Source organism: Paenibacillus sp. FSL R5-0636 (assembly GCF_037974255.1).
GTDB lineage: Bacteria > Bacillota > Bacilli > Paenibacillales > Paenibacillaceae > Paenibacillus_AQ > Paenibacillus_AQ odorifer.
The window spans coordinates 865,071-922,741 of record NZ_CP150232.1 but is presented as its reverse complement, the minus strand read 5'-3'; the positions used below and the strand labels follow the sequence as shown (position 1 = coordinate 922,741).

The window sequence follows — 57,671 nt, the reverse complement described above, 5'->3', positions numbered from 1 at the left end:
TCGGTCGCTGTTGTCTCCAGATGTTTTTGATTTTACCGCTATCAGCGGATAACATCCGGAGACAGCTTATGCTTCCGATGCGAGCTTTCCTTCGGAAAGCTTTCAGGCGAACGCTAACGCTCCTACAGTTCCAAAATTCCCTCCTTAACTTCAAACCAAATACTAAAACTAATATACGAGTCCTCTAATCTGGACTCGTATTTCAGATCGTTTTTAGCAAGTATCTCCGCGACGATGGACAGGCCAAGTCCAGTACCGGAGATTTCTTTATTTCGAGACTCTTCAATTACATAGAATGGGTCCCAGATATACGCTAAATGCTCCGTTTTCAGGCGAGTGGTTTTATTGGAGATCGTAAATTTTAATGTACGCGTAGTGTCACTCCGTAGTTTTATTTCAAAAAAATCCTCTTCACCATACTTAATGGCATTACTAATTAAGTTGTTGAATACTATCTCGATTTGGCTGATATCTTCTTCAACGATAGAGGATTCAAGCGAATGAAAGTCGCTCATTAAGGTTATGTTTTTATTTTTTAACGTAATATTATATTGTGAGATCACTTTTAGCAGAAGCTCTTTAAGATCAAAAGGCTCTTTATGCACTTCTGACTTCTGGATCTTGGACAATTTAATTAAATAATCCACCATATCCGACGTATACTTCACTTGCTCCAAAATGATATCCGTATACGTGCCATCATCCAGACCGTCCTGAATGCCAATCGTATATGCTTGGATTAAGGATAATGGTGTTTTCACTTCATGCGAAATGCTTGAGATAAGGGTATTTAAACTTTGATTTTTCTCCTCCAATTTGGCATGGGTGCTCTTTAGACGCTGACTCATCTGATTGATGCTTTTCGAGAGCTCTTCGATTTCATCCCCCGTTTGAATCGTCACTTGTTTAAAATCGAGATTGGATATATCCTTTGCGACATCCTGCAATTGTTCTAACGGTGTAATGATCTTTTTTGAAAAATAAGCCACTAACAGCAAACTGATAATAATCCCCAATAGAATGGAGTAAAAGCTGAATTGATTTACGAGGGTCAAGGCATCTGTATTGTGCACAACCACAGCTCCTATGAGGATTAGACTGCTATCCTGCTCGTATATTTTCGTTAACAGACTCGATTTCAATTTGCCCTGATTAAATAAAAGATTAACCGTGTTGCCTTGTCTTACTTTTTGTAATACCTCATCTGTGATCCAAAATTTATTAAGTGCCACCTTATCTTTAAACAACGCAAATTGAATATTTTCATTAATTTCTGCTGTACTTCCACTGTTTTCAACCCTAACAATCGTTACGTTATTATTGTTCTCGATCCTGCTTTCATTTTCCATGAGTTGATCCAAACGGAGATCCTTTACTTCGTCATAAATGGTGTTGATCTTGGTTTTCATTTTGTATAGGTAATAATCTGCTGAGAAATAGTTGTGCAAGAAATAAGACGTACCAAAAACAATCAGCAAAATAATGCTCACCATGATCAATAACTTCGTACTTATTTTATGAATTTTTATCATGGAAGCTGTACCCCATTCCCCTATGCGTGATCACGTGGTCGGCCCCAATCTTATCGCGCAGCCTCTTAATATGCGTATCTACCGTTCTTTCTTCGCCCAGATAATCCATTCCCCAAACCGCAGACAATAAGGCATCTCTGGATAAAATACGCCCTTTATGCTCGTACAGGAAGGTTAGCAATTCAAATTCTTTTTTATATAACGCCAGTTCGGCCCCATTCTTGTACACTTTCTTCCGCTCAAAATCGATTTCTAAATCCCTAATCGCAGCCACTTTTTCAGTGCCTAGCATTTTTTTAATTCTAAGCATCAAAATCCGTGGGTCGAATGGTTTTCTTATATATTCATCTGCCCCTATATCCAAGGCACTGAATTCATCATCATGGGAAGACCTTGCGGTCAGCATTACAACTTTAGCCAAACTAACCTTCTTGATTTCATTACAGACCTCAAGACCGCTTCGCTTAGGCATCATCCAATCCAGCACCACAAGATCGATCCTATTCGAAAAAAAGAGCTCAAGCGCCTCCTCACCATCCGCAGCTGTCCAAACGTTATAGCCTTCTTTTTCAAAATAAGTCTTCAATATAGTGGTCATATGTTTCTCATCATCCGCAATTAAGATATTCAAAGTTTAGATTCTCCTTGCTGTAGTTATCAGAAGAAAAAGGCGAAATCCTTTACAGGTTTCACCTTTTCATATATTTTCATGCTACGCTATTGCAACTTCTCTAGTCCCTTCGTCAGTACGTTCCATATCGGGTTATCGACTGTCTTTCGATCAGGCTGTTCACCCTTCTCTATCGCTTCCCAATACTCCCAGGTTGGAGGCTCAATGCCAAGTTCATAATCCATGCCATCCCAAGTATCCTCCCGGAACGCATAAAACGCCCAGTGCCAGCCGTAATCATCAAAAATCGAGATTAAATCAGCCAAGTATTGATCTGCACCTTTTACAAGCCGGTTCGTGCCAAATTCTTCAGCGACAATACGATTAGCAGGGATGTTATTCTTTTCTGCCCACTGTGCGATAGGTTCTAGAAAATCCTTTAAAGCTTTCTTATTAAATGCTTTTTCCGTCTTCTCCTCACCTACTTTAACCGTTCCAGGATATTCATAGGTTAAGCCTTTTTTCTTATTTTGGCTGGTGAGTTCGTAGGGTTCATACATATGAAAAGCATATAATACATTCGCATCATCGATGGGTTTCAAATATTTAAAGGCCCATGGTGTAGCATACAGACCAGAATTGACGATAATAGGGGTTTCCGTATCTACGGTTCGAATCGCTGTCACAATAGTCTCATATAAAAGATTCAAATCCGCCGGAGTATTCTCCACTGAGCTATACCATTCGTTGTAATCCTCTGTCCAAAAATCATTAAATCCAGTAGCTTGTTCAGGATGTGGCTCATTAATAAGATTATAGCCGACCACCGCAGGATGATCTTTTAATCTTTCCGCAAGATCCTTCCAAAACGTTGCCGCTTGTTCATGATAACTGAAATCCTTCCAGATTCGATCATCATTTGTATAATTATTAAACTGCCGCCACCGATCTCCGGGCAGACTAAGGGCTGTCAGCACTACTTTTGAACCCCGCGCCTCAGCTGCATCCAAGTCTGCTTTTAACGCTGTAAAATCATCCTCAACAAGCCCCTCGTATTTATCTGCATTCCCTATTAAAAAGTCTTTATCTGGAGTAGCATCCGGTTGATCGTTAAACAGAAAATCACTATCTTTTGCCCATTTATCTGGCGCAAGTCGAATGAACTCTATATTATTTTCTTTCGCCGCATCATAATTTTCGGGTATAGATTTGGAATTCATGAAATTTGTTCCTTTTCGCTGTTGATCCCAGAAAGCGATCTTCTCATTGACCTCTTTCTTTACCTCCTTCTCCGGTTCATGATTTGCTTGTGGTGTTGCTGCACTGCATCCTACGACTGCCAACAAAATCAATACGATAAATCCTTTAAACTTCTTCATTCTCTCACCTCGTAACCTATCGTAGCCAATCTCTGTTACAAGAGTGTCACAAGAGAAATCCAGATTAAAAAAAGAGATATTCTTTAAGCCAAACGGCTTTAGAATATCTCATTATTTCGACTAACCTCACAAATCATATTCATAGTTATCAAACTTGCCATCTGATGCGAAGACATATTCGCAGATGTTCTCACCCCATCTAGCTATTACACTAAAGACGCGACCCGAAGTGGGAATATCACTGGTGGATGCTGGAGGGTTCACAAATTCATATTTCCCTTCCACGAGTGTTACAGGAACTTCTACAATTGGAAGCTGCGATTCATCAAAGCTCTCAGTTAGATAGGCCATCTTTACTGTGACTTCACTCGGTGCGTAATCTCCAAAGTCGACCTGCATTTTCTCCCCTGGTTTCAAGCGACGCAGACCCGTTAGAAGCGTAGGTTCATTATGCCAAGCCGTATAGTAAAAGGAGGCCCGATCATAGTCCGCTCCATTCCAGCTCGTCTTTAGAATGACATAGTTCTCTATAGCATCTGTACTATTCTCATGTGTAATGATAAGGGGCGACGGTTCAGCAGGACTTTTGAAAGAGCTCTCGGATTTACTCATTATTCCTCCGCGTTCCCCAAGCACCACCGCACCAATGATAACCACTGCCAACAGCATTAATGAAATCAATAATATCCTTTTAGACTTATTCCTATGTTTGATAATAGCTCCCGCCTTTCCTTAAACTTCTAACCCTTCTTTCATTTAACACTTGATCATCAAGCCATGCAAGTAGGTAGCTGATGAATTACATAGCAAATCCAAGAGTTAACTCTCCTTCTATCATATTCTATTTCTAGGAGGTGAATATAATATGACCATTCAGTTTGTAGATTTAAGACTATCCAACCAAGCTGCTTCGGATGCTACACCAGCAGTTATTCCACTAGCAGCGACCCCCCTTGTTTTTGGGGATATTGGTATTCAGACCGCAGGCGTGTCGGCTGAGAATCAAGGCAATGTCCGCGTACTTTTGACCGGATTTCTAAAAGTAGAAAACAATCCTCTTTTCAATACCAATACCGTTAATGTTCGCAGAAACGGAACGATCATTTTCACCACGACATTTGGGGTTGCGATCAGCAGAGAAAATGAAGCTTTCGGTTTTACAGCAGTAGATATCCCACCACCAGCGGCTGTCGCAACAGGTCAAATTCAGTATACAGCGGAGATCTTCACCAATGCAGCCGCAACAGATCCCTTTAATAATGTCCAAGCCAGAAACTTTAGTGGCGTTGCAGCTGCGGGTAACTCCTAACATGAACATGTAGTGGGTGAGGGAGCGAATTGCCCCTTTAAAAACAGAAGCTCAACCAAAGGTACTGGTTGAGCTTCTGTTTATTCCCCAAATAATAGATCCAGAATCCGTTCATCCGCCTTTCGGTTCTTCCCTTTATAAGGATAACAATGAATATGAATCGCTGGATTAAAGTTAATCTCAATAACGCTATAGTTGGTAGCATTGGCTTCTTCCTTGATGTCATCAATCATCATATCCACTCCACAAAAAGTGGCGCCCGCAGCTTTAGCCGCTTGAATCGCCAGAGCCTTATAACTATCTGGGATCTCATCCGTAAAATCCAGACTGTCACCACCCGTGCTAATATTAGAGTTCTCCCGAAGATAGATGACTTCGTTTAATGGAGGAATATCACTCCAAGCCTGAGCGTGGTTGTTCAAGAACATCGCTTCTGCTTCACCGATCTGAATTTTCTCAAGTGGTGTCTTGTACCCGCGGCCTCTTAACGGATCCTTATTCTTCTCGTGCACCAGTTGTTCAATCGTATGTACACCATCTCCAATCACATTCGCAGGAACACGGTGTAATACTCCGACTACTTCATCACCCATGACAAGAAAACGATATTCTTTTCCCGTCATGAACTCCTCTAGTAGCACAGTTCGATCAAATTCGAAGGCGATTTCGAAAGCTTTTTGATAATCTTCTTTAGAGAAGTCGTCTGTAAAAATAGTAATGCCGAGTCCAAAATTGGTTGATTTGGGCTTAATCACAATAGCCTTGTTACGGTAAGTGCTATGCGCATTCATTGCCTCTTCCAGATTTCGAAAAGCTTCTCCTGCGGGAACCCGAATGCCTTGCTGTTTAAGAACTTCTTTCGTAACGATCTTATTCTCCATGATTAATACCGTACTATAAGAATCAAGGGAGGTCTTCGTAGCTTGCTTAATATATTCTTTATGATCACCTTGCGTAAGCACTACAAAGTTCTCTTCCCGATCGATCAATTGAAACTTAATGCCACGTTTAACCGCTGCCTTCAAAAGAAGCTGTGTAGATAGCTCCAGATCCTCATATCCCACAAAACGGTATCCATTCGCAAGACTTTCCTTAGCATATTGTTTAGCTTTATTCAGATGGTATTGTACAAAAGAGGATTGTTGAACTTCCGACTTCACAATAGCTGCAAAACTCCGGTCTGGCTCTACAATTTTATTCTTAGCTCCATGCAATACGTTCAAAAACACTTCATTCTCCGGGTTCAACAGTTGGATCAGATCCTGCATCTCATGAATACAAGTTAATGCCTGTTGCTCCATCGTTGTACATGAATCCCCGTAATCATGCAAACATCGCTTTATCCCCTCCATGATCAATTGATCATGATTAAGATTCGCCATCTTCTGATCCTCTACTCCGAACGGTTCGTCCTCCTTCAGCAGCATATACAAGATAAATAGATGAATGAAAATCATCGTTTCTTTGCCGATTCCTATTTTGTAGAGTGGATTCAGATCAATAAACCGAAGCTCCAAATAAGCTATCCCATCTTGCATCAGTTCCTCTAAAGGATGTTTGCCTCTTGCTGTCTTCACTCTAACCGGACTATAAAACTCTTTTACACTTAATAATTCTTCCGATTCGATCAAAGCTTGTAAATCATGAACATAATCCTTTAACGAAGCAAAAGATACATAAAGAGGCTTTTCATTTCGATACCCACATTCGCTATTTCGCAGTGAATTCATATTCTGATAATAAAAGCTTTTGTCGTCATCTGATTCCCCGCGAGCTACACATTGTTCCATATAAGTCTTATCAAAAACAGGGCTGGCGCCTGTTAAATAGATAAGAAGCCAACGGTACCGCAATAGGTTGCGGGCTATTTTTAAGTAGGTAGCGTCTTTGAATTCTTTAAAGCTCACCTGCGGATCTGCTATGTCATGAAGCTGTCTCAGAAATTGTTCATCAAAAGAGAAATTGTAATGGATTCCGCTCAGCAATTGTCTTTTGCGACCGTATTTGTCTGCTAGCTGATGTCTGTATTCATCCTCAATCGGATTACCCATCTTGGCAATGGGGATGTCCTGATCATTCGGTAGCCTCGGAGGATTACTACTTGGCCACAGATATTCTTCCTTGAGCTCAAGCGACACAATATCCTGCAACGCCTCCAGAAAGTTATAAGTTTCATCAATAGAATCAAAAGAAGGGGTGACCATTTCAATTTGACTCTCTGAGAAGTCGGTTTGAATATACGGGTTCTCCATTTTGTTGCCAAAAGCTTTAGGATGTGGTGTCAGCGCAAGTCTTCCCTCTGGATCCACTCTGACATTTTCTTTTTCCAGTCCAAATTCGCCGTGAAAAAGCTCCTTATTCAAATGGTTATCCCTCAGAAGCTGTATGAGTTTACGATTTAATAAAGCCATTTCAACGATCATCCTTTGCTTAGTAGTTTACCTGCTGTTTGTTCATTTTGAATAAAGATCTTCTAAACCAGAACACAAGAATAACTCCTTTAAACACACTGCTTAGAGCAATCGACATCCACACCCCACTCAAGCCAAAAGGTCCGGATAAGATCAAGGCTAGTGGAATTCGCAGTGCTGTAAATGTAATACTAAAGATCGGCGGGATATGGGTTTGGCCAATACCGTTAAAAGCACCTACTGTCATCAATTCCATACACATGAATAATTGTGAGTAACCAATGATGCGCATATAATTAGTGCCTAATTCCAGGCTTGTCTGATCTGATAAAAATAAGGAAAATAGCTGCTGCGGGAACGCGATAAATATAAGCGATATGATCACGCCAAAGATGGAGGTTAAGATCAAAGCCTTACGATAGCCCTGCCCAATACGGTCCAATCGGCGTGCTCCATAATTTTGACCAAAAAAGGCAGCAATAGCTCCCTGTAGTCCTCCAATTGTCATATAAGAAATAGATTCAATTTGAATCCCTACTTTTTGCACCGCAATCGCATCCGCCCCAAAACGTACAATGATCTTAGCAATGACGATCGATATGAGCGTAAAGGTGACCCGTTGGATTGTGATCGGAAGTCCCATACGGATTACTTCTTTCATTTGACGACTGTCCCATGCTGATGTGTTCGAAATGATTTCTGACTTTCTTGTCTTTATGATAAAAAGAGCCGTAACTAAGATGTTCGCTGTCAATGTTGCCGTGGCTGCCCCCGCTACTCCCCAACCTTCAAAACTGCCCCAGCCAAAAATTAAAAATGGATCAAGGACAATATTAACCATAAGACCAATGGAGAAGATCTGAAACGGTTGTTTACTATTTCCCATCGAGTTTAAGAGTGTGGCAAACAAAGTATTTACGATGGAAAAAACCGTCCCGAAGATCGAAATCATTAAAAATTGCCGTGCCATCCGTTCAACTTCATCACTTCCAAGATCAAAAAAACCAATCAACCGATTGTTGGTCAACAGAACTAAACTCATATAGAGAAGTCCTAATAAAATAGACATCATAAACCCGTTTTTCATATAAGATTTAGCCTTCTCTATCTGGCCAGATCCCATACAAAACGCAACCTTAATCCCTGTACCGATCGTAATCATAGTCGACAATGCAATCGCTAGATTAATGAAAAAACTCGCCGTGCCAATCGCGGCAACAGGACCACTTCCTAATCTTCCAACCCAAATCATATCGACGAGGCCATAAGTTGTGGAGATGAAATTCGTCGCAATAATGGGAAGCGTTAATTTCATTAAGGTAGGCATAATAGGACCCTGAGTCAAATCATTCATGCCCTGCAATTCCTTCAAATCTAATAACACCTTCTTCATCTGATTTTCAAATTTATTATATAACCAAACACTTATATAATCAATTGATTATATTTGAGCAATCTGTTGGACCAGCGCTTCAAGCATCCGTATCCGATTACGGAGGTCCAATTCTTCTTGTCTCAATCCGTCCAGCTGAAGATTCAGAGATTCGCCTACTTCCTTAATCAACTCTGCATGGCCACACCCATAACTCCTTTTCAATTTAAAAATAGACTGGATATCCCTTAGTATAACTCCATAACTTTTCAACTCTTGAATGGCAAAATAATCTGCCAGATGCTGCTCTGTATATATCCGTTTACCATCTGGTCCCTTGGACATAATCAAGTCCAGATCCTCATAATGTCTGATGGTGTCTTTCGTAGTTCCTGTTAGGGCTATAAATTCACCGATTCGCAAAAGTACAACCTCCTCCATACAAATATAAATTGACACGGGGTTAACCCCGCAACGTTTAATTTTATTAATGGGGGTGCATCAAATGATAGGTTCAAGCCTTATAATCTTGTATGGAATGGTTAGTGTGCTTGGGGCAGTGGGGATTCTAATTAAGGGCTCCGCTAAATCTGCTGTGGGTTATATTTATTTGTTTTTGCTTTCTCATATTACGTTAGTCGTCATCACCCTTTATGCCTTATGTAAACCGCTTAACTTCATTTGGTTTATTATCGGTTTTCTCACCTGTCTTATCTCCCGCTGGCTCAACGGTAAGTTTGTCTTCGGTTGGAATAACTGGCTTCATTACTTTATTGTTGCGCTGATCTTTACTGTGGGCTACTTCTTAACCTAGTCTCTTCATTATGAGCCTGAAGACAGAAAGTGGAACTCCTAAAAAGTATATAAATTGTGTAGACATCAAAAGACAGTTCCTAGTGCACAAAATGTGCCTACCGGAACTGTCTTTTTTTCGTAATTAAAATTTCTTTTGTTTTTCAGTCGAATGGCTATTGAAAACGAATTTTAGTTCGTTTACAATAAAACCAATAATAAGTTCTATAATTATAGAACAAATAAATGTTTCAGCAACTTACTCAAAGAATGGAGAAGCTCATGGAATATAAAGTAGAAGTCGATTTTGCCCCCATGTATGAATGTGTGAACAGTATGACTGCTTTTCTAAGCAAGCAGAACCATACTGCTATGGATTCCGGTAAGCTCTGGGTACGTGAAGTCCAAGCAAGATTTGCCCCGATGTTGCTTCGTAAAATGCAAGAGGTCGTTAAAAAACTTGATGATTTCAGTTTGGCTCCCTATATTTGGTGCTGTCCAGTAGAACGTTCGGTTAGCAGCTTTCTGGATTGGTTTGATGGGTTAACTTCGGGTGAACTGTATGAAATATCTGGACGTTTCGGCCAATCGGTCCCCTCTAATCTTTCCGAGCTAAGAGACACTGCCTCTGACATCCTGCGCGAATGGAACGCGGGTTACTTCAATGGAATCGACCCTAATATCCTCAAAGGGCTTGAACAGGAAGCCGAGTCAAGACGAACGACACTGAATGGGAACAATGATATGGAAGTCTTTGAAGCAGCAACCGACGGAATGCGCCTCTATCCAACCAAACGTCTGAAGAAGGTCATTATCATTCCGCAATATCATGCCCGCCCACTGGTCACCACCTCTATGTTTGATGAATTCGTGTTCACTAGCTACTCTTGTGATGTTCTCCCTCCCGAAGCTGGCCGGCCTGCTCCAGCACTACTTCGACTTACCCGGGCACTCTCGGATGAGACGCGGCTGTATATCCTTCGTCTGCTTACAGGCAAGCAGTTGAATTTCACGGAAATCGTGCGGGAAGTCGGACTTTCTAAAAGTACAATCCACTACCATCTGATCGCGTTGCGCGCAGCAGGGCTGGTCATTGTCCATACCAACGTTAAAAGCACATCGTACAGCCTGCGATTGGAAGCCTTAAATGGGCTACCGCAGCAGATTGGGTCGTATTTGGAGAATTAAGCATAAACGCCTTAAGCGTCCTTATAAGGACGGTAAGCGTATATGCGAGAAATATAAGAAAGGAGTGAACAGGCTATGATAAAACGCAGCTATTATGGTTTACTCTCAACCATAACTTTAAGTGCTTTTGGGGATGCTTTTGGCTTGTTGGCTATGGAATGGCTCGTCTATGAGCTGACGGGTTCCAAACTAGCGATGGGAGCACTCGCGCTCAGCTCCGGCATACCTGAGCTGCTGCTGCGCTTGCTGGGCTCGCCGCTGTCCGACCGACTCCACCGGGTACGCTTTATGGCCTGCTTGGCAGCCATTCGCCTGTTAGCTATAGCACTGCCGCTAGGCATGGGTCTGGCTGGCCAACTGCAGCTGTGGCATCTGTTTGTCGCTGCTGGTCTCAGCGGGGCCTGCGCCGCTCTGTTCATGCCAACAGCCATGGCTGTTATTCCCGGCGTTGCCGATAGCCGGAAGCTGGTGCGGGCTTTTGCTATCATCGATGGCAGCAAAAGTGCAGCAGTCTTGCTAGGCCCCGCCCTGGCTGGGGCGTTGACCGCTGCCAGTGGAGCACTGCCAGCCCTTAGCATCAACATGTTATGTTACGTTGCGGCCATCACTACCTTGCTGTGCCTGCAGAAGCTACCCAAGCCCTCTCCAGCTCCAGGCCGTTTCTCCATTACCGTCTATGTTCGCGAAATAGCTGAGGGTTTTACCTTCTATAAACAATTCCCCGCTATGCTTACGATAATGATGATGGCCTCTATTAGTAATCTAAGCTCAATTGCCGTCTGGACCATGATGGTTCCTTTTGTACGCGAAGTGCTCCACCGTGATGCGGCGACGATGGGCACACTTAGTACAGTTTTCGCACTTGGAACCTTAGTCGGGCTAAGCATCATTTCCATGATAGGGGAAATTAAAAAGAGGCGGCTTGTCATGCTCAGCAGTCTGGGGACCATCGGTTTAGTAACAACATTATGGGGGTTATTTCCTAGTTTTTCTTTTGCTCTCGCCGCCGTATTCGCCACCGGAACGATAGCTCCCTTCTTCGGCTCCTTAAGCTCTTCACTCCATGGACGGCTGGTTCCGGGTAATCTGCAAGGAAGAGTCAACTCCATCCGTTTTTTAATCGGTGGCGGCTTGCAGCCTTTTGGTGCTTTTGCCGGCGCCGCGATTGCTGAACTCTATGGTGTGCCTGCGCTTTTTGTCATCGCCGGCTTGCTTCCAATGCTCTGCGCCAGCGCAGCCTTGCTGCTCCCCGGACTCAAAACACTGGACGGCGACCTCTCTACACTTGAAGCCACTCATCGGCACCCCGTGGTGGAAGGTTCATCGCAAAGTGTTGTAACTGAGCGATAGATGGTAATAGGCTTAAAAAAACTCATTTTAATTATTTATGATGAAATGAATAAAAAAAGAGATGCTTATAAGCATCTCTTTTTTTGACTAAACAGTTAACCTTTGTCTCGGATAACTCGCCGTCACGCACGATTATTTTATGTATAAATAATAACATATATTCTAAAATTAATAAAGAAAAAATCATTTCATTCCTAGTTTAAACCAATCTGAATGCTTTCCCCGCCCCATTCTTTCGAACATCTTTACCATTAAGCTTTTTTCACGTTTTGAATTACAACGTCTAAAATAAAAATCTTTAAATAGCTTTTCTATATCTTTTAGACTTTCAAACTGGGAAAGTACTAATAAAGTGTCATATAGTCTTATTTCATAATAAGTTGAAACTCCTGCAGTATTAATTTTAGTTCTTAAACCTAAATCATTTATTAAACCCGAATCAATCCTTAAACGATTCGATGTCCGAAATCTATTAACTAATTGAAAATGTGCACAAGTATTTCTTAATTCAATAAAAATTCGTACTGAGTTGATAAACTTTTGTTTATCAATGTACTTCATCCCCATATCTTCAATGACCTTTTCAAAAATATCTCTTTCAAATCCTAATAATAAACTAAAGAGAGAACCAAACTCAAGGACTTTAATAGTCACCCAGAACGGTGGGTGATCATAAGTAGATATATAAGGATATTTAGCTCTGCAATGCTCAATGAAATTACTATACGTAGCCCCATTGAAATAAATATTTGTCTGAAATATTTTATGTCCTGTAATATTCTTAGCTAAATCTTTAGGTAAACTCAAATGATTTGAACGTGGATTGGTATACTTATTGATATCAATGTAACATGCAGAATCAGAAGCATTTAAATAATGTTTTTCACAAAACCGATATGCCATGGAAGATTTCAAACGAATTTCAAATTTATCTAAAATTTTCAAAATCTCTAAATTCAATTTTTTATCAAAATCATACAACAATAAAAAGTCTTCAAAAAAAAGACCATTGTATTCTTTATTAGTAGCTTTTGAATCAGTTAATAACAATGTTTCAAATCCATTTATTAAGTCAAAATAATTCTTTTCTAATAAGTGTCGTTTAGCTTTTTCTTCATCCCTAATAATTAATTTTCTTTCTTTTAATAAGTCAATTTGTTGGTCTAAAGATTTGAATGTTTTGGTAACATGTGTGCTCAAATAAATCTCCCCATTATTTTTAATCTATTTATTTAAAGGTTCTATAATTTTCTAAATGAGCAAGCCGCCTAGTTTACTTCCATTTTTCGTAAGAAAATGTAAAAAACCACTCTGAATTATACATTAAATAAAAAAATAGGGATATGAACTTCTAGGACGTTTGGCATAATGAATGAGATACTCCACACAATCGACAAAAACAGGCGATACCGGTATACCGGAACATCGCCTGTTTTTATAAGTTTTCACCTAGGAGCATCGCTACTAGGTATATTCTCTTTTCAGTGGTTTGTCACAGTGGCTTGATTCGTAGCCACTAGTTCCCCTCCCCCTTCCGGTAAAAACCGAAGCGGGAGGCGTTGAGCCTTTAGTTTGTGTTTGTGTTTGTGTGTTGGTGTTTTGGAATTCGCGCTGATAGCAGCGGAGAGAACGGACTGATTGTGGAAAAGCGGAGCGTCCGCCAGCGTAAAAAGCCCACAGCGCACAACGTCCAAAAGCTAACACCAAGAACCTAAGGCTCAATCAACCCATATTTCGTTTTTATCCGATCCAACTTCTCAATCATAGGATTAGCAATAAAAAACAAAAATACCACCGTCGAGATCGCATGCACCATATCAAACCAAAAACCTGAAATATAAGTGGTCATTAAAGCCGGCCAGGAGAACTCTGAAGTGAACATCATCAACGAGCCTATATTGATAATGCCTCCGTATACGAAAAACGTCGCTAAGCCTCCGAATATACATAGCGAAAGCTTATTCTTTTTAAGCAGACCCTTCTTGAAGAAAATGCCCGCCAGGAAGCCAATGATGCCAAAACAAAACATTTGCCAAGGCGTCCAAGGACCCTGCCCAAAGAAGAAATTCGAGACAAAACCTGCAACAGCGCCAACCAGAAACCCTGCCTCCGCACCCAAGCTTACCCCTGCGATGATGACAATAGCAACCACTGGCTTAAACTGCGGCAACATAAAAAAGGCTGCGCGTCCCGCCACGGCAATGGCTGCTAACACTGCTATAACAATCAGCTCCCTCGCCTGCGGCTTCCGGTTCTCGAACACCATCGCAAAAGGAATCATCGTATAGATAACTATTAATAGACTGATAAAATAATACTTCCGATCATTTAGCACAAAGATGCCTAATAAAATCGTAGCTGGAATGACTATGAGGATTAGTAGTGCCGCTAATAAAGTTCGACGACTCAAACGACGATCCGTTATCTGCTTCTTTGACATAAATCAATCACACCCTCTATCGTTACTCCCTCATTCCATACATGACGCGCCATACGGTTGGCGGCCGTTGTATAGAAGCTGTTTCCCGCAAAAAACTTCTGTGCTTCATTCGTAGTGATGATACTTCCATCAAAAAACATGGCGCAGACCTCAGCATACTTAGCACAAAATTCAACGTCATGCGAGACCATTACAATAGTAACGCCTTCGGCATTGAGCTTTTGCAGGAATACGGCTAGCTTCTCTTTGAAGGGTCCATCCAGTCCTTTGGTCGGTTCATCCAACAGCAGAATCTTTGGTTCTAACAAAAGGACCTTCGCCAACGCTGCACGCTGTTGTTCTCCCCCGCTGAGATCATACGGATGCATGGAGAGGAGATGTTCCAGTTCTGCGAACTTAACCACAGCTTCAACTCTGGCGTTTTTTTCTTCCTTCGTCAAAGAGAGCTGGGATAACATTTCATATAAATCTAGCTCGACTGTTTTTTTCACAAATAAGGTTTGCGGATTTTGCGGGAGGATACCCAGATTGTTAGTAAACAACGCTTTGGCATTCATCTTCGCAGGGTTGCTCCCGCCGATAAGAACTTTCCCTCTATAAGGCTGAAGGATTCCGCTCATCAGCGACAGCGTCGATGTCTTCCCTGTTCCATTCCCGCCAACAATACAATAAAATTGCCCTTGCTTCACTTCAAACGACAAATCTTTAATGACATTCGGCCCATTTTTATCATATTTAAACCATACGTCCTTAAACTTTATGACTACAGGGCCGGCCTCTTTCGTGCTAGGCTGAGTTTCTGCCATCGTTGCAGGAGTCTTACCCTTTAGAAAAGCATCCAACCATTGGCGTCCTTCCTTTACAGTAACAGGCCACACTAAGTCATGATCTACTCCTGCAACAATCTGCATCGGTGAGGGCATGGACAGAAACATCGGATGGTTCAGCTTACATAAAACCTCGCCCACCTTTTGCGGGGGATCATCAGCTATCACAGCTCCCTCATTCAGCACAATCAACCGATCTGTAAGCGGAAGAACATCCTCTAGACGATGCTCGGTCATGATCACGGTTGTTCCCAGCTCACGATTTATTTTTTTGACCGTCTCCAGAAAATCGGAAGCCGCAATAGGATCTAGCTGGGAGGTAGGCTCATCGAGGATTAGAACCGAGGGATGCATAGCCATTATGGATGCTAAGTTAAGCAGCTGCTTCTGGCCGCCTGATAGCTCGGTCACACTTTTATGAAACCAGGTCTGGATCCCAAAAAAACTAGCCATTTCCGCCACACGCAGGCGAATCGTAGAATTATCGTACCCTAAGCTCTCAAGCCCAAAAGCAAGCTCATGCCATACTTTATCTGTCACAATTTGATTGTCCGGACTTTGGAGTACATAACCAATTTCCGCTGCCTGTGTGCGTTGATCGATCTCCTCTACAGGTTGACCCTTATAATAAATTGCCCCTTGGCGATTGCCATGTGGGGTTAGGATTGTTTTCAGTTGTCTAAGCAGAGTGCTTTTGCCACAGCCTGACTTTCCACAAATGGTAATGAAGTCTCCACTTTCAATCGTAAGATTAATATTCGAAAGAGCCGCTTGCTCTTGTTCAGGAAAAGTAAAGCTTAGTTCTTCGATTCGATAGATTTCCATTTCATTTCCTCCACCATATTGATGAGCACTGGGATCATACATAACGCAAAATAAGCGATATATATAAGAATACTAAAAGGTGTAATTGTGCTCGCTTTAATCGACGGATAGAATCTCATGGTGTTCTCACCCAACACTGCCCCTACGGCTACCAGCGCAATTAAGCCTGTCATGATCAAGAGAACTACTTTGTCTCGGGCATCTAACCGAAAGATAGAAAAGCTTGTACGGCCCGGCAATCCATACCCTCTCGATCTCATGGAATCCGCTGTCTCAATCGCATTTTCCAAAGCCCAGGTGGTCATAATGGAGAGAATCGTAATCCCATTCCGCGCACGCGCGAGGAGATTTCCCTGTGAGACATCCCGGCCTATACATTTTTGAGCATTAGAAATCACCTTGATTTGCGCTAAATATCTAGGAACAAAACGAAGCACCATCGAAAAAATCAACGACAGTGCCGGCAGTATTTTTCCGAATATATAAATAAACTTATCCGAGGTCATCACGACGTTATAACAGGAGAACCAAATAATTACCGTCACAAACATACACGCCGCTGCCACGCCATAAAGAATCGATTCCTTCGTAATGGGGTTCCCGTTGTTTAAATAGAACAAGATCGTTACCCCTTGATGATTAAAAACAGGATTCATCACTGCCATAAATAGCAGAAAAGGAATCATGTAAAGCAGATTAAATCGGATGCCCTTTTTTCCTTTTAACATAATTGAGTAGGCTACAGCACTACTAAGGGCGATCACCTGAAATATAGGATGCATAAACACCATGCTAAACAGCAATACAACAACAAAATATAGAAAATTCACAAACGGATGAAAGGTAGAAAAGCTATCCTTCATTATTTCTGTGCTCCTCCTGTGGCTACATATCCACCCACATCTCGACCTAGATCACAAGTGTATACCCAATCAATGACATCGCCATCTTTGAGAACATAACGGCTACTGCCGTAGTTAGGGAACCAGCCATTTACTTTGTACATCCATCCACTGAGCTCTCCAGCATCGAATTCATACAGATTATTTATGCCTTCAATATAATTACTGTTATAGATCGGCGTCATGCTAAATTCCATATGGATTTTATTCTTCTTCATTTCTCTTAGTAGAACATCAAATACAGACTCACCTTCATAAAAGGTTACCTTCTGCGCTTTATAAATGATACCATCTGCCGGTAATACTTCAAGCTTATCCTCATTAAAAATATCCATGTTATCTAAAATTGTTGCCGCTGACACGGACAAGGTAGCCGTTAATTGCTTCTTCTTATCTACTGTTGCATCTTGCCATTCCACTGGTTTAGGTTTCCCGCTCGGCACTGGATCGGTAAGAAATTTATCCTTTTTCGGTTCCTGCTTGGTTTCTGTTGTCGCTACTTTTGAATCAGGTTTTGTTACGGGTTTTGCCGTCGCTTTCGTTTCCGGCACGGACGTTTTAGCCGCTTTCGGCGTTGCGGTCGGTTGCTTCGTTGCAGCAGGTTTTGTTGTTGCGACCGGCGTTACAACTTCTGTTGGTGCTGCAGTTCCTGTTGGTGTTACAGCATCCGTTGGTGTTGCCGATTCATTTGGTTTTATGGCTTCAATAGGCTTAGCTGTTTCACTTGGCGTAGCTGACGGTGTTATCTCCGTTGTCTCGGTAGCGATTGCCTCAGTGGGTTCAACATCAACATTTGTTGCGGAAGCAGTGTTCTCTGGCTCTATAACCTGTGTCTCAACGCTACTATTAGCGACCTTGTTTGGGCTCTTCTGGTAATCCCCGCCCCAAAAGAAGGCGATAGCCAATACACCTATGATTAGTATCGCGGTTAACCATTTCTTCTTGTTCATTTCTCTAGTCCCACCTTAAATAATAAGCAAGGGTATACACGCTACCCTTGCTTATCTCTCTAAATAAAATTCTATTTGACGTCTGTCATATCATAAAGACGTGTCTGGCCATTAACGAGCCGATCATAGGAAACCAGTGCATACATCGCCTGATCCGTAGCCATAAGATCTACTTCTCCTGGTTGCGCGCCTCCATTGCCTACTCCACCCTGCTTCACGTGATAAAAGCCACCTTCAGGTGCAGCAAAACTAAGCAATGCGTCTACTGCGGAATGTCCATTTTTAATAAATCTGGAATCCTTATGCGGGTCAATACCAAGGCCAGTTAAAGCTACAATCACCTGAGCGACGCTTTCGGAATTTGTAGATTCCCAGCTTGCAAAACCACCGTCTGCTGTCTGTGTTTTGGATAACCAAGCAATCCCCCGGTCCACAGCAGCTGTTACTTTGGCGTTGGTTTTGTAATAAGGCGTTAAGCCTTGAATGACCATCCCTGTGATATCTGGATCAGCCGCTGTAGCATTACTGCCTAGTGCCCATCCACCGCCGCTGATCTCTCTGCCCAAAATATAATCAATGAGCATCTCTCTAGTCGTCTGCGTCTTTACATCCTTAACCACTGGAATGTCGTAATGATTACTGTCCAGTGCAATGAGAGCAAACACAGGTCCATTAATACCTTGCTTAATTACAGTATCAAAATCCGCGAGCGGTTCCAGTAGGTTATAACCCGCCACTTTATCAATATTTTTGTTGATTGAAGTTAATGCCAAAATAACTCTATCATATTCCGTATATTTTACGCTATGCAGCTTCCCTGATTTTTCTTTAAGAGTCGCTTCTACATTTGCATAGTACTTAGTGTAATAACTATCTGGAACCTTCACACCTGAACGTGCCAGCCCGAAGACTGTCCAGTCCCCGCCAACCGAGGAGATGACCGGGTTTGTTACTGTTTTTTGCAAAAAGGCAGCTGTGTTCTGAATATAAGAACTAACTGCTGAATTCTGAATAGTTGGACTAACCACTTTGTTCCCACTCTTATAATCATGGGTTCTAGTAGCTACAACAGCCGCCATTTCTCTGGTTACAAGCTCTTTAGGCTTAAATTGATTATCATCGCCTAACATCAAACCAGTCGCAACAACGGTCTCTACATCTGCTTTGGCCCATGCCGATACTGTGTTGATATCTTTAATCGCTGTTCCAGGCTTCGTCGCCGGGATGGCCAATGCTCTGACGATAATTGCGGCCATCTGCTCACGAGTAATCTTGTCATTTGGCTTAAATTCATTATTAAAGCCTGTGATTAGACCTGCCTTATGCGCAGCATTCACATATGGATAGAACCAATCGCCTAGAGCGACATCCTTATAGGTAATGCCTTTATCACTCTTAATATCAAGTTCTAATGCAGAAACGAGAATCTTAGTGAACTCCGCTCTTGTGATATAAGCCTTCGGATTCACCTGACCATTGTTACCTTGGATATATCCTTTTACTGTAGCTGTTTCAATCGCTGAATAGGCCCAGGAAGAAATCTTATCAGCATCTGTATACAGTTGTTTAATATCATTCGTATTCTGGGTAGGATCCTTAGGAGTCACTGTTGGAGATGGACTCACATTTGGATCACCACTGCCTTCCGGATTAGCTCCCCCACCAGGAGCCGGAGTAGCACCAGGCTTAGGCGTTGGGGTTGGGCTCATCGTTGGTATCGGTGCATTTAGATCCACACCCAAATTCTTAGTATAACGCCACTGAATTCTGTCCCCGGCACTTAGGTCATATGAAGATGCACCATAATTAGGATATTTCCCATTCACATTATACATCCATCCACTGCCGCTGCCATGGTCAAATTCCCCATCACCAGCTATGGATTCAACATATACACTTCCAAAGTCACTGTTCCAGGAATCTCTATAGTCGATACCACGGCCATCCAGCACTCTTTTTAGTACAGACCACACTGTGTCACCAGATTGTAGCTCTACCTGTACAGATGGAACAACATATCCCTTATTAATCGTAAGCTTATCCACGGACAGGATTACATATGGTTTCGATGGAGTGGTTCCGCCACCATTGTTGCCGCCATTTCCTTCACCATTTCCGCTACCATTACCTTCGCCATTACCGTTACCACCGTCGCCGCCAGGTGTTTGTACTGCACTGGAAGCATAAGCAATGTAGTCAGTGAAGTGATTGGTTTTTACAATTAAATCATTTCCACTATCATAGGCATACTCAGACTTACCGCTTGCAAAACCTAAGTCATCACTTGCAAATTTTTGAATGGCATGAGGAGTGCCATTTTGAATATAAGCTGCATCTTTTCCTTTAAGGTCCTTAAAGGTTAACGTAATAAATTGACTGAATTCTACTCTTGCACTACCACCCATGGAAAATGCTTGAAGAATATTATCAAGCTTCTTGTCCCCGGGAATAATCTGATTCACACTATCTTTTAGTGCAGATTCTCCACCGGTTAAAGCTGAAATCAGTTCAATTGCAGAGGCATCCCCACTTGTAACTTTTGCACCCTTAGGAATGACTACAGATACGTTACCTTTTATGGCCTCTATCTGAGGAAGGTCGCTGTTACTTGGTAAATTGACACTAACCTTCGATTGATTTCCCTCCGGAATAGCTACTGTGATTTCTTTGTTGCTATCTCCAGTGCTGATCGGAACGATATAATCATTAGCGTCATTTGGGATTTCAACTTTCGGGTTCTCCCCAGAAGGTAACGGAAATTCTTTCGGACCCTCTGGTTGCCCAGGCCCCGGTTCTTCCGGTTGTTCCACTTTCACATCATTCATATCAAAGAGACGGCTGCTATGATTGATCAGACGATCATAAGACACAAGTGCATACGTACCTTGGTCCGTTGCCATATTGTCTACTTTGCCTGTGAGGATATGCTTAAATCCACCCTCAGGTGCAGCAAAGCTAAGCAATGCATCAATAAGCGAATTTCCACTTTTAACAAATCTAGTGTCAGTGTGCGGATCTACGCCTACACCAGTTAAGGCTACAATTACCTGTGAGATACTTTCGCTGCTAGTGCTTCCCCAGCTTGTAAATCCGCCTTGATTGTTTTGGTTATCGGACAGCCATTGGATGGCCCGATCCACGGCGGCTTTTACATCATCTCGGGTTGCATAATAAGGTGCAAGAGCTTGCATCGCCATCGCAGTCATATCGACATCGGCTTTGGTTACGCCTAATGCCCAGCCACCAGCTTCTGCTGTACCTTTTTTAACCTCTTTATCTAAAATGTACTGAACTAGTTTTTCTCTTGTGGTCTGTTCTGTAACTCCATCAACTACTGGGATCTCATAGTTATGGCTATCTAGCGCAATCAGAGCAAAAATCGGACCATTATTGCCTTGCTTTTGGATATATTGATAATCAGCGAGTGCTTTTCTCAGATCATATCCCGCAACATTTGTGATATCTTTTCCGATAGAGGTAAGCCCAAGAATCGCTCTGGAATTCTCTGTGCTTTTATTGGCGTCGAGTTTTCCATCCTCTTTAATGATCGATGCTATTTTCGTTGCTACATTGTTGTAATAAAGATCGTAATAACCGTTAGGTACTGTATAGTTCGCCCGTGCCAGAGAAAGGATCGACCATTCTCCACTACCTGTTCCAAACGACGGATTCTTTACAGTGTTTAGAATATAGGCAAGGCTTTTATCTAACTGTTGTTTGACGGCAACTGTAGTTTCCAGTTTGTAAGTAACTTGATAAGTTACATTTGTTTTGTTTCCAGCTCCGTCAAGAGCCGTTACAGTAATTGCATTACTGCCTGAATTCAGAGAAGCTTTGTACTCCCCATTCGCAGGTGATAAAGTAACACCATTCAGCTTCACTTCTGGAATGATGTCACTATATACATTGTCTGTGACAGCTACTTTGAAGCTTATTTCTTTATTGGATACTTCCTGTTTATCTTGTATGCCACTTACTGTAATAACAGGGGGTTCTATGTCTAATGCATGGTTAAGCCCTACAAGTGCATGATCTACACTTATTTGAGAGCTTGCCATATTTTCGAGCACGGAATAGGCTTGATAAACTGCCGATTGTACTACTGGTCTGTCCAAAATAGTTTCTTTATTAGGGTCACTGTTAATCTCGGCGATTTCCGCAGTTAAAGCATCCTTATTGGCAAGTTGAACTGGGATTTCTCCCCAGCCACCAAGATCAGAACCATAGCCATAAGTGGTGAACTGAGTTCGAATAATGTCACCGTCTTGAGGCTTATAATCGGTCATCCCAAACGGAGGAAACACATTATTTACTGCATACATCCAACCCGACATGGAGGTATAGTCAAACTGACTTAACCACTCTGGGTCTGCTTTAGTGCCGACTGTTTTCCCATCGGCTGAAATCATATCTAAAATATATTGTGGAATATTGACTTCACTTCTGCCACTATCTTTAACCTCTGATAAATAAAAACCACTATCTATATTTCCTAAATATCTATAATTCCCATCACCTAGCGCACGTGTTATTAAAGATGCGCCATTATCGCCTTCATAAATCGGAACTTTAATAGGCTCCTTAATATACCCTTGGCCTAAGGTGAATTTCTCTACGGATACAGATACATACCCTTTAAGGGTAGAGCTTGCTCCATTTGCTTGAGCCGGGATAACACTTGTAGAGAATGTCGTGATAAATACAGCTACAATGAGTAACCACGCTAAAAACTTATTTTTCTTCATTTTTCCATAACCCTTCCCTTCATACCTATGATAAAAAAACAGAATAAACTTTCTCATAACCACAAAAAAACCACTCAACATAAACGTCAAGAGGTTAAGATAGTGAACCACAATACTAGCTGGCAAACACTATTCAAGCACCTCTCTATCGATCGTAGAGTTTGATGGTGTAACAGAAAAAGGCAGATATTCTGGCTCAAGTATCATCACCCTTACTGCCTTCCCAGTTTCCCAGTGGCATTTTGCAAGGACTCCTCTTTCACAGCGGCGGGACCGCGCGGGATTCACACCCGCTTTCCATTTAACCAATCTATGATTGTACTTCCGCAACATTCATAGTTGGCACCTATTTCTAATTTTAAATTTTCATGCTTCATCATATCTAATATATATGCTTTTGTCATGTTATATTTCTTTTTTGTATAACGGGCAGCTAGAGATAATCCTATTGAATAACCAATTTCTACGAGTAGGGATATTTAAATAATTTCTTTATCCAACTGTGGGGAAAATTAATTTAAATCACTAATTCTTATATGAATTTGCCACAAATTAGTAAGGTACTCGCTGAGTTAATTCTATGTTAGGGTATATTCAGAAAGCGTTTACAAAAATAACATTGGAGGTGTTCGTGTTCATCTAACCACCAAGTACAGCGTCAAAGCCAGGTCCAAGCATCCTAAATTTATCTCACAAAGGAGAATTCAATGACTACGCGAATCCAGAAATCCTTCTTATCATTGACACTTGTCACCGCTCTTCTGCTCTCTCTGTTCTCATCCATGGCTGCAGCTGCAACTAAGGATGAGCAACAAGCTAAGGCAGCGCCAAAGAGTAAGATCCAATCCTATGTAGACGAAATGCAGCCCGGATGGAACCTCGGTAATACTTTAGATGCTACAGGTGAGGACGAAACCTCCTGGGGCAATCCTCGTGTGACCCAAGAACTTATTAAAAAGATCGCCGCTCAAGGCTATAAAAGTATTCGGATTCCTGTGACCTGGGATACTCACATGGGTGCGGCACCAGACTATACCCTAGAAAAAGCCTACCTCGACCGTGTGGAAGAAGTTGTCGGCTGGGCACTGGACGCCAAGCTTTATGTCATGATTAATGTCCATCATGATTCCTGGCTATGGGTAAGCCATATGGAAGAAAAACACGATGAAACGCTGGCGCGTTATAATGCAGCCTGGACTCAAATTGCCGATCGCTTTAAGGACAAATCCGATAAGCTGATGTTCGAGAGCATAAATGAGCCTCGGTTCACCGATGGTGGAAGCACAGACGAAGCAAAAATGGAGCAAATGCTTACTGAACTCAATAACTCCTTCTATCAGATCGTGCGGAAATCCGGTGGGAAAAACGACCTCCGCCCACTTGTATTGCCTTCATTAGAGTCTTCACCTACACAAACAAGAATGGATCATCTCTATAAGACGATTACGGCTCTAAACGATCCGAATATTATTGCGACCGTTCACTTCTATGGCTTCTGGCCTTTTAGTGTGAACATTGCCGGTTACACCACATTTGAAAAAGATACAAAAAACGATATCACTCAAACTTTTGATAACGTTTACAATACATTTGTAGCTAAAGGCATCCCTGTCATCGTCGGCGAATTTGGTTTATTAGGTTTCGATAAAGACACAGGTGTGATTGAACAGGGCGAGAAGCTTAAATTCTTCGAGTATCTGACTTATTATTTGAAAGAAAAGAAAATGACTTCCATGCTCTGGGATAACGGGCAGCATTTCAACCGTAAAATTTATAAGTGGTCTGATCCTGAACTCCACAATGTATTAATGTCTGGTCTGAAGGAGCGTTCCTCCAGCACCGAAAGCGATTTGGTCTACCTAAAAAAAGGTGCACAAATCAAAGATACCAAGGTTAAGCTAAACCTGAACGGCAATAAGCTAACCACCATTAGTGCCAACGGAAAATATCTGACCAAAGGTAAAGATTACACATTAAATGGTGAGGAGCTCATCCTCAAAGCCAGCCAACTCAAAAAGCTCACAGCTTCCCAAAAATACGGTGAAAATGCCGTGCTGACTCTGAAATTCAACAAGGGTGTTGCGTGGAGGCTTAAGGTGATTGTGTATGACACAGCTAAATTAAGCGATGCAAAAGGCACGACTGAATCCTTTGCCATTCCGACCACCTTTAATGGTAACCAGCTTGCCACAATGGAAGCTGTATATACCGCTGGTGGCAATGCAGGTCCGCAGGACTGGACTCCATTTAAGGAATTCGGCAATACCTTCTCACCTTCTTATAACACTAAAGAAATCAAGCTGCTTCCCGCGTTCTTTAAAGATGTTAAAGACGGCGAGGTTATCCTAAAATTCCACTTCTGGAATGGTGATATCATCACCTACAAGATCACGAAGAGCGGAGCAAACGTTGTAGGAAAGTCCTCTTAAGCATACGTCCTGTTAACAACACAAATAGGGGTGTCCCTACGCGGGAACACCCCTATTTGTATTGTACCCATCACATATAAACCTCGTCATACGAAATTATCATCAACCGATAAATTAAATAAACGCCAAGATAGGCTCCGGTAATAAGAAACATTGGATTTAAAAATATCGCATGGATCGAGGTCATAAATACAGCATGATCCCTTAATATTTCGTAAATCGCCAAAGCGGAAATATTTCCAAAGATAATCGCACTTAAGACCGAAGCAACATTGAATACCATACGCCACTTTATCGATTTACCTTGTAACATCAGCATGACAATGGGAACAATAATACTACCAAGTACGATTAGAAATTTCATCCAGTCACCTCGGTAAATTTTTAATCGTCCAGTTCCACGCTTTCGATTTGTCCGTCTGCATTTACCGTCCACTCGATTTCAACGCCATTATTTAATCCGAGCTTGTCTTCATCTTCAATGACTATATGATCAGGAATCGTTAAGGTTTGCTCTTTACCGCCCTCCACTTGAACGGTAATCTGTTTATCCTTAACCGCAGTGATCCTTCCGTCATATTCAATCTGCTGCAAAACAATCTTTTGATTCTGATCTGTAATGGTAACCCGCTTGCCACCGTCGCTTAACAGTTCAACCTTTTTATGATAGCTATCTTTTAACGAAACATCCTTGATAACTCTCTGAATGCTCACTCCCTCTGGAAGTTCCCCAGTATTTGAACCGGGTGACGCAGATTGTTCTGTTGCGTTATTCGTAGGCGCAGGTGTAGTAGCTTCTGCAGAAGGTGCTGTGGTTTCTACTTGAGCCGTTGGAGTAGCCACTTGAGTCTCATCCGCTGCTTTAGTGCATCCACTTAACAATACCGTACATGCACAAATACAACAAAGAATTGTAGCCCTGGTAAAACGTTGTGTTGTTCCTTTATTCGATCTCATCTTTTACCCCCGCATTTTAATGTATTCTTTTTTATATAGTGGACATAGTTTTACCTCTTATCTTCCTTTTATTCACCAGAATATGGCCATCTGAAAGCAGCAGTTGAGTAACAATTCATGAACATGTCAAAAAACCGCCCTGATTTAGATCAGTGGCGGTCTCCATGAAATGATGAGATAAATAAGATCATATTAATTTACAATATGTGTGCCAGCCTGTTGACTCATCGCAGCTTTCATATTTTCCGGATTAGTAATGATAACTCTACGTCCCTCCTTTTTCAAAAAGCTAAGACTTGCTTCAATTTTAGGCTGCATACTTCCAGCAGGAAAATGACCCTGCTCCGCATATACCATCATTTCTGCCGCTGTAACTTCTTCAAGAGCCTTCTGCTCAGGCGTACCGAAATTTACACATACCTGAGGAACTCCTGTTGTAATAATCAGCGATTCTGCATCGATCTGTTCGGCCAGCAGACTTGTAGCAAAATCTTTGTCAATGACCGCATCGATACCTTCGTAGGTATTATTTTCGGTTTTGATCACAGGAATCCCGCCTCCGCCAACAGCGATCACCACATAACCCGTCTCAATGAGTGATTTAATGACGTCTTTTTCAACGATATCAATCGGCTTAGGCGATGGAACAACACGGCGGTAACCACGACCTGAATCCTCAATGATGACCCAATCTGGCTTGGCACGCTTCATCTCCTCTGCTTGCTCAAGCGTGAAGAAGGAGCCCACTGGTTTCGAGGGAGACTGAAAATTCGGATCATTTTTGCTAACCTCGACCTGAGTAATGACTGTGGCAACCTTTTTGTCTAATCTGCGGTGAATGAATTCATTTGTTAAGGCCTGCTGAATTAAATAACCTATGCCCCCTTGCGTGCCCGCCACGCAATTGACCAGCGGAGTAACATCCATTCCAGTAACTTCCGAAGCCACCTCGCTTCGTCTCAGCTCGAATCCAACCTGTGGACCGTTGCCGTGAGTAACCACCACATCGTTGCCTGCTTGCACCAGATCAGCGATATTGACAGCAATTTCACGTACTGCCTCAGATTGATCCTCTATAGAATCGCGGCCATTGTCTTTCACCAATGAATTACCGCCAATGGCTACAACTATAAATTTACTCATTCCATTCCTCCTGACGGATCAGTTGATCCTCATTGATTAGCGTTTAAGGGCCAGCTGAAATTGTTCCTTCGCGGAGTGAAAATCCGGATTGGCAGGATTATAGCTGATAGCAATATCTATTTCTTGAATGGCCATTTCATGATCACCAAGTAAACCAAGTGACTGAGCCTTATGATGATGATATAAAGGATTGCTCGGATCGTTAGCAATTGCGTTCTCAATCGCCTCAACTGCCTCTTGATGCCGGCCAAGTGATCTCAAGCTGTTCGCCTTATGGAATGAGAAATCATACCGGGCAGGCTGCTGTTCCAGGAGCTGATCCATAACTTTGACCGCTTCCTCATGCCTGCCCAACTCTCTTAAATAATTGGATTTATGATAGCGGAAGAAGCTTTCGCCAGGATCGCGTTCTATCGCTTTGTCATACTCTGCTAATGCTTGCTCGGATCGCTTCATCATTCGGTAGGCATTTGCGGTATAGAAATAGAAATCAAGGTCATCCGGATCAATAGTAAGTGCCTGTTGATAGGCTGCCAGAGCTTCGTCATATCTCCCGAGTTCCCCTAAGAAGTATCCTTTATAGTAATAGAAATCTGAATTATTACTGTCCACTTGCATTGCATGTTCCATAACCAAACTTGCTTTCCGGAAATCCTCTGCCCGAGCTAGCTCTTGAGCGCTTTGAATACTTGGATGAATCGTTAGCTTTTCTTTATTGAGAATACGGATGACCCTCTCCTGACCCAGCTCTTCTGCATGCTGCAACGATGATTTCCCGTCACGATCCGGCAAATGAACATCCGCTCCAGCATCCACCAACAACTGAATAATATCGGAGTATAAACGGCCACCATTCCCGAGAATTACTGCCTCCAGCAAGGCAGACCATCCCAGATTGTTCATATGGTTAACTGCAACACCTGCTTCCAAGCATTTCTGAACAGTTCTTAGATACCCCTTCTCGCTGGAGGGAAGCAGTGTAGTTCCCCCAAAACGATTTACACTGGTTGTATCCGCACCTGCGGCAAGAGTTAAAGACAGAATCTCATGAAATCCATTGGCACCGGCACACAGGTAGGGTGATAACATAGTGATATCTCTTGCATTCACATCACTGCCTGCTTCAATCAGCTTTTGAGCGAGAGGAATATGATTTTTTTGCGTTGCCGCCATCAGCGCAGTTCGGCCACTGGCATCCTTATGATGAACATCGGCACCACGAGCCAAAAGCTGTTCTACGGCAGCTAAATCCCCGCGATCCGCTGCTTGAATTAAATCTTCTGACAGAGTTTGATTAGTCATGGCTTAGCTCTCCTATTTCTTTTTATCAATTATTTATTCGGATTGCAGCTTGTTCGCTGGGTCACGAAGGTCTGAAAAATGCTTATAAACAAATAATCCTGCCACCATCAAGTAGGCGTATACGAACGGCATAAGTGAAGCTTGAGCAAATCCAACAGTCGGCGCGTGAATGATTCCAAATAAAGATAGGCCAGACGCGATTACAGCAAAGACAGCAGCCCGCAGTGGTTTATTCAGGATAGAGAAAATAGTGATGGAGCCCCAAATCAAGCTGCTAAGCGGTGCACCATTTCCTAAATGCATCAGGCCGTTGTAATAAACCCCTTTGCTTAATAAGAGATCAATCCCCACCTTGGAAGCCGAAGTTTCAGCCGCATTAAAAATGTTGTTCGCAAGCGTTAGAGCCCAGTTGGCGATCCATGGGAACAAGGTGATAAAGATAACGGGCACTTCATTTTTAGGTGTCTCTCGAACCACCTGATTCGCCGTAACGACCCCGACATAGACCAGAATCGGAACAATCGCCACAACAGGTATGATAGACAACAGCAGTGCTCCTATGCCAAAGAGACAAATAATTAACATGGAGAAACCAGAAGCTATGGTATAACCAAGTCCAGCCCCAATAGATTTCCAGCCTGCATGACCAATATACACAGTTACCGGGAACGGATTACCTGTGAAAGCACCAATACTTGAAGCAACCCCATTCGTTAGCATAACGTTACGAGTGTTATAAGGGTCTCCGGCAGCATGTGCGCTCTCAATATTTTCAAGGTCAAAAATATAATTGGCCAGTCCCAATGGAATTGCAGAAGCCAGGTATGGCAAGGCATGCGGAATCCCTTGAATTAAGCTGGTAATATGCACCTCTGGTGGATTAAACCCCAGGGTTGAAAGAGCCGTTGTGATCGCTTCTGGATTCTGCAAACCAAATATCCAAGCCAGCGCGGTTCCAGCAATCAGCAGCAGAAATCCTGTAGGAATTTTTTTGAATATCGGCGATTTGCCAAACCAGTTAATAAAGATGATCACAAGTACAACAAAAGCAACCACAGGTGTTTCAAAGGATTGCAGCATCGGGTTCATGGCCAGCAATAACAATCCAAGTCCAGATAAACAAGATAAAAGTACGGTTCTTGGAATAACCTTGCGCAGCACATCTCCCAGAAATGAGCCGACAATAAGGATCAAGGCTTCGAACAAACACCATACGAGACCAATTTGCAGCGCAAATGATGCATCATTGGTTTCTCTAAATACGGGAATTAACACTAGAAAAGTTACTGTAAAAATCGATGGAGCACTAGGCCCTGAAGGTAATGCGGTTATATCCGTTCGGCCTGTTTTTTTGGCTAGCTGATATCCAAACCAGCCATAAGCAATACTTGCGATAAAAATCGCGAGTCCAAACGCAGGAACGACTCTGCCGTAAACCATACCTTCCGGAAATCCTACTACAAAAATTAACAATGAAATCATCGTAAGCAGATTGGTTAAATTGTTAGCAAGCAGCCCGAAAAACGCGGCCCAATCTCCCTTTTTCCAGAACATCTTCATAAATACTTGATCCATAATAAATCTCCCCCTAGATCGTTAGCGCTTACATACCAATGGCTTATGAAGCCCTCAGACCCTTGAATAGGCCTGAAGGGCGGGTGGTTCTATGAATGCATGCTCTGGCTAAAAGCGAGAATGGCTTGCTCGAAACACTCGATTGGAGGATGAGTGATTCCGGCTCCAATCATTCCGATGCCCGGATCCTTATGGGCAATAGCCGTGTTGATCACTGGCATAATGCTGGTTTGACCCACTTTACGAATATCGATTCCAGTAGGAATTCCGCGGAAGTTCAACAAAGGAATCGTCACATTTGGATTCTCCGTCGTAGTGATTTCCTTCATTTTCACAGAATAGTTCATGGCATCATCTACGGTTCCCCCAACTAATGCTACAATCGCCGGCGCGGTTGCCATGGCGAAGCCACCTATACCATACGTTTCGGTAATCGCACTGTCTCCGATATCGAGTCCCGAGTCTTCCGGCTTATACCCTGCAAACATCGGTCCGACAACCTTTTGCGCAGGACCGGTAAACCAGGTATTGCCTGGCATTCCACTGACACGAATACCAAATTCCACGCCATTGCGGGCCATCGTTGTTACGATGGTGCTATGCTCGATGCCATGGGCAGCATCAAGTGCACATTTACAAAGAGCCATCCAGGTTGGTCCGGAGAAATAATCACTCATTGCCACAAAGTCGAACACTTCGATTTTCTGCTCATTAGTAAAATCTGTTCTCAGGATAAGCGGCGTTAATGCCTGAATCAAAAGAGTCGTTCCAGCGTTGTTGCGGTTATGGCATTCATCTCCCATATGGAGCGCCTGTGATAACATGAGCCGCAGATCAATGCCGTTCTCAGAGAACTTCATCGCCTCACGCAGCATCGGTCCAAGCACATCTCTCATCCAGATCAAACGGGCAACGACCGTTTCATCGTTTGCACCCATCCGCAAGATTTTCGACAGTTGCTCACTAAGGTTCGTATAAGCGATGTTGCCATACGTATTATTCTCTACAATGTGCATGAACATAGAGGCTGAGGTTACCCCTGCCATGGAACCCACACAATTATGCTCGTGACAAGGGGAGAACGTAATCTCACCTGATGCCGCTAGTTCGGCAGCTTCATCGAGATCCTTCGCCAAGCCCTCAAAGACCAAAGCGCCGGTAACTGCACCTTTCATGGGACCACTCATCTTATCCCAAGTAATCGGAGGCCCTGCATGTAATATCGTAGTCTTAGTCATCCCGGGTACGACGTTGATCGCTTGATCAAAACCAACCAATACCGGTTGTGAATTCACGATTCGCTCTACAGCCAGCTTGTTGGCAGCCTCAATTTTTGCAGCAATCCCCTCTTGCTCTAACGCATCCAGTGCAGCAATTAATTCGGGCTTACCTCCACCAGGTGGCTTCCATTCCAGATGGGTTACGTTGCCTTTTTGCTTCAGGATATCATCCTTGAACATTTCTAGGCCGACATTGATAACGTGAAGTTCACTCTTAAATAACTCATTGATTATGCTCATGTTATACTCCCTTCTCTACAAAACCTCTGGCAAGAAGTCCTGCATTCGTATTACTGCTTGCATAGGTAACGTCCGCGGATACCAGCTTATCAAGCTGTTCTTGGACGGAAGGTGTATCCAGATCGGTTCCAAGTACATAGCCAACAATCTCCAAATGTCTGCCTTCTTGTTCCGCTGCTTGCTTAGCCTCAATAATTGCAGGCACCATAACACCTACTGGATCCACATGTGATCCATAGCCTAATACAAAATCCATAATGATCACGCCCACCGCCGGGTCCTTCGCTTCCTGCTTGAATCTGGCAATCCGTGAAGAAGGATCAATCATCGGATGTGGTTTGCCGTTAGTGAACCCATCATCCCCAAAGTCAATAAACGTATGCGCTTGGCTGATATGGATATCACCCAGCTGATATTCCGGATCTTTTGGAATGTTGCTATAGACATCGTCGTATTTCTCCATCGCTAGATACATTGCTTCATCACATAAAGTACCGCCGCAGAATAACCCACGAATATACTTCTGTTCTGGCTTCAGCTTGACCTTAATCTCTTCAATCAGCGGAAGGTTTAGCGGATGCTTGTCAATTTGACTCTCATCTATGCCGGATAGAATTACCGCCTTCAGCGCGGCCTCTTTGGTTGTTTTGGCAAAATGTCCACCTGCCTCCAGAACAGCTTCCTCCGTTCCTCCGATAAAACAGACCACGACAGGCTTATGCATATTTTTGATTTCATTCAGCACTTTTTGTTCCACACTTTTGGCTGGTGGCTTGGAAATCAACACAATGACCTTAGTGGCTTCGTCTTCGTTAAGCGCTTTCATAGCATCAAGCATCATTACTCCGCCGACACGTTCACTTAGGTCTCTGCCGCCTGTGCCAATCAACTGTGAGATGCCTCCGCCAAAATCGTGAATCCGCACGCTGATTTCCTGACTTCCTGTGCCCGATGCACCCACGATGCCGATATTGCCTTTACGAACCTTATTGGCAAAACATAATGCCATATTTCCAATGATCGCGGTTCCGCAATCCGGCCCCATCATCAGCAATCCACGCTCATGTGCTATTTTTTTTAACTCAATTTCGTCTTCTACGCTTACGTTGTCACTGAACATCATGACATGGAGATTATTCTCCAGCGCTTTTCTTGCTTCTCTGGCTGCAAACGCTCCGTTGACTGAAATCACTGCAAGATTAGCTGCTGTCCTATTCTTCACTGCCGACTCAATTGTTGGATATTTAAGCTCTGTACCGCCAACTGCACTGTCTTTTTTAATAAACAGCTCTTCGATTGCTCCAAAGGCAACTTCAGCCAGCTCAGGGGATGCTGCTTTGATTACGATCATCAGGTCACTATTCTTAGCTTCCTCTAGCTCAGGGGTTATCAGCCCTACATTCGCTAATACCTCTTTATTCATTTGAGTAGCCATTGCGATAAAAGCTTGTTCGACACCCTCTATTTGATTCGCTTTGGTCGACAACGACATGAGCGAGACGGAATCAAAGTATGTGTTTCTTTTAATTACTATTTTAGTCGACATATCTTACCTCCAACGTTGTTCTAGATTAAGATCCAAACCGCTAATGATCCCCAAGGCAATATCTGTTCCGGAAGAAGAACCTATATCCAGCACTGCCGATAAGCCAAGAAGCATATTTTCCTTACTCTCATACATGAGCGAATGCAGCATCTGACCCATTGACTCTCTCACCTGACCCCAAGCCGCTTTTTTCAGAGCCATATAGCTTATTTCATTCGTTAATTCAGCTGCTTCGTTCACGACTTCCCTGCACCACGGCTGGTATTTACTAATAGGACTCTGAGGCAGATGGATCACAGCAAACAATCCAACTAAAAAATCATCTCCCGACGGAGTCAGACCTGGGCCTAATCCCATTAGTCGAATTGCATAAAAAGCAGCATCTTCCATGCTGTCATTCGCCAAGGCATTCAGAAGACCTGAAGATCGCTCTTCCAGCAGCCGCATCGTTTCTCTCTCAAAGCAGCTAGAACCCGCAAACTGCTTCATACCGCCTGGTTTTCCATAGCTATTGATATAAGCTTTTGCCACTGCCAAATTATCTCTTAGCGTCTTTACTTCTTTTGGAAAAATAGATAGAGAGCTCTGCCAAACTGTCAGTTCCTTGATCGATATTGAAAGCTTAGTGCCAATATATAATTGATCATTCTCCGCAAAAACTTCTTCTCCCACAACCAGTCCAAGAACCGAAAAACTACTAACCTCTGTAATCAAAGTATTAGGCGCATTATCTACCCTACTGCTCGCAATGGTATATAATTCATCAGTTGCCTTGCACCTTACATTTATCGTCCGCTCAAATATGCTGTGTATATTTCCGGAAAATCTTGATTCTCGAATCCGATGAAAGAACGCGCTATCACTGGATATCCCAGCTTTTAAATAAGAGGTACACTTGCTCTGAGAATACTCCGTTTGATCGCCCCCTTGAGAAGGAAGTAGATAATGGTTTGGTCACTTATTGTCAGGTTATCCTATATAGAAAGCGTTCTCATAAAAAAACCGTAACGGTTGATGATGAATGATAGAAGATGTTACACTCAGTTCATAAAATTCCAAGAATGATAAAGATTGAGTTGCTTTCTGTGTGAAAAAGGATATTTTTGTGAAATATATCACAGTTTAACGGTTAAACGTTACCTGACACCCTTATTGTAGTCCTCCGTACACTGGGGGTCATCATACAAGAACACTAAAAACAACAAGTAATCACTATGCACATTGCACAATGGGTGATGATGAGAGGTGTGAATTGATGCTAACGATAAAAGATATCTTACAAATCAAATCCATCGAAGGCATAAAGATCGTTGCGGGGCATTCTGGCCTAAACAATCAAATCTCCGTAGTTAATATCATCGAGAATCCGGACGTATTTGACTGGCTGACCTCGAACGAGCTGCTTTTATCCACCGGATATATCTTCAAAGACAGCACGGAGCTGCAGAACAAATTCATTCATGAGCTGGTGGAGAATAACTGTGCAGGACTCTGCATCAAAATGAAGCGATATTTCGATGCTATCCCGCAGAACATGATCGAGCTTGCTGATAAGCATGGACTTCCGCTACTGGAGCTCCCTTTTGAATACACCTTGTCCAGAGTCATTGCGATCATTAACGAAAAGACCAACGCGGATTACGATGCAGTGAACCGACGTTCGCTCGACCTTCATAATGCGCTCTTCAAAATCGCGCTCGAAGGCGGCGGTATTGAGCAAATATCGGCGGAATTGTCCGATACGATCCATAACCCTGTTCTTATATTAGATAGAGACTGGAACCTACTCTGCTATACAGATCATAAGGATAACCCATCTCCACTTCAGGAATTCCTGCCACTGGTGAAGAACAGGCCTGTTTTTCCACCAGAGTTCACGGTAGCTTTCCCAAAGTATATTACTGAAATCAAAAAATCCATCAAACGCACCTACTATTCTCAGGGACAGCCGTACAAGTGCTGCATTATGCCGGTTTCTGTATCCAGTAACGCTTACGCGTATATCGTCGTTCTGCAAACGGTACGCAAGCTGGTTGAATTTGACTACACCGCGTTAGAGCATGTATCCACGATGCTTGCACTGGACCGGATCAAAGCCAAGGAAATCGAAGAGGTAAAGCATAAAATTAGGCAGGACTTCTTCGACGACTTATTAGCTGGCAATATTACTTCAACAGAAACACTGCATTCCCTGTCTGCTATGCATGGGCTCAAAGTTAACTATGCGTATTACTGTACAGTTATCCATATTGAAGCTACACAGCTGGAAAACTACACGGACATGGTTTATAGAAAATACGAAATGGAGTATATGGTCAAAAAATGTGTCAATTTGATCTATGGCTTGTCCAGTAATGCAGGTGGAGAGCTAATCTGTTACTATCGCAATCAGCAAATCATCATCTTGATCGGCAAAAATGAAAATAAACCGCCAATTTCCGTAAGCGATACGAAAGCCTTTGCTCAAGAGGTGCTGCAGTTGCTGGCTCAGGAAATGACTAAAAATCATTTTCTCATCGGCATTGGCAGTCAGTATAAGACACTTGCTTCGCTCCATAGAAGCTTCTTCGAGGCCCAGGAAGCTATGCGGCTCATGCAGCGGTTTAATAAAGACAGCCGGAGCATTGCTCACTTCGAGGATTATTCTGTCTATCATTTTCTGGATTCCAATATTAAGCCTACGGAAATGGAGACATTCTTTAACAAAGTTCTGGGAGGCATCCATGAACATGACCAGACGATGAACACGAGATTCATGTCTACCTTGGAGTATTATTTTATGTACAATCAGAATGTAACCGAAGCCGCAAAAGCGATGTTTATTCACCGCAACACCTTTATTTACCGGATTGATAAAATCAAAGATTTGCTAAATATAGATCTGAAAAACTCAGATGAGTTATTCGAGATTCAACTGGCACTTAACCTCTATCGATTGCTGCAAAGGGGTTAAAATAACGCAGGGTATTCCCGGCAACCATTACTCTAGTTGCACTGGAATACCCTTTTTTTCATAACGTCATAGCACGTCCATATCTTGCTAAATATTCTTCCTTCTCCTTATAATCCGGCATTAGGCTTCCAACCCGTCGCCAAAAGGAGCGATCATGGTTCATATGCAGCAAATGACATAACTCATGGATGATCACATAATCGATAACCTCCACGGGAGCCATGGCCAGACGATAGTTAAAGGTTAGCTTTTTATCGGAACTGCAGCTTCCCCATTTGGTCCTGGACTCTACAATTTCGATACTCTTAGGTTTTACTCTAAGCTGCGTCTGGTACCTAGTGATCCGCTCTCCTATAAGCTTCTTGCAGCTAGAGAAATAGAACTTTTTCAGCTTTAACTGAAGTTGTTCTTCACTTAGCTCCGCTGTCTCTATAAGCTCATGCAGAGAATAATATTTGCCTAGATACAGGAACTTTCCTTCATCTTCGTACGCTCTGATCATCTTTGGCGTTTCACGAGCCGCTTCGAGACTTTGCAGCTTCTCCACAATCATTTTGCCATTACGCTCAACCACACTTTTAATCGTCTCTTCAGATGTTTTCTTAGGTACCTTGAGTGTTATGCGCCCTGACGAATCTATATGAATGGAGATTTTTTTCCCGTTTCCATATTGAACATTAAACTCGATCACCTGATTGTCGTAATCAATCTTCATACCCACCATCGTTTCTATAAGATTATTCGCAATAAAAAAGAAGAACGCACCTAGGCGTTCTCCTATTTTAACACGATTCCTCAATACACCGGATATCCCGCTACAAACATTGCCAAGTAAAGTATACTACCCACAACAGATATAACAGTAAGTGCAACATCCTTCGGCTTTTCATTAGTAAGCGCAACGGCTGCAAAAGCTAGCGGAAAGGCAACAAGCAAATAACGCGGGGCTGACAGCAGCCAGGTAGCTCCCACTACGAAAGCAAAATACACGATAAAATAAGCAGTATAGGATGGCCGTAGTTTTCTTGCTCCCATAAACATGATAATTAGTGCTGAGAATATAGCGATTAAATTGGGCAGCCACATGCCGAGAAAAGAACGGCTATCTCCACTTTTAAAGGTGCCCACCGCATATTCCATCTGATATCTTACGGTATCGAAAAAGAGATAGAACTTCTGTGACCAATGCTCCCTCTGGTAAATACTGAACTGAAAAGCATTTCCCGTAACATAGTAGTTGATGTAAAGATAAGCCAGCAAACCCATCGAAATGATAGCAAGACAACCAATGGCGGTGGTCAGCTTATGTATAAACGCTTTTTTATCTAGTAATTTATAATTCCCTATAAGTTCCCGTGCAAATTCAATCGCAACCGGTACAATCAACAGCACCCCTGGAGAACGCGTATACGCTGCGAGTGCACCGCATAAACATCCGATGAGCCATTCTTTTTTTCTCACAAAATATAAACACAACAGCGATAAGGCCAGAAATAGAGATTCGGTCATTGGGATGAAGAAAAAGAACGCAGCCGGAAATATAAAAATATACTTCACTACTCGCATAGCACTCTTTCGATGCATGTCTAGTGCGGCAAGCTCATAGGCGACCAAGGCAGCAACAAGCGAGCAAATATTAGAAACGATGAATCCAGCTACGAGATAATTCCCTACGAATACTTGAACTACTTTAATTAGATTTGGAAAAAAAGGAAAAAAAACAATATGGTATTTCGGATCTCCCTCCGTCACATACCAATTCTCCGCGATGCCCAAATAATGTGAAGCGTCGATCCCCGATATATGCCAGGTCTCAGCTATTTTGTTAAACAAACCACCGGAATAGCCATTCTGTATGATCAAAAATATATACCCGATAATCATAAGCAAGACCCTACTAGCCACTACCCAGCCGATAATATATAGCCAAGCCTGCTTTCTGTCCCGTGTTTTATTTTCCAAAGTTACTTCAGGCGCTGGATTTGTCAGAACAAAATCTGTCAAAACAGGTATAGTACGGAGTCCCAATAATATAAAAAGTACGAAACAGGCCACGGAAGCAAGGGTACCCATCATAGTCCAACTAGTGGTCGAGTTTACCCAGAAAATAGCCGTCACCATCATAATGAACATGAAGATGAAGGAAATGATTTTGTCGTGCTTTTTCATTTGAACCTCCAGAGATAAATTCTTACAATAATCTAGTTAAAAAAGGAAAATATTACGCATAGAAATATAATAGTCTCTGGAAATTTTTTTGTAAATCATTTCTTAGATCATCATAGATTCTAAAAAAAGCCTATGCACTGAAATGCATAGACTGTATGTATAGCACTATTTTAACAACTCTAACACGCCTTGAGGCTGTTGATTAGCTTGAGCCAACATGGCTTGTGATGCTTGAGATAAGACATTGTATTTGGTAAGCTTCATCATTTCCTTTGCCATATCTGCATCTCTTATTCGTGATTCAGCTGCTGTTAAGTTCACTTCGTAATTGGTTAGGTTATTATGGATATGTTCTAATGCATTTTGATACGCGCCGTACATTGAACGCTTGGATGAAACGGTATTTATAGCTTTGTCTATTTTCGAAATCGCTAATTCGGCACCTTGTCTAGTTGAAAGATCTATATCCGCAATTCCCAGAGCAGTAGTTCTAGCATCTGTTAATTTAACAGCGAAGTTATCCCCAGAGTTTGCTCCCACCTGAAGATTTACTGTTTTGTAATCATATGTGGTACCAGGGTTTGATCCGTAAGATACATTGAAATTGGTTATTCCAGTTGTAGTTGAAAAAGTGTAACTTCCGTCATCATTACTAATAATGTTATTTAATCTATCCGTAGAGCCCCCACCATTTAGATTAACATTAGCCAATTCATTTCCCTGTGGATCAAAAATGGAAAGACGATAATTATTATCTACTATTCCTCCAACGATGTAATTCCCATCTTTCATTTCTGTAATGCTAGTAAGTTGACTGGAGTTGGAAGTTTCATTTGAGATATTCTTCTCCCACAATACGTTTCCACTACTGTCTAGTTTATAGATTAATCCACTAGTTTTAGTAGAGTCGTTATAAGAACCAACAATTATGGCCCCTCCATCACTGGTTGCGATGGCGCGGTAACCTTCATCATCCCCAGCAGCACCGACTCGTGTGTCCCATAACGGATTTAAGTTACTATCATATTTCACAACCCAGCTTGACTTATCGGTATAAGAACTGTTTAGTTTGAGACTTGATGAACCAATAGCCAAATAACCGCCGTCAGCAGTTTCAATAATAGAATTAAATTCTTCGCTTCCATAGCCAACAGGATTGGATTGTGAAGAACCCACTATCGAGGTGGATTGTTGCACACCACTACTATTAAATTTAGCCATAAGGCCATCCCAATTTTGAATACCGGAACCCGTCCCTGCCACAATAAAGGAACCGTCACTAGTCTCAATTACTTCATTCCCCATAATGGAGTAGACGCCAGATACCCCTGTACTCCACTGCTCATTCAAATTCCCATCCCATTTAATTATATTTATCCTTTGATCGGAAATTGCCCCTGCTGAGAAATCATTTCCTAATAAAATATAACCACCATCACTAGATTCCTTAATACTATACACATCCATATTAGGAATTGCTTGTGACCAAACCAGATTACCCATACTATCTAATTTGAAGGGATTATTACCGGGAATTCTTATTCCGACGTAACCTCCATCTGAAGTCTTAGATAAATCTCTGGCAGGTATGTTAGCTGTCCAGTTCGTACTTATATTGCCCTGTACTGGGGTAATATTCGTGTTTACTTCGAGGTCATTATTCAATAAATGAATTCCATTAAATTGAGTGTTATTAGCAATATCATTTATCCCAAGCTTTATCTGCTCAACTTCTTTTTGAATCAATGTTCGATCAAAATTTGTTAAGGTATCATTTGAAGCCTGTATTGCAAGCTCCCGAAGTCTTAGCAGATTAGGATCTTGTATAGTTCCAAGTCCACCCTCAGCAGTCTGAATTAGTGAAATACCATCCTGTGTATTCCTTGCTGCCTGAGATAATCCACGAATCTGTGCTCTCATTTTCTCAGAAATTGCTAATCCTGCAGCATCATCTGCCGCTATATTTATCCGAAGTCCAGAAGATAACCTCTCTTGTGAACTTGTAATAGATTTATTATTTTTATTTAATCTGTTCAAACTATTTAAAGACGTGATGTTGTGACCGATTCGCATTTAATCACCTTTCAATTGTTAGTATCTTCTATATCGGATAGTCCTTAGTAATTTTTTAGGTCAAATTACCCGTGTCTTAAGGCCTCGCCTTAAATTCCCACCGTCCCCCGCTGAAAAGTTGAATATTCACATACAAAAACGGCGATCTATCACCGGTTAAGCACCGACAACAGATCACCGCTAAAATTCTGACTAGATCATTATCATTCAAACGGATAAATCCAGAAATGTTCTGTTCCAAAACGAGCTTGGATCTCTTTATCATTTAAAGGTTTGCTGCCCAACAGCTCAGCAGCCTGGAATTGGGAACGATGCGCCTGAATGGACGCCATCTTGTGCTTGAGGAAATCTCTCACATCATTGATAACCTTTGGCTCCCCAATCTCTACAATATTATTAGCAAAAGCTATACAGTGAACAGGAGGTCTTTCTTCCTTCGGCAATCTTGCAACGGTTCGGATCACTGCAGCTCCAGTAGCATCGTGATCAGGATGAACGCTGTACCCTGGATAGAAAGTGATGATCAGCGAAGGTTTAAGCTCTTTCAAGAGCGCATCAATCTGCCCATCGAGCAAGACTTGATCTTCGAATTCTATCGTCTTGTCGTGAAAACCAAGCATTCTTAAATCCTGTATGCCAATAGCCTCGCAGGATTCCTCCAGCTCCTTCTTACGTATTTCCGGGAGGGTTACCCGATTCGCAAAGGGCGGGATGCCCATATTTCGGCCCATTTCTCCAAGCGTTAGGCATGCGTAGGTAACTTGGGTCCCATTTTGTATATGTTTGGCAAGGGTACCTGATATACCGAAGGCCTCATCATCCGGATGTGGCAAAATAACAAGAATATGTTTTTCCACAGAACTCTTCATCTCCTCTTCCATTAGAACGGCTCTCGGCTTAATTGTAACGATACGATCAGTTTGCCTTGAGCATCATGTCCAGCCATAATCAATCTGCCTGTCTCACTCTCTTCATAGTGAGTTAGCCCTTCCGAATAAACCCAGCCCTGCGACATTTTTAAGCCGACCCGATAAGGACCGTTGCCGGAAATCGAACCATGGGAATATCGAATAATAGCATTGGTAATAAAAGTAGCGGCTGGATGCTTCGAACTATCTAAATGGGCAGCGTAGGCTCCCGTTGTCATCTCAAGATGGATATATAGATCCTGATCTTTAAGCAGGTCGATCCTATCTTGTACTTCCGATTGATTGATTAGCTGCAATGTTGCGCCTCCGTCTCTGACTGAATATATACATACAAAAAATAAGATCCATACCTTATAGAAGGACGGATCTGTTATATGATAAGCGGGTCCGTATTTCTTTTCAAAGTATAACGTGCAATGCTATGTAATTCAATGGATAGAGCGATCCCCTCCAAGTGTAACAGTAATGGACTGGCTTTTTACTGTTCACCTGAAGGGGATAATATCACTAAGAGGTTATGCAGTTTATATTAGATCACAAACTGATCTAACATCTTTACGATGACTTCACGCTTTACAGGCTTGCTGATATACTCGTCCATCCCGGCAGCTAGACAATTTTCGCGGTCACCCTTCAAAGCATTAGCCGTGACCGCGATGATGGGCGGACATTTCTCTTGATGCTCATCTCTTAACATCTTCATAGCCTCTATGCCGTTCATAATGGGCATGTGAAGATCCAATAAAATAAGATCAAAGGGTTCTTTCCGTGCTGCTTCAACCGCATCTATGCCGTTTGTTACGGCGATAACGCTGTGACCCATTTTTTCGAGTATTTTGGTCAGTACTAGCGCATTGATAGTGTTGTCTTCAGCAAGTAAAATTCTTGCTTCACGTGCGGTATGAAGCTTGTTAATGTTAGCCTCTTGGCGAGGGATTACCACTGATTTCTTGGGCTTGATTGTGAAGGTAACCGACGTACCGCTCTTGCCGTCACTCTCCGCATAGATCTCACCACCCATCATTTCGACAATTCTGCGGCTGATGGCAAGGCCAAGCCCCGTACCTTCATGTCTCCGCATCATAAAGCTATCCACCTGCTCAAACGGTTCAAAAATATCAGTAAGTCGATCAGGATCAATTCCAATGCCAGTATCGGTTACCGTAAAGGCAAGCAGGGAGGGATCTTCCTTTACAAGCCTAACTTTTACCGATATGCTGCCCGCCGGTGTGAATTTCACAGCATTGCCTAGCAGGTTCAAGAACACCTGCTTCAAGCGTTCCTCGTCACCGTAAATAAATTCCGGAACGTCATGATTTATGATGCTGGTGAGCTCCAGATTTTTTTGTTCAGCTTTTATTGCGATAACAGAAAAGCTGTCCTTGAGGCAAGTTCGCAGATCGAATGTATCCTCTTGCAGCTCGCTACGGCCTGCCTCAATTTTTGAAAGATCAAGGATATCATTGATTATATTGAGCAGGATTCCTCCGCTTTTGCGAATGATTTCTACATATTCACGTTGTTCTTCATTAAGCTCTGTTTCAAGCAGAATATCAGTCATGCCGATCACCCCGTTCATGGGAGTGCGAATTTCATGACTCATCATAGCCAGGAACTCACTTTTAGCTCTATTCGTGGACTCTGCGGCTTCCTTAGCTAGCGACAATTGCCTTTGCTCGGAAATGTCCTTGCATATAAGGTAAAATCCGATATTATGATTGTTCACATAAATGGGTGCAATACTGGTGAGCACTTCAACTACTTCGCTTTCCTTAGTGACAAGCTTATTGATATACTGCTCAACCGTATTATCGTAAAGGGCTCTTTCCAGAATGCGCTGGACATTCTCTTCTCCAATCAGACTTGCAAGCTTCATCCCGATCAACTCGGACTCGATGGCGTAGCCCGTTATCTTTTCAGCCATACTATTGGTGTTAATGATTCGACCATCAAGGTCAAAGGAAATGACGGCGTCATGGTTGTATTTTTTAAGCGACGTATACCGTTCAACAGACTCCTGAAGGCGTTGCTCGGATTCCTTTTGCTTTGTAATGTTAACGATTTGGCAAATGAAATATGCTGGCTGATTCGACTCGTCGCTGAATAAGTGGAGAGTAAGCTGTCCCCAAATATAATCTCCATTTTTTGTGATAAACTGCTTTTCCATCTGCAATCTTGTTTTCTCACCCAAGAGTGCCTTTAAATCATGAAGGTTGCCGAAATCTTCGGGGTGAGAAAGGTCTTCTAACCGCATACCCTCAAACTCTTCAGTGGAATAACCAAAAGTCTGTTCAAAGGCCGGGTTTACGGTCAGAATCAAACCATTTGGCGCTAAAAGGGCGATCCCAAAGGAGGCGTGATTAATCACCTGTTGGTTGAACTGTTCCTGGTTTAGATTTACGCGATGCATAGCGACCTCCATGGATGATGTGATTTTTGCGTGAAAAAATAGACCTTCTAATTAGAAGGTCCTATTTATAGCTTATAGTCTAATTTACCCACTTTGTTGTTAATTGAATCCGTTAATTTAACGGGATCGAATAGAACACTCTGGACCCCTTATTGTTCGTATACCAAATGATTTTGTCCCCACTAATAATAGGACTGCACTCTGATAAGGCAAAATACTTGATCGTTTGGATGTCGCTAGTAGCTTTTCCCGCTCCATCTATAAGAACATATTTCAGGTCAACCGGATGATTCTCTTTATCAAACTCCTGCCACAGCACCATCATTTTGTCGTCTGTGATTTTTACTAGTTTAGGGATGGACGCGATCAGGTTCGTGCCTACATATTTAGCCAAGGTGATGTGATTCACCGAAGTACTGCTCAGGTTGGACTTGGGCAACACACTAAGCATGACATCCCTTTGGTCCGTTTCTAAACCCACCATCTCATAAGATGTATACTCTTTGACTAGTGAATGATCTACCGAATTCATAGCGACTATATAGTTCGCCGAGGACAGCTCAAATCCGCCTATAGAAACACCCGTCGCGTTCGCTCCGATTTTGCCGGGAATATTAAATAAGTCTACTTCGTTATAACTGGCTCCGTCTCCTTTATTCAGAACAATCGAACGAGGATAAGCGTCACCATGATCGACTAGAACATGCGTAGCACCATCAAACAATACATATTGGTCAAAAGAGTGACTGACATGATTCTTCTGGAATCTTCCCAGATCATTGGTCACGGTCATGGATTTAGTATTTACGATAATGGTAAGCTGGGATTGATGATTTAATTTATCTTCTGTCGTGTATCTTGTACGTGAGGTGTGAAATACAAGCGTATCTCCAGCCTCAGCCATACTACCGGAGCCTGAATCAAACGGGCTAACGGTATAGCTCTCCCCACCCTTTATGGAGACACTGTCTACTCTATTGAAGCTTTTATCATAACGGACAATACGAATGACTTCTTTGCTATCATTCTCTTCGCGGTTCTCTTGGCCAAAAGCAATATAGTTATACTTCTCCCCACTAAAGAAGCCACCAAACACCGGAAGCTCAAAAGGAATGCTCTTATTGCCTGTTAGTTCGTACTTCTCATTGTACGTTTCAATCGTAAACTCTTTGTTCGCCTCAATAACACTTACAGTCCCATCCTTATTATTCACAAGATAAGAAGAGGCCGTACTTTTCCATCTAGGAAAATAAGAAGATTCCCCGTTACTCTCAACTACAGCCGCCGTCTTTACCCGGTAAGCATGATCTGGGATTTTGGAGAATAACGATATGCGATCAGACTGAACGTCAAATTCAATATCGAACGGGATTTTACCCGCCAAATCTCTCAACTGAAAATAATTGTTATCATCAATATTGTACGCCGTAATAGACTGCAACTGTCCATTGACCAGCACCTTAGAGTTGGAAAGCGTAGCTGCATAATTTTTATTGCGGCTATAATAGTTGCTCGTAGTTTTCTTTTCGGGCGTATAAGCTTGTCCAGTTATGATCTCAATCGCATTGTTCGCTTTATTCCAAGTGATATCAAACTGGCTGCTCGTTCCCGAGAAATACTCTGCCAAATCGCGTAGTCTGAAATAATTGTTATTCGATATGTTGAACCCATTCAGGTTCCGCTGTTCTCCATCAAAATATGTACTGCTCTCTGTTACCTTAGCCTTCACCATATTGCTCGCAAAGGTTGTAGTGCCGAGCGCTGGTATAACCAGTAATACAATTAGCAAAACACTAAAAATCCTCTTCATCCAACTTCCCCCCATTTATATATAAATAACAATACTATAATTTTTATCGGTATTTTATTCGTATTCCTCCACCACATAACTTACAAACGCCAAGCGTTTACTATCCGGAGACCACGAATTCACGTTAATCGTACCTTGTCCTCCAAACAATTGTACTAGTGTGCGATAATCTCCTCCCGTGCTTGCCATCAATCGAATCTCAACATCCTTATTCGCAGGGTGATCGCCAGGATCTACATCTCCTTTGCGGTAACTCAAGTAGGCAATCGTCTGCCCATCTGGCGATACATGCGGGAACCAGTTATTACTCTCATCAAAAGTCATCTGTGTTTGCTCAGTGCCATCGGCATTCATTCGCCATATCTGCATCAGCCCTGTACGCACCGAGTTGAACCATATATGTCCCCCATCTGGTGAATATTCAGGCCCATCATCCAGCCCAGGCGAATCCGTCAGTTGTACCTCTACTCCCCCGTCTACTGGAATGGTATAAATATCATATTGACCATTGCGCTCTGCACAGTAAGCTAACTCAGCACCGTTTGGAGACCAACCATGTAAATAACTTGGAGCATTCGGTGTAACTAGAACCGGTTCGCCACCCTCCATGGGAAGAATATATATACGAGATTTACCATCTTCTTTCGTATGGTGACTAATTGCGATCTTAGTGTTGTCAAAAGACAGAACATGATCGTTATTACATTCCGCAGCAAACCCCGAGTCAATTTGAACAAGCTCACAGGTTGCGATGTCGAACGAATAGAGACAACCTCGACTATTATAAATAAGACGCTTACCATCGCTAGTCCAATTGGGTGCCTCGATTAAATAATCAAATGAGCGGAGGGCAGTACGCTCCCTAGTCTGTACATCTACGATTTCTAATGTGCTAATCACTTTCATTGTCCTCTCTCCCATCGTTAAAATATGTACATAACCCACTTCGACAGCTATTCTAAATCCCCTTTCTTTCTTGGTAATACAATTATAAAGACAAAAAGATCCGCCTCGAAGAGTTCACTCCTCAAGGCAGATCCATAATCATCTTATAAACGTCCAGCCGCTTTTACTTTTACCAGCAAGGCATTACCCGGCAAGTATGCAATCGGAATATCCTCAGACAATACGATCTGAACGGTATCGCGATCTGCACCGGCTAGAACAGCTTGCTCTATTGCATGGCTGCGGGCATCTTCCTTAGCTTCATCATAAGACATTTCGTCCAGGGAATAAATCCGCTCTGTCTCCCCGCTCACCTCACCTAACGCAGCGCCAATCGCATTTGCAGCATCATAGTGATCCGGTCTTACAATCCGTGATACACCTTCAAGCTTGTCTGCCACAAGAATACTTCCGCCACCGACCAAAATGACGTCAACAGGATCTGAGCTTGTCTTCATCCGATCAATCGCTTCCTCGATATCCCGCGTAATGATCTCATCTGCTCTCTTGCAGATCGATTCATCAAGTGCCTCAGTCTGCGCATCTTTCCACTCGTATCGATTAAGCTTCACCGCCACATCGGTTGCTGTGAGCGTATCACCACCAAAGATGAGACCGCGCTTCAATAGCTCGTACCCCACGCTATCCGGACCCACTGTTACCTGATCCTGCGTTTCATCCAAGCGAACGATTGTACCGCCGCCGATCCCGATCGATAAGATATCCGGCATGCGGAAGTTCGTGCGAATCCCGCCAATCTCAACCGCAGCGGAGGATTGACGCGGGAAGCCTTGCATCAGGACGCCGATATCTGTCGTGGTGCCACCGATATCAACAACAAGTGCATCATTCAGACCTGACAAGTGTGCCGCGCCCCGAATGGAATTCGTCGGACCGCAAGCAATCGTCAGAATCGGGTAACGAAGCGCATATTCACTGTACATCAGTGTTCCATCGTTCTGACAGATGTATAGGCTCGCGTCAATTCCATAAGTGTGAAGCGCCTCTTCGAAGCCCTTTACGACTCCAGCAATGACGTTAAGTAATGCGCCGTTCAGCAACGACGCGTTCTCACGCTCGAGCAATCCAATACTTCCAATCTCATGAGACAACGTCACAGGCATATCTGCGCCAAGTACTTGCTTCGCTAGTTCTTCGACACGTTTCTCCTGCGAGGTATTCACTGGGGAGAACACACCACAGATCGCAACCGCTTCGACTTCACCCTTCATTTTCAAAAAGCAGTCTAGAATCTCTTCTTCATCCATTTCAACAATCGTGCGGCCATCATATTCATATCCACCATGAACAACATAAGCATGTGGGCAAACCGTTGCCTTAAGTGTATCGTCCCAATCCGCAAGTGGAGGAACCGCAGTTGTTGCCGGTGCCCCGATTCGAATCAAGCCGACTTTCCCCAAGTGCTTGCGCTCTACAATAGCATTCGTACAGTGCGTAGTTCCGAGCATTGCATAACGAATCTGCGCCGGATTCACACTACTCTCTGCTAACAAACGACGGATGGATTCAGTAATGCCTTCATTCACATCACGTGTGGTATGCACTTTTATCGTATGAATGGTGTTTAGCTTGGAGTCGAGCAAGGCTGCATCTGTATTTGTCCCGCCGACATCAATCCCAATGCGGTATATTTCTTCCATGTTGTCTACATTCGTATGAGACATTACTCTGCTCCCCCTTTCTCTGCTGCCAATTGTTCAATTGGAACATAAGGTGCATCATAGCCAAAATATTGTGGACCTACCGTCTCGAGGCCCTTTGGTGAACGCCATTTCGGATCACAAGGGAAACCAACCACACTAACCCGAGCACCGTATTTCAAATTCTCAGTCGTGATTGGCATACCGGTATCCTGGTCAAGCACAGAGATCAGGTCAGGAGTAATAGCAATTGAATGTCCATCTTCTGTGGCAAGAAGGAACTCATTCTGGAAGAACAAAGTCATCGTACGTCCCTTTTTAGCATCTGTACCTTCGAAGATCGCTTCACCGCGTGTAAATCCGCCTTCTGTACGACGGCGAATGTCTACTGCCTTACCCTGGAACAACGCATATCCATTCAGCTGCTTCAGCAGCATTTCAATTGGATTCTGCTTCAATTCCTTGGACTCAAACAATGTTTTTCCAATTTCATACGCAAGCGTCAAGGTATGTGGAATTGCACTTTGCTTTACCTGCGCTCCAGTTACCGGATAATCACAAATCGAAGCTGATCCGCCCATTTGAATCGTAACCGCACGCGCCATCCGCTCTTCCCAAACACCGTCGATCGCATGCATAAGCACACCGTTGCCGCGTTCATCTGCCATCGTAATCGGACTGCAGTCAATACCGTCCAAGTAGAATGTCACCATTTGCGATTCTGGAAAAGCCCGTCCCATGGCATCCGCATCTACGATAGGAATATTGCGTTCCGCAGCCGTAATTACGGGAACCAGAGAGTTACCGCCACCGACCTCAATCGGCATAATGGCGCTCACCTTGCGGTCCAGCTCTTTCTCAATCATATCCAAAGGCTTGATCATTTGCTGAATCGAAGGAATCTTCTCATTCATAACCGTAGGTGCGCCAATCATGGATATAGGAACAACCAATGCATCGTCCTCCAGATCCTCAGGACTTACTAAACGAACAGGACCATATTTGCGAATAGCTTCCATCGCCATCAATTTACCAATATGCGGGTCACCGCCCCCGCCTGTTCCAAGAACGGCTGCACCAACAGCAATGTATTGCACCGCTTGTTCATTTAATTCTGTTAGTTTGTGATTTCTCATGTTGTTATCCCTTCTTTGTCATGATTTTGCCGACAATCCACTGCACGATAAAGGCGAACATAAACGCATCTAATGCCGGTACGCTCGTGATTTGGAACCATCCAAATCCATCTGGCGCTGCGGTTGTCATAAAAGCGAACAACGTAGCTGCAACCCACACCGCTAAGGAGCGAATCACCCAGTTCTTATTGCGATCCAGACCTTCAAAAGTGAATTTCTTTCGATCTACAAGCAAAAATTCGGACGTGTAGATCCCCCCGATTGGAGAGACAAACACCGTAATAATATTTAGGAAAGATAAAAACTTATCATAGATGCCAAATACGGCAAGCAACGTAGCAAAGATACCTGCCACAATAGTAATTAGCTTTTTCGGAACCTTTTGGAACACGACAGAGAACCCTAGCGAAGCAGAATATAAATTGTTCGTGTTTGTCGTCCATTGGGCAAGGGTTAAGACGATAATGGCTGGAAGCCCAAGTCCTAGCGCAATGAAAATATTCGTCAGATCATCTGTGTCCATAATTCGAGATAGGAAAATAGCTACAATCGTCATGAAGCTGTTACCCACAAAAAAGCCGATAAAGGCCGCGGTTATAGCATGCTTCGGTGTGCGCGCCCAACGAGCGATATCCGGTGAAAGCACCGTGCCGACAATAAAGATACCAATAACAAGCGAGATCGCTGTCCCCATCGGGATCGCTGCTCCGCTAATCGGTTCCCACACGGCTGAAGCTCCTTTGGTGTGGAACGCGGAATAAATAGCCACTCCGATAAACAAAATAAGCAATGGTACGGACCAGGTGCTTAGTCGTTCAATAGATTGATATCCCCAAATAGCTGTCGACATCATTAGAAGCCCACCTATGAATGAAAGCACCCCTAAGGACAGATGAATATCCCATAATTGACTAAAAGCAGTCTGCATATTCGAAGCGAAGAAGCCGACCTGCACCCCAAACCAACCGAGTGAGAAAATACCGAGGATAACCGCTACGACACGTGCACCCACATTTCCGAATAGAAACCGAGAGATCATCGATGTCGATAACCCTGTTTTCGCCCCTACATACGCACATAACGCTCCGATCACCCCTAGGATTAACGAACCGATTATTGTTGCTGTGAGTGAATCCGTCAGATTCATTCCATTGCCAAGCTGAGCACCCAAGAACATCGCTGATAGGTCAATTCCGATGGCGATCCAGACTAGCGACATAGATAGCCATTTTTTACGCAAATGCGCTGGAACCGGCTCTCTCTCAAAATCCCCCGAGCTAAGCTCGTTCCCCTTTACTTCACTTACTTCTGCCATTCTCCCCATCCCCTTGTTGTTATCTTCTTCTGTAGCGCTATGAGGACGCACCTTTCCAATACATTTCAAACGCATGGTTTAGCTTACGCTCATAAATTCCCTTAGAAGTGTAATAGAAATACTGCATGCTTAATCCATCCATCAAGTTGAGAAAAGCATCTGCGAGAAGCTGCACGGATTGATCGCGAATTATGCCCTCTTCCATTCCTTTCGAGATGAATTGTTCAATGATCTTCGTCAGCATCGCGTCGGACTCTAGAAATGCTTCCTCAATCGTTTCCTTTAAGAATGCCGGTGGGAATACCACATACCTCAGTACAATTTTGCTTGCTTCAGGGCTCTTCTGATAGAACTCATACTGTCTAGACAATATGCCTCGTAGACTTTCCTGCGCACTCAATACTTTCTGCTCTTCCGATAGCTCTTGAATATAAGTGTTATAGGACTGCATAGCCTCACGAAAGACCGTCATAAACAAATCTTCTTTATTCTCAAAAAAGGCATAGATCGCCGGAGTCTTCACGCCAACTTCCTTCGCAATTTCAGAGAGAGCCGTACCCTCGTAACCCTTCTCTCCGAATAGTCGCATCGCTACTTCTTTCAACTTGTTTTTGGTCAAGACATTCCACATCCCTTACTTACTTAATTAACGTTAATTAAAAAACACTATACATCTTTATGCATAATAATTCAATGTTTTTCATAAAAAAAATAGCCCTCAATACATACAAAAAAAGCCGACCACATCAGGATAATCCCTGAATTATGATCAGCTGAACGGTGAGCTGGGTTTACTTTAGAAGCAAAGTTGTTAATGTAATCTTTCATCAAACATGAGTTGAATTTGAATACCAAAGGGATCCTCAATGATACCGTAGGCTTTACTAAACACATTGCTGGATAACGGAGAAATAATTTTCACGCGCTCGTCTGTGATTAAGCTTTTATAAAAACCTTCAATCCCCTCTAAGTCAGCACTTTGAATACATAATGAAGTGTTATTGCCCACTGTATATTTCTCATTCGTATTCATTGTATCTTCTGCTATCATTATTTTTGTTTTTCCGATTAACAGGACAGAGTGAGTAATATAATCCTTATTTTCATCCGTAAGCTGTATGGAGCTGTCACGCTCTGCAAGTTGTTGATAGGTGACACGTAACAATTCCTCTGCATCAAAATGCTTTTTGTAAAATTCTATAGCTTCCTTGGCTCTTCCCTTCATCGATAAGAAAATAGCTACTTCTAGTGTTGTACTCATAGTGTAAATCTCCTTCGTATATTTGATATGTGATCTTAAACTTATTATCATATATAAAGGTATCAAAACATGACACCTTAATAAGGAGCTTTTTATATGAAGAAATCAGAACGATTAAATGACATGATGAGATACTTAAACGGGCGAGAGTTTTTTAATCTAAGTAACCTTATGGAGAAATACAATATTTCAAAAAGCACAGCGCTACGTGATGTTACTTCATTAGAACAATTGGGTATGCCTATTTTCGCGGAACATGGAAGACACGGACGTTATGGTATTCTAAAAAACAGATTGTTATCCCCTATTATTTTCACGATAGATGAAGTCTATGCGCTGTATTTTGCCATGCTGACGTTAGAATCTTATCAATCCACACCCTTTCATCTAAGTGTTAACAAGCTAAACGAAAAGTTCGAGCACTGTCTATCGAGTACACAAATCAACCAGATTCACAAAATGAAAAAGGTCCTGCAATTCGAAATGTATCAGCATAAGCATGTCAGCCGTTTTTTAGATAAAATCCTAGCAAGTATTCTAAATGAGAGTGCCTGTAACATTGAATATACAAAAGAAAACCAAACAAAAAGCTACCCTGTTCAATTCTTTAGGATTTCCGCTAAGTTTGGTCAATGGTATGCCACTGGAATAGAGCTTGCGACGAATACATATAGAGTTTTTAGATGTGATCGAATAACCTTCATTGAAGAAGAGGAAAGCAAGGCTCGTTATTCTATAGAAGAACTTCTTAGTCGTTCATTAGAAATCTATCAGTCTGCGAAAAGTATTGACTTTGAAGTTGAGATTGCGGAACAAGCAAAGGATATTTTTTATAAAGAACATTATCCTTCTATGGAAATAGAGGCTGGTCCGAAAACAGTCATTAAGGGATTCTATAATCCAGGTGAAGAGGATTTCTTGGCTAATTATTTTATCCGATATGGTCATGCTGTTACATCCGTGAAACCTGAAGCCTTAAAACAAATAATCAAAGATAAGTTAGAGCAACTGGTAAATCACTATCAAAAAATATAAAGCTAATCAAAAGGGGTAAAAAACATAGCTTGGAGAACTGCCTTAGCCTTTTTGAGGTTGCGCGTATCCAGTTGGTTAAGCATGTCTACGATTTGACTCATTTCATCGTTTTCCACTGGCTCAAGAGATGCTCCGGTAGTTAATAGTTCTTTTTCAGCAACAGATTCCGAATGAACCCATGACGCTTCCAAAGTATCCTCGAAGGCTTGGATTATAAATAACAATTCATCCGTGTTATATCTCTGTAGAAACCGGTTTATCCCTTTATTCATCTGCTTATGTAGGGCTAAATGCAAATCGAATATTTCTTTCCCTAGAGGTGTTGTAAGAAAAAGCACTTCTTTTTTATTATCGGGGAGAAACTCCGTGCGAATAATTTCCTGTTGCACTAATCTTCTTGTGATTTTGGACACGCTGCCTTTTGGAATTCCGAATTGCTTCGAAATGGTAGTACCATTCACCGGCTCAAGCTGTCCAATCGCATCTATTACATGCAGCATCATGACTGTGGAGTCTTGGAGGAAATCAATGATAAGGGGATTACTGCAGTTCTGAATCAACCATTCCTTCTCTTCGTCATCCTCCGATTGAAATCGCTTTTGTAATTGGGGAATCTTCTCTATTAATTTTTTTATCAAAATATCCTTATTAGGTAAGTTCTCGAAAGAATGCGTCACTGTTACGTCTCCTCGTAAATTCATCTTATGCTCATTTTAACAAGATACAGCTCATAAATAAAGTTTCCTAGAAATAATATTGACAACAAGGAAACTTAAAACGTATTATTGTTTCCATAGTTAATATTTAATTTCTAAGAAACAATAAATGATAAAGAAGGTGTTTATATGAATGTCTTAATTATTTTTGATCATCCCTACGGTGCATCAGCGTCCGAGAATATCCCCCATCAGCGAAGCTATTCCGCAGCTTTATTAGCCTCCGTTATGCGAGGTCTCACCACCAAAGGCCATACGATTGATCTTATCGACCTGCATGCCGATGGATTTGATCCGGTCATGTCACGCGAAGAACTCACTGCTTGGCGACAAAAGAAAACCACCGACCGGCTAGTCGCCAATTATCAGCAGCGTCTTATAGCAGCGGATCATATCGTCTTCATTTTCCCTATATGGTGGGAAGCCATGCCCGCTCTTACCAAAGGTTTTCTTGATAAGGTATTCGCAAAAGGCATTGTCTACGAAGAAACTAAACCTGGGCGGCCCTTCAAATGCTTGCTCCCAAATATTAAAGGAGTGTCCTTGCTGACCGTAATGAACACACCCGACTTCTTTTATCGCTGGATTTTTGGCAACCCCATCACCAAAATTCTATTCAGAGGCACCTTCCGCAAAATGGGAATACGGAAGAACCTCCGTTGGTATAATTATGCCGGGATGTCAGATCGCTGCTTAGAAGAGCGGGTGAAGCATCTTGATAAAATTGAACAACGGTTTGCACGACTGGACTAAACTAGACTAGACTAGATCAAATTACTCAAGCGCTGACTGATTCTGAGGCTAGCCTAATATAAAAAAACACGCCAATAACTGGCGTGTTTTAGTTAAATTTATTAAAATTCTTCATACGATGCGGGATCTTGATCAGCTATGCGACCTTTTGGCGAGGTTAATGCGGAAATAACGGTCATCTCAGCTTCCGATAATTGAAAATCAAAAATATTCAGATTATCGCGCTGATGCTCTAGAGAAGAAGCCTTTGGAATGGGAATAGCCCCAAGCTGTATATGCCAACGTAAGATAACTTGCGATATCGATTTATTATGGACCTTACCTATTTCCGCTATTTTCTCATTTTCCAGTACGCTGCTAGCTCGTCCCAATGGACTCCACGATTCAATCACTACCCCATGCTCTTTGTTCCATGCACGCTGCTCTTCCTGATTAAAATGAGGATGCAGCTCAATCTGATTCATGCTCGGCGCTACGCCAGTTTCTTGTATCAAACGCTCGATATGCTCCGGCAAAAAGTTACATACACCGATGGAGCGGATCAAACCTTGCTTCCGTGCCTCGATCATCGCCTGCCAGGCTTCAACATATAAATTCACTCTAGGGTTAGGCCAGTGGATGAGATAGAAATCATAATAATCCAATCCGGCTCTGAATAAAGACTCCTGTATGGTGGCTAATGCTTCTTTATAAGAGTGATGGCGACCTGGCAGCTTGGAAGTAATGAGCAGTTCTTCCCTAGGCACAGAAGTTTGCCGAACAGCCTGGCCTACAGCACCTTCGTTCTCATAATTAAACGCAGTGTCGATCAGACGATAGCCAACATCAATCGCCTTAGTGATGTTTTGTGCTCCCTCAGTACCATTTAACGCGTAAGTACCAAAACCAATAGCAGGCACCTTCACTCCATCGTTCAATATGATTTCAGGTATTCTCTCAGTCATCGTCGCACTTCTCCTTTGTTGTCATTTAAGCCCCTGCCGATCCATCTTATAATTATTATAACATCTTCATAGTAAACTCAATCATTGGGTTACCTGAACAACCTCTAGCTTATTGGTAAGCCGCTTTCGTGGGCATCCGATTTATTTTTTATAGTAAAATGAATCTACAGCACTGGATTTTCGTAATGTTATGAATTAAAAGTAGAGATAAGAGGTGTACCCAATGAAGGAGCAATATCCAGCTAGGCTTGAATTGTTCGCAGACAACGCTCAGAGGATCAAAAAAGCTTTTCCATGGCAAAATGCAATGGTTAATCGGTTAGCGGCACTATTGTATGCTGTAGAGGACAAAGTTGCAGATGACGAAGCCATTCGTGCTAGCTACGAGCTAATTAAGGAGAGTACCGGGATTTTCTCTCAATTTAGAGGGGCTTCGGTGATCAGCATTGCTGCCCTGCTTTCACTTTCTGACGAAAAGGAAACTCTGCTTGCAAACACATTTGCCGTGTATGATTTAATGAAGGAAGCCAAATTCAGAGCCTCTGATTATCTCGTCGTTGCTGCCTATCAAATCGCTGCTAATGCAACATCGGATCGATATCAGCGTACGGTAGAACGAGCAAAGCTATTTTACGATAGTATGAAAGCAAAACATCGTTTCCTTACCGGACAAGACGATTATATCTTCTCCGCTATGCTTGGTCTTTCCGATATCGATGTTGAGAGTGGCGTGGACCGCATGGAGCAGCTCTATGTAACACTTAAGCCCGAATTTATGTCAGGCAACAGTGTGCAAGCCCTGACCCAGGTATTGGTTCTTGGGGAAGAAGCCCCTCAAGCAGCGGACCGTGTATTGGCATTAAGAGATGCATTTCGTGCACAGGGTATCCGGCTAGACAAGGAATATACCCTCTCCTCGCTAGGCGTGTTATCCCTGCTCCCTTGCAACAAGGAGGACATCGTTACTGATGTCTCAGAGACTTACGAATTTTTGCGTACAAAAAAGGGCTTCGGTAACTGGTCTATTGGCAAGCAGGAATTACTGCTCTTGTCTTCTGCACTGGTAGCCTTCAGATCTGTGGAGGATGTGCAAACCGGCGTATTAACTACGATGCTTTCCACCAACATTACCAATATTATAATTGCTCAGCAGGCGGCTCTTGCCGGGGCAGCGGCTGCGTCAGCTGCGGCTGCAGCTTCTTCTTCGAATTAGATTGAATCGTGAGGGAAAGATATGGACTCAATAAAAATCTTCACAACTAGAAATGAAGAATTATTAAACCGTCTACTGAACATTTGGGAATCATCCGTGCGGCATACTCATCTTTTTCTATCCGAGCAGGATATTGATGCTTTGCGGCCGCTGGTTATGCAGGCGCTTGAGGGCATAAGCGATTTGTTTGCTTTTACAGATGATGAGGAACAGTTGATTGGCTTCATAGGGGTTCAGAATAATAAGATTGAAATGCTGTTCGTAGAACCTGCTGTAATGGGAAAAGGCGTTGGAAAAGCACTTGTAGCTTATGTCATGCAGGAACTCGACGTACACCTCGTAGATGTGAATGAGCAAAATCCCCAAGCTTTAGGTTTCTATGAGCATATGGGATTTCAGGTTTTTGAGCGTTCAGCACTCGACGAACAAGGTAATCCTTTTCCTATCCTGCACATGTCGCTTAAGTAGCTTTTTCCTATGCAGGAGACAGTTCGATGCATTTTAGTATCGTAAAAGACAACAGAGCAGCGATTCTCAAACGAGAGAATCGCTGCTCTGTGTTTTATTTGTCTGCTTCAATAGAGTTTAGTTTAGGTTAGCTAAGCTAGGAGCGGCTAGGAGTAGATAAGAGGAGCTAGGCGAAGCGGCTTCGAGTATTCGGTTCACCTATAACTAATATCTGCATCTGCATCTACTTCTACGCCTATATCCTCATGCACATCGCCGAATCATAGTTCCCTGTTGCTTACGGACTCAGGGGGCGCTATTTGCTCATTTGTCGCCTTTGAGGCATAGTTTCGGACTCCAGTGTCGCTATTACATAGAAAGAGCCGCATTTCTGACGTTTTTTATGCCAATAGCTGCTATGGAGTCCGATAACATCCCAAATGGCGGATAATCCGGCGTTTAAGGTCATCTGGGTCCGATAGCGTCGGGCATAGATTCAGATAGCAAACAATATCGTCAGAAATCGTCGGATGGCATCCGATAGCGAACGATAGCGTCGATTCCTAACCATCCCCTGTTCCTTACAGAGCCAGATGACTCTATTTGCTCATTTATAGCCTTTGAGGTATAGTTTCGGACTCCAGTGAAGCTATCCATAGAAAAAGCCGCAGCTATGGCGTTTTTAGATGCTATTCCACCGACTTCAAAGCCTCAATCATATGGATTCGTTTGAGCTTAATATGCATGAACGCCATGACAATACCGGAAAACAACAGTGTTAGGAGCGCCGCATAAAT

47 protein-coding genes and 1 riboswitch (1 of these 48 only partly in view) are annotated in these 57,671 nt (G+C 42.7%); of the genes, 10 read left to right on the top strand and 37 right to left on the bottom strand.

The window, feature by feature from the left end; all coding sequences use genetic code 11:
* Positions 1-122: 122 nt before the first annotated feature.
* From MKX34_RS03990 to MKX34_RS03975, 4 genes are all read right to left on the bottom strand, one after another.
* Positions 123-1,532 carry a HAMP domain-containing sensor histidine kinase gene (locus MKX34_RS03990; protein ID WP_081383838.1) on the bottom strand — a complete coding sequence of 470 codons (1,410 nt, stop codon included), beginning with the start codon at positions 1,530-1,532 and terminating at the stop codon, positions 123-125.
* Positions 1,516-2,163, bottom strand: a complete 648-nt coding sequence (locus tag MKX34_RS03985) for a response regulator transcription factor (protein WP_036684906.1) — start codon at positions 2,161-2,163, stop codon at positions 1,516-1,518. Before MKX34_RS03985 ends, MKX34_RS03990 begins: the two co-directional genes overlap by 17 nt.
* Positions 2,164-2,249: 86 nt before the next feature.
* Positions 2,250-3,521: a cellulase family glycosylhydrolase gene (locus tag MKX34_RS03980; protein ID WP_036684904.1), complete on the bottom strand. Its 1,272-nt coding sequence runs from the start codon at positions 3,519-3,521 to the stop codon at positions 2,250-2,252.
* A gap of 126 nt (positions 3,522-3,647) precedes the next feature.
* Positions 3,648-4,202, bottom strand: coding sequence for a hypothetical protein (locus tag MKX34_RS03975; RefSeq protein ID WP_076224356.1), 555 nt, complete (start codon positions 4,200-4,202; stop codon positions 3,648-3,650).
* A 184-nt stretch (positions 4,203-4,386) separates the two neighbouring features.
* Here MKX34_RS03975 and MKX34_RS03970 point away from each other — a divergent pair, with 184 nt between their 5' ends.
* Complete coding sequence (locus MKX34_RS03970; protein ID WP_036684901.1) at positions 4,387-4,830, top strand: hypothetical protein; 444 nt, start codon at positions 4,387-4,389, stop codon at positions 4,828-4,830.
* 80 nt (positions 4,831-4,910) lie between these two features.
* Here MKX34_RS03970 and gshAB read toward each other — a convergent pair whose 3' ends face one another.
* The 3 genes from gshAB to MKX34_RS03955 are packed head-to-tail and all read right to left on the bottom strand — an operon-like array spanning position 4,911 to position 9,054.
* Positions 4,911-7,241 (bottom strand): bifunctional glutamate--cysteine ligase GshA/glutathione synthetase GshB, encoded by a 2,331-nt coding sequence (gene gshAB, locus MKX34_RS03965; protein WP_076296216.1) that lies wholly within the window; start codon positions 7,239-7,241, stop codon positions 4,911-4,913.
* Positions 7,242-7,260: 19 nt separating this feature from the next.
* Positions 7,261-8,634, bottom strand: a complete 1,374-nt coding sequence (locus MKX34_RS03960) for an MATE family efflux transporter (RefSeq protein WP_339204458.1) — start codon at positions 8,632-8,634, stop codon at positions 7,261-7,263.
* Between the two features lie 48 nt (positions 8,635-8,682).
* Positions 8,683-9,054, bottom strand: coding sequence for a MerR family transcriptional regulator (locus MKX34_RS03955; protein ID WP_339204456.1), 372 nt, complete (start codon positions 9,052-9,054; stop codon positions 8,683-8,685).
* 64 nt (positions 9,055-9,118) lie between these two features.
* Between MKX34_RS03955 and MKX34_RS03950 the strand changes: the two genes are divergently transcribed.
* The 3 genes from MKX34_RS03950 to MKX34_RS03940 all read left to right on the top strand — a co-directional run bounded on the left by MKX34_RS03950 (position 9,119) and on the right by MKX34_RS03940 (position 11,943).
* Entirely contained in the window at positions 9,119-9,427 is a 309-nt protein-coding gene (locus MKX34_RS03950) for a hypothetical protein (RefSeq protein ID WP_076098680.1), read from the top strand.
* Between the two features lie 260 nt (positions 9,428-9,687).
* Complete coding sequence (locus MKX34_RS03945; protein ID WP_076296214.1) at positions 9,688-10,593, top strand: winged helix-turn-helix domain-containing protein; 906 nt, start codon at positions 9,688-9,690, stop codon at positions 10,591-10,593.
* Between the two features lie 75 nt (positions 10,594-10,668).
* A complete protein-coding gene (locus MKX34_RS03940) occupies positions 10,669-11,943 on the top strand; it encodes an MFS transporter (RefSeq protein WP_076296213.1) in 1,275 nt (424 codons plus the stop codon).
* 183 nt (positions 11,944-12,126) lie between these two features.
* Here MKX34_RS03940 and MKX34_RS03935 read toward each other — a convergent pair whose 3' ends face one another.
* The 6 genes from MKX34_RS03935 to MKX34_RS03910 form a co-directional block, all read right to left on the bottom strand.
* On the bottom strand, positions 12,127-13,143 hold the full coding sequence (locus MKX34_RS03935) for an Abi family protein (protein WP_076296212.1): 1,017 nt from the start codon (positions 13,141-13,143) through the stop codon (positions 12,127-12,129).
* Between the two features lie 511 nt (positions 13,144-13,654).
* Positions 13,655-14,383 carry an ECF transporter S component gene (locus MKX34_RS03930; protein ID WP_036684891.1) on the bottom strand — a complete coding sequence of 243 codons (729 nt, stop codon included), beginning with the start codon at positions 14,381-14,383 and terminating at the stop codon, positions 13,655-13,657.
* Positions 14,365-16,035 (bottom strand): ATP-binding cassette domain-containing protein, encoded by a 1,671-nt coding sequence (locus MKX34_RS03925; protein ID WP_038568779.1) that lies wholly within the window; start codon positions 16,033-16,035, stop codon positions 14,365-14,367. Before MKX34_RS03925 ends, MKX34_RS03930 begins: the two co-directional genes overlap by 19 nt.
* A complete protein-coding gene (locus MKX34_RS03920) occupies positions 16,008-16,898 on the bottom strand; it encodes an energy-coupling factor transporter transmembrane component T (RefSeq protein ID WP_076098685.1) in 891 nt (296 codons plus the stop codon). Before MKX34_RS03920 ends, MKX34_RS03925 begins: the two co-directional genes overlap by 28 nt.
* On the bottom strand, positions 16,898-17,887 hold the full coding sequence (locus MKX34_RS03915; RefSeq protein WP_076296211.1) for a DUF4430 domain-containing protein: 990 nt from the start codon (positions 17,885-17,887) through the stop codon (positions 16,898-16,900). The genes MKX34_RS03920 and MKX34_RS03915 overlap by 1 nt, the downstream gene beginning before the upstream one ends.
* 71 nt (positions 17,888-17,958) lie before the next feature.
* Positions 17,959-22,632 (bottom strand): S-layer homology domain-containing protein, encoded by a 4,674-nt coding sequence (locus MKX34_RS03910; protein ID WP_076296224.1) that lies wholly within the window; start codon positions 22,630-22,632, stop codon positions 17,959-17,961.
* Positions 22,633-22,795: 163 nt separating this feature from the next.
* Positions 22,796-22,997, bottom strand: a riboswitch (cobalamin riboswitch).
* Positions 22,998-23,339: 342 nt separating this feature from the next.
* On the opposite strand from MKX34_RS03910, the gene MKX34_RS03905 reads away from it, so the two are divergent.
* Positions 23,340-25,061 carry a cellulase family glycosylhydrolase gene (locus MKX34_RS03905; RefSeq protein WP_036684883.1) on the top strand — a complete coding sequence of 574 codons (1,722 nt, stop codon included), beginning with the start codon at positions 23,340-23,342 and terminating at the stop codon, positions 25,059-25,061.
* Positions 25,062-25,131: 70 nt separating this feature from the next.
* Here the strand turns inward: MKX34_RS03905 and MKX34_RS03900 are convergent, their stop codons facing one another.
* From MKX34_RS03900 to MKX34_RS03865, 8 genes are all read right to left on the bottom strand, one after another.
* Positions 25,132-25,425 carry a hypothetical protein gene (locus tag MKX34_RS03900; RefSeq protein WP_036684881.1) on the bottom strand — a complete coding sequence of 98 codons (294 nt, stop codon included), beginning with the start codon at positions 25,423-25,425 and terminating at the stop codon, positions 25,132-25,134.
* 20 nt (positions 25,426-25,445) lie between these two features.
* Positions 25,446-26,018, bottom strand: a complete 573-nt coding sequence (locus MKX34_RS03895) for a hypothetical protein (RefSeq protein WP_036684879.1) — start codon at positions 26,016-26,018, stop codon at positions 25,446-25,448.
* A gap of 192 nt (positions 26,019-26,210) precedes the next feature.
* A complete protein-coding gene (arcC, locus tag MKX34_RS03890; protein ID WP_036684877.1) occupies positions 26,211-27,161 on the bottom strand; it encodes a carbamate kinase in 951 nt (316 codons plus the stop codon).
* 36 nt (positions 27,162-27,197) lie between these two features.
* The gene (locus MKX34_RS03885; RefSeq protein ID WP_063829824.1) at positions 27,198-28,463 is read right to left on the bottom strand and encodes a tetratricopeptide repeat protein; all 1,266 of its coding nucleotides are present in this window, start codon (positions 28,461-28,463) and stop codon (positions 27,198-27,200) included.
* A gap of 33 nt (positions 28,464-28,496) precedes the next feature.
* Positions 28,497-30,038 (bottom strand): hypothetical protein, encoded by a 1,542-nt coding sequence (locus MKX34_RS03880; protein ID WP_036684876.1) that lies wholly within the window; start codon positions 30,036-30,038, stop codon positions 28,497-28,499.
* 89 nt (positions 30,039-30,127) lie between these two features.
* Entirely contained in the window at positions 30,128-31,558 is a 1,431-nt protein-coding gene (locus tag MKX34_RS03875; RefSeq protein WP_076296210.1) for a DUF1116 domain-containing protein, read from the bottom strand.
* Between the two features lies 1 nt (position 31,559).
* Entirely contained in the window at positions 31,560-33,104 is a 1,545-nt protein-coding gene (fdrA, locus tag MKX34_RS03870; RefSeq protein ID WP_076296209.1) for an acyl-CoA synthetase FdrA, read from the bottom strand.
* 3 nt (positions 33,105-33,107) lie between these two features.
* On the bottom strand, positions 33,108-33,818 hold the full coding sequence (locus tag MKX34_RS03865; protein ID WP_081383834.1) for a DUF2877 domain-containing protein: 711 nt from the start codon (positions 33,816-33,818) through the stop codon (positions 33,108-33,110).
* Between the two features lie 541 nt (positions 33,819-34,359).
* Between MKX34_RS03865 and MKX34_RS03860 the strand changes: the two genes are divergently transcribed.
* The gene (locus tag MKX34_RS03860; protein ID WP_076098694.1) at positions 34,360-36,057 is read left to right on the top strand and encodes a PucR family transcriptional regulator; all 1,698 of its coding nucleotides are present in this window, start codon (positions 34,360-34,362) and stop codon (positions 36,055-36,057) included.
* A 58-nt stretch (positions 36,058-36,115) separates the two neighbouring features.
* Here MKX34_RS03860 and MKX34_RS03855 read toward each other — a convergent pair whose 3' ends face one another.
* The 13 genes from MKX34_RS03855 to MKX34_RS03795 form a co-directional block, all read right to left on the bottom strand.
* Positions 36,116-36,772: a SprT family zinc-dependent metalloprotease gene (locus MKX34_RS03855; protein WP_038574107.1), complete on the bottom strand. Its 657-nt coding sequence runs from the start codon at positions 36,770-36,772 to the stop codon at positions 36,116-36,118.
* Positions 36,773-36,852: 80 nt separating this feature from the next.
* Positions 36,853-38,226 (bottom strand): hypothetical protein, encoded by a 1,374-nt coding sequence (locus MKX34_RS03850; RefSeq protein WP_076098695.1) that lies wholly within the window; start codon positions 38,224-38,226, stop codon positions 36,853-36,855.
* 165 nt (positions 38,227-38,391) lie between these two features.
* On the bottom strand, positions 38,392-40,299 hold the full coding sequence (locus MKX34_RS03845; RefSeq protein ID WP_076296208.1) for a flagellin: 1,908 nt from the start codon (positions 40,297-40,299) through the stop codon (positions 38,392-38,394).
* 203 nt (positions 40,300-40,502) lie between these two features.
* Positions 40,503-41,156 carry a bacillithiol biosynthesis deacetylase BshB2 gene (gene bshB2, locus MKX34_RS03840; RefSeq protein ID WP_038574105.1) on the bottom strand — a complete coding sequence of 218 codons (654 nt, stop codon included), beginning with the start codon at positions 41,154-41,156 and terminating at the stop codon, positions 40,503-40,505.
* Between the two features lie 23 nt (positions 41,157-41,179).
* The gene (locus MKX34_RS03835) at positions 41,180-41,524 is read right to left on the bottom strand and encodes a YojF family protein (RefSeq protein ID WP_036684865.1); all 345 of its coding nucleotides are present in this window, start codon (positions 41,522-41,524) and stop codon (positions 41,180-41,182) included.
* A gap of 233 nt (positions 41,525-41,757) precedes the next feature.
* Positions 41,758-43,638 (bottom strand): PAS domain S-box protein, encoded by a 1,881-nt coding sequence (locus tag MKX34_RS03830; RefSeq protein ID WP_076098697.1) that lies wholly within the window; start codon positions 43,636-43,638, stop codon positions 41,758-41,760.
* 112 nt (positions 43,639-43,750) lie between these two features.
* Positions 43,751-45,448, bottom strand: a complete 1,698-nt coding sequence (locus MKX34_RS03825) for a hypothetical protein (protein WP_076296207.1) — start codon at positions 45,446-45,448, stop codon at positions 43,751-43,753.
* Positions 45,449-45,502: 54 nt separating this feature from the next.
* A complete protein-coding gene (locus MKX34_RS03820; protein ID WP_256715502.1) occupies positions 45,503-46,354 on the bottom strand; it encodes a transporter in 852 nt (283 codons plus the stop codon).
* A 143-nt stretch (positions 46,355-46,497) separates the two neighbouring features.
* Positions 46,498-48,078 (bottom strand): hydantoinase/oxoprolinase family protein, encoded by a 1,581-nt coding sequence (locus tag MKX34_RS03815; protein ID WP_076296206.1) that lies wholly within the window; start codon positions 48,076-48,078, stop codon positions 46,498-46,500.
* Entirely contained in the window at positions 48,078-49,190 is a 1,113-nt protein-coding gene (locus MKX34_RS03810; RefSeq protein ID WP_076296205.1) for a DUF917 domain-containing protein, read from the bottom strand. The genes MKX34_RS03815 and MKX34_RS03810 overlap by 1 nt, the downstream gene beginning before the upstream one ends.
* Positions 49,191-49,194: 4 nt before the next feature.
* On the bottom strand, positions 49,195-50,505 hold the full coding sequence (locus tag MKX34_RS03805) for a cytosine permease (protein ID WP_042184919.1): 1,311 nt from the start codon (positions 50,503-50,505) through the stop codon (positions 49,195-49,197).
* 37 nt (positions 50,506-50,542) lie between these two features.
* The gene (locus MKX34_RS03800) at positions 50,543-51,124 is read right to left on the bottom strand and encodes a TetR/AcrR family transcriptional regulator (protein ID WP_076296204.1); all 582 of its coding nucleotides are present in this window, start codon (positions 51,122-51,124) and stop codon (positions 50,543-50,545) included.
* Between the two features lie 192 nt (positions 51,125-51,316).
* Complete coding sequence (locus MKX34_RS03795) at positions 51,317-51,766, bottom strand: VOC family protein (RefSeq protein ID WP_076105333.1); 450 nt, start codon at positions 51,764-51,766, stop codon at positions 51,317-51,319.
* A gap of 96 nt (positions 51,767-51,862) precedes the next feature.
* Here MKX34_RS03795 and MKX34_RS03790 point away from each other — a divergent pair, with 96 nt between their 5' ends.
* Positions 51,863-52,801, top strand: a complete 939-nt coding sequence (locus MKX34_RS03790; RefSeq protein ID WP_038568750.1) for a YafY family protein — start codon at positions 51,863-51,865, stop codon at positions 52,799-52,801.
* A gap of 2 nt (positions 52,802-52,803) precedes the next feature.
* Here MKX34_RS03790 and MKX34_RS03785 read toward each other — a convergent pair whose 3' ends face one another.
* Positions 52,804-53,502 (bottom strand): winged helix DNA-binding protein, encoded by a 699-nt coding sequence (locus MKX34_RS03785; protein WP_076098701.1) that lies wholly within the window; start codon positions 53,500-53,502, stop codon positions 52,804-52,806.
* 144 nt (positions 53,503-53,646) lie between these two features.
* On the opposite strand from MKX34_RS03785, the gene MKX34_RS03780 reads away from it, so the two are divergent.
* Positions 53,647-54,270, top strand: coding sequence for an NAD(P)H-dependent oxidoreductase (locus tag MKX34_RS03780; RefSeq protein WP_076296203.1), 624 nt, complete (start codon positions 53,647-53,649; stop codon positions 54,268-54,270).
* A 101-nt stretch (positions 54,271-54,371) separates the two neighbouring features.
* On the opposite strand, the gene MKX34_RS03775 is transcribed toward MKX34_RS03780, so the two are convergent.
* Entirely contained in the window at positions 54,372-55,214 is an 843-nt protein-coding gene (locus tag MKX34_RS03775; protein ID WP_076296202.1) for an aldo/keto reductase, read from the bottom strand.
* A 223-nt stretch (positions 55,215-55,437) separates the two neighbouring features.
* On the opposite strand from MKX34_RS03775, the gene MKX34_RS03770 reads away from it, so the two are divergent.
* Together MKX34_RS03770 and MKX34_RS03765 are read left to right on the top strand one after the other, a co-directional pair.
* Positions 55,438-56,427, top strand: a complete 990-nt coding sequence (locus MKX34_RS03770; protein ID WP_076146248.1) for a DUF4003 family protein — start codon at positions 55,438-55,440, stop codon at positions 56,425-56,427.
* Positions 56,428-56,448: 21 nt separating this feature from the next.
* Complete coding sequence (locus MKX34_RS03765; protein WP_076296201.1) at positions 56,449-56,895, top strand: GNAT family N-acetyltransferase; 447 nt, start codon at positions 56,449-56,451, stop codon at positions 56,893-56,895.
* A gap of 668 nt (positions 56,896-57,563) precedes the next feature.
* Here MKX34_RS03765 and MKX34_RS03760 read toward each other — a convergent pair.
* Positions 57,564-57,671, bottom strand: the 3' portion of a protein-coding gene (locus MKX34_RS03760) for an ABC transporter permease (protein ID WP_076296200.1). Its footprint extends 2,538 nt past the window's final position; 108 of the gene's 2,646 nt are visible here — the last part of the coding sequence; the start codon falls outside the window, past its right edge; its stop codon occupies positions 57,564-57,566.

Bases quoted from the DNA above. Each gene is read 5' to 3' on its own strand.
- MKX34_RS03990 (WP_081383838.1), bottom strand. From the start codon at position 1,532: ATGATAAAAATTCATAAAATAAGTACGAAGTTATTGATCATGGTGAGC.
- MKX34_RS03790 (WP_038568750.1), top strand. From the start codon at position 51,863: ATGAAGAAATCAGAACGATTAAATGACATGATGAGATACTTAAACGGG.
- MKX34_RS03820 (WP_256715502.1), bottom strand. From the start codon at position 46,354: ATGAAAGTGATTAGCACATTAGAAATCGTAGATGTACAGACTAGGGAG.
- MKX34_RS03980 (WP_036684904.1), bottom strand. From the start codon at position 3,521: ATGAAGAAGTTTAAAGGATTTATCGTATTGATTTTGTTGGCAGTCGTA.
- MKX34_RS03855 (WP_038574107.1), bottom strand. From the start codon at position 36,772: ATGAAGATTGATTACGACAATCAGGTGATCGAGTTTAATGTTCAATAT.
- MKX34_RS03850 (WP_076098695.1), bottom strand. From the start codon at position 38,226: ATGAAAAAGCACGACAAAATCATTTCCTTCATCTTCATGTTCATTATG.
- MKX34_RS03955 (WP_339204456.1), bottom strand. From the start codon at position 9,054: ATGGAGGAGGTTGTACTTTTGCGAATCGGTGAATTTATAGCCCTAACA.
- MKX34_RS03905 (WP_036684883.1), top strand. From the start codon at position 23,340: ATGACTACGCGAATCCAGAAATCCTTCTTATCATTGACACTTGTCACC.
- MKX34_RS03830 (WP_076098697.1), bottom strand. From the start codon at position 43,638: ATGCATCGCGTAAATCTAAACCAGGAACAGTTCAACCAACAGGTGATT.
- arcC (WP_036684877.1), bottom strand. From the start codon at position 27,161: ATGAGTAAATTTATAGTTGTAGCCATTGGCGGTAATTCATTGGTGAAA.
- gshAB (WP_076296216.1), bottom strand. From the start codon at position 7,241: ATGGCTTTATTAAATCGTAAACTCATACAGCTTCTGAGGGATAACCAT.
- MKX34_RS03920 (WP_076098685.1), bottom strand. From the start codon at position 16,898: ATGAAGGATAGCTTTTCTACCTTTCATCCGTTTGTGAATTTTCTATAT.
- MKX34_RS03845 (WP_076296208.1), bottom strand. From the start codon at position 40,299: ATGCGAATCGGTCACAACATCACGTCTTTAAATAGTTTGAACAGATTA.
- MKX34_RS03860 (WP_076098694.1), top strand. From the start codon at position 34,360: ATGCTAACGATAAAAGATATCTTACAAATCAAATCCATCGAAGGCATA.
- MKX34_RS03785 (WP_076098701.1), bottom strand. From the start codon at position 53,502: ATGAATTTACGAGGAGACGTAACAGTGACGCATTCTTTCGAGAACTTA.
- MKX34_RS03895 (WP_036684879.1), bottom strand. From the start codon at position 26,018: ATGAGATCGAATAAAGGAACAACACAACGTTTTACCAGGGCTACAATT.
- MKX34_RS03880 (WP_036684876.1), bottom strand. From the start codon at position 30,038: ATGGATCAAGTATTTATGAAGATGTTCTGGAAAAAGGGAGATTGGGCC.
- MKX34_RS03910 (WP_076296224.1), bottom strand. From the start codon at position 22,632: ATGAAGAAAAATAAGTTTTTAGCGTGGTTACTCATTGTAGCTGTATTT.
- MKX34_RS03795 (WP_076105333.1), bottom strand. From the start codon at position 51,766: ATGAGTACAACACTAGAAGTAGCTATTTTCTTATCGATGAAGGGAAGA.
- MKX34_RS03810 (WP_076296205.1), bottom strand. From the start codon at position 49,190: ATGAGAAATCACAAACTAACAGAATTAAATGAACAAGCGGTGCAATAC.
- MKX34_RS03805 (WP_042184919.1), bottom strand. From the start codon at position 50,505: ATGGCAGAAGTAAGTGAAGTAAAGGGGAACGAGCTTAGCTCGGGGGAT.
- MKX34_RS03945 (WP_076296214.1), top strand. From the start codon at position 9,688: ATGGAATATAAAGTAGAAGTCGATTTTGCCCCCATGTATGAATGTGTG.
- MKX34_RS03885 (WP_063829824.1), bottom strand. From the start codon at position 28,463: ATGACTAATCAAACTCTGTCAGAAGATTTAATTCAAGCAGCGGATCGC.
- MKX34_RS03915 (WP_076296211.1), bottom strand. From the start codon at position 17,887: ATGAACAAGAAGAAATGGTTAACCGCGATACTAATCATAGGTGTATTG.
- MKX34_RS03970 (WP_036684901.1), top strand. From the start codon at position 4,387: ATGACCATTCAGTTTGTAGATTTAAGACTATCCAACCAAGCTGCTTCG.
- MKX34_RS03770 (WP_076146248.1), top strand. From the start codon at position 55,438: ATGAAGGAGCAATATCCAGCTAGGCTTGAATTGTTCGCAGACAACGCT.
- fdrA (WP_076296209.1), bottom strand. From the start codon at position 33,104: ATGTCGACTAAAATAGTAATTAAAAGAAACACATACTTTGATTCCGTC.
- MKX34_RS03900 (WP_036684881.1), bottom strand. From the start codon at position 25,425: ATGAAATTTCTAATCGTACTTGGTAGTATTATTGTTCCCATTGTCATG.
- MKX34_RS03940 (WP_076296213.1), top strand. From the start codon at position 10,669: ATGATAAAACGCAGCTATTATGGTTTACTCTCAACCATAACTTTAAGT.
- MKX34_RS03875 (WP_076296210.1), bottom strand. From the start codon at position 31,558: ATGAGCATAATCAATGAGTTATTTAAGAGTGAACTTCACGTTATCAAT.
- MKX34_RS03780 (WP_076296203.1), top strand. From the start codon at position 53,647: ATGAATGTCTTAATTATTTTTGATCATCCCTACGGTGCATCAGCGTCC.
- MKX34_RS03950 (WP_076098680.1), top strand. From the start codon at position 9,119: ATGATAGGTTCAAGCCTTATAATCTTGTATGGAATGGTTAGTGTGCTT.
- MKX34_RS03825 (WP_076296207.1), bottom strand. From the start codon at position 45,448: ATGAAGAGGATTTTTAGTGTTTTGCTAATTGTATTACTGGTTATACCA.
- MKX34_RS03930 (WP_036684891.1), bottom strand. From the start codon at position 14,383: ATGTCAAAGAAGCAGATAACGGATCGTCGTTTGAGTCGTCGAACTTTA.
- MKX34_RS03775 (WP_076296202.1), bottom strand. From the start codon at position 55,214: ATGACTGAGAGAATACCTGAAATCATATTGAACGATGGAGTGAAGGTG.
- MKX34_RS03815 (WP_076296206.1), bottom strand. From the start codon at position 48,078: ATGTCTCATACGAATGTAGACAACATGGAAGAAATATACCGCATTGGG.
- MKX34_RS03960 (WP_339204458.1), bottom strand. From the start codon at position 8,634: ATGAAGAAGGTGTTATTAGATTTGAAGGAATTGCAGGGCATGAATGAT.
- MKX34_RS03925 (WP_038568779.1), bottom strand. From the start codon at position 16,035: ATGGAAATCTATCGAATCGAAGAACTAAGCTTTACTTTTCCTGAACAA.
- MKX34_RS03765 (WP_076296201.1), top strand. From the start codon at position 56,449: ATGGACTCAATAAAAATCTTCACAACTAGAAATGAAGAATTATTAAAC.